The organism is Oceanobacillus picturae (genome assembly GCF_000612865.1).
Classification (GTDB): domain Bacteria; phylum Bacillota; class Bacilli; order Bacillales; family Amphibacillaceae; genus Oceanobacillus_B; species Oceanobacillus_B jordanicus.
The window spans coordinates 692,060-749,730 of the sequence record NZ_CCAX010000001.1; the positions used below are offsets into that span (position 1 = coordinate 692,060).

Genomic DNA, 57,671 nt, shown 5'->3' on the forward strand with positions numbered 1-57,671 from the left:
CTCCTGCTGTAAATAGAAAGCGAATCATTTGTTCGCGAGTCGGGTTTAACTGCTCTTTCACAGCAAAAAGCGCGCCTGGCACACAGCCCGCACTACCCGCAGTAGGTGTAGCGCAAATTGTACCCATTGCTGCATTTACTTCATTTGTACCCATCGCTTTACTTACTGCATCAAGCATTAAATTTCCTGAAAGCGGATTTTTTTCTTTCATATACTTTTGAATTAAGACCGCATCCCCGCCTGTAAGGCCCGTAACCGACTGAACCCCTTCTAACGCATCCTCGATCGCCTTTTCCATTACCTGAAGGTTTTTTTCCATTTCTTCATATATTTCTTCACGGGATTTATTTTTCACGTCCATTTCCTGTCTTATCATGACTTCGGACAGTTGTATTCCTTCCGTTTCAGCTAACTCCACTAATTCCTTTACTGTTCGAAACACGTGGATCCCTCCTTCTCGACAGTTTTAGCTGTCAATTTTTGCTATTCTTACTATATGGTCAGCGCTTTCTAATTCCTTCAAAACGGCATCCTCTACATTTTGGTCTACTTCAATTACCATTAATGCTTCCTTACCCACATCTTTCCGGTTAACTTCCATATGTCCAATATTTATTTCGTATTTAGCTAATATCCTTGTAACAGAGGCTATGGCACCAAATCGATCATTATGCATAATCAAGATAGCTGGATGATTTCCTGATAGCCTCAAATCAAACCCATTTAGCTCCGTAATCTCCACTTTACCTCCACCAATTGATATACCGACAAGTTCAAGTGATCCAGATGCATTGCCAATAATTAATCTAGCTGTATTGGGATGATTAACTGCAGCACTATCTTCGATGAATTCAACAGTTATATTGCGCTCCTTCGCTGTTTCTAGTGATTTACTAATCCTTTTATCATCTGCTTCATAGCCAAGTAATCCGCCTACAAGCGCAAAGTCTGTGCCATGACCCTTGTAAGTCTTGGCAAAAGACTCATAGAGATGTATTTTTGCCCATGTGGGCTCTTGACCAAATAGATTTCGTGCAGCTTTCCCAATGCGAGCTGCACCTGCTGTATGTGAACTAGACGGCCCTATCATCACCGGACCAATAATATCAAAGACTGAATTATATTTCATTATCTCACCGCCATTTTAACGTATAGGTTATCGTTCTATTGTAAATTATAACAAAAAAGTGTAAAATAATCATTTGTGGATTACAGGCAAAGTACGACAGAGTAATTAGTTGAAGGGAACTTCAGCATGTACTCATCTTCCTTGCCATAATCGGGTGGGAGAGGGATGTAAGTACGATGAGGAGATATCATGGCTTTTTCGAATGAAAGACCAGATAAAAAAGGGAAACTCAATCTCCGTACAGAAATTGTTGCTGGGATAATTGGATATTTAACCACGGTATATATTGTCGTAGTAAATGGCTCCATTCTAAATGAGGCTGGAGTTTCTCTGGAAGCTGGTATGATTGCCACTATTCTCGTTAGTTTTTTAGGAACAATGTTAATGGGACTGTATGCAGGTGTTCCTTTGATCCTGATACCAGGAATGGGAATTAATGCTTTATTTGCCTACTCCATTGTCGAAGGAACCAACCTTACATTTGAAGAAGGATTAGCTGTTGTGCTTGTTGCTGGTTTGTTATTTCTGCTGACAGCTTTCAGCCGTATGGGAATACTTCTCAAAGAAGCAATACCAGATTCCTTAAAGCATGGCATCACTGTTGGGCTTGGTTTTTTCTTAATTCTGATTGGCTTAGAGAAAAGTGGACTTGTGGTCAATGGTCAAAACACTATTCTAGCGTTTGGCGATTTCACCTCACCAACAGTTCTTGTTAGTTTGCTTACGTTATTTCTGGCTATTTTTCTTTTCGTCAGAAATGTACCTGCAAACTTTCTTGTAACTATGATTGCAGGTACTATCCTCGCTTCACTTTTTGGAGTCTTGGAAAATGGAAGTAATGCGCTTCATGTGGATCCGAAAGAAGTTATTTTCTTCCCATCCTTTTCAGCAATCGGGGATTTAAGTTTCTGGCTGGCAGTTTTTCCTTTAGCAATCATTCTCATATTTGAAAATATGGGATTACTAAACGGGCAGCTACAAATGCTTGATAAGGAAAAAGCATACGACAAAGCATACAAGGCAACTGCCTTTTCTACGGTAGCTTCTGCTTTTCTAGGGACTTCACCAACAGTTTCGGCTGCTGAAAATGCAGCTGTCATTGCTTCAAAGGGAAGAGCTGGAATAGCAGCAATAACAGCAGGTCTGTTGTTTTTGGCAACATTGTTCTTAATTCCTTTTATTACAATGATACCAAATTCTGCTTTAAGTCCGATTTTAATTATTGTCGGTTTTCTAATGGTACAAAACATTCGACACATACGTGTAAGTGACTTGTCCGAAAGCCTCCCGGCACTGCTAATTGTAGCGATGATTCCATTCTCCTACAGTATAGCAGATGGTATGGCTTTTGGTTTTATCGCATATCCTGTTGTAAAAATAGCGACTGGCAAACCAAAAGAACTTTCAGTTCCTTTAATAATTATAGCAGCTCTATTCCTATTTGACTTCGTCATGAAAATTATGGGGATATAAAAATATAAATAAGATATTTTTATTAACTGTGGCTTTTTTAATTTCAAAGGTGATGTGGTTTGTTTTACTTCAAAAAACAATACAACTAAAAAAATCGCTCAAATTCCGTTTGGAAGAAGAGCGATTTTTTTATGTTATTTATTCTACCGAGAAAATATAAGAGTATATTGGTTGGTTACCTTTGTGTACTTCAATCTCAATATCTTCATATTTTTCTTCCACAAAGCTTGTCAGTTCTTCTACGTCCTGATCTGCTACATCTTCACCTTGTAGAATGGTGAGAATTTCGTCGTCTTCTGAGATCATTTCCTCTAAAAGTAATTTCACTGCTTCCGTTTTATCTTTATGTGTAGCTTTAATTTTACCATCAAGAATACCCATGAAGTTGCCATTCTCGATCGTGATACCATCTATTTGCGTATCGCGAACTGCATAGGTAACCTGCCCTGTTTTCACATGGCTTCTCGCTTCATTCATTGCCTCTTTATTCCCATCAATATCCGACTCAGGATGAAATGCAAGCATAGCACTTATCCCCTGCGGAATTGTTTTGGTTGGGATAACCCGAACATTTACGTCAGCTATTTCAGCAGCTTGATCTGCTGCCATTAAGATGTTTTTATTATTTGGAAGAACGAGCACATTTTTAGCGTTCGTTTCCTTAATAGCGTTTGCTATGTCCTGTGTGCTTGGATTCATAGTTTGTCCGCCTTCAATGACAACGGTTGCGCCTAAACTTTCAAGGAGAGTCTTTATTCCTTCGCCCATTGCAACTGTTACAATTCCATACTCTGTTAGTTTTTTCTCTTTAGGCTCGGAGGTCTTGTTTCCAACAATCGCAGTGTGTTGCTCCCTCATGTTTTCAATCTTCATATTAATTAAGCTACCATAACGCTGACCAAGCGTCATACATGTGCCTGGATATTCCGCATGGATATGCACTTTTACGATTTCATCATCGGAAACAACCAGGAGTGAATCTCCATGTTTGCTTAGCTCATTACGGAAATCATCTTCATTAAATGGTTGTTTTTGAAGCTTATCATCTTCAAATTTCACCATAAATTCTGTACAATAGCCAAATTCGATATCAGATGTATCCATAAAGTCTTGCGTGATCTTATGGTGCTCTGCATTAACCATATCGTCCATTTCAATTTCAGTAATATGCTCAGGCAGCTCCTCACCCTTTAATACAGAAAGGAAACCTTCATATACCGTAACTAAGCCCTGCCCACCTGAATCCACAACACCCACTTCTTTTAAAACAGGCAAGAGATCTGGTGTGCGTTTCAAAGAGGCTTTCGCTTCTGTTATAACACTTTCCATTAATTGGATAATGTCTTCTTCCTTTTCTGCTACCTTAACAGCTTCCTTTGCTGCATCTTTCGCGACAGTAAGAATAGTACCCTCTACTGGTTTCATTACTGCTTTATAAGCTGTAGAAACCCCCGTATCAAAAGCCTTTGCAAGGTCCTTTGTTGTAACGGTTTCCTTTTTTTCCATTCCTTTAGAAAAACCACGGAAGATTTGAGATAGAATAACACCTGAATTACCTCTTGCCCCCATTAACAAGCCTTTGGCAAAAGAATTAGCGACCTCAGAAATGTTTTCGCTGTTTTGCTTCTTTACCTCAGTTGCACCAGAGCTCATTGATAAATTCATGTTGGTACCAGTATCCCCATCTGGTACTGGAAATACATTTAATGCATCTATTTTTTGAGCATTATTTGATAAATGGTGCGCTCCGGCCAATACCATTTGAGCAAATGTACTGCCATCCAAATTTTTTATTGTCACTTTACTTCCTCCTCTTGAAACAAAAGCGTGAGCGCTAACGAGCGTTCTGACACTTCTATCGCAACATGGAAGGCCAGTAAGTGCTAAGATCTGCTTGAAGCGCTGGTGAAACACAATTCATACGCAATTGTTCGATGCTAGCTTTTTAAATTTTTTAATTTGTTTTCTTAATCTTGTGCAACCCGTACACCTTGTACGAAGATATTGACAGAATCAATCGCTAAACCAAGTGATTGACTAAGTGTATACTTCACCTGTGATTGTACATTATGCGCTACTACTGAGATCTTTGTTCCATAGCTGACAATAATATACATATCTATATCAAGTCTTTCATTTTCCTGGCGAACTACTACACCTTTAGAAAAATTCTCTTTGCGAAGAATTTCTGCGATACCATCTCTAATTTGACTTTTAGAGGCCATCCCAACAATTCCGTAACACTCTATTGCAGCGCCACCAGCGATTGTAGAGATAACTTCATTTGTTATGGTTACATGACCATCATTTGTATTAAGCTCTATGGACATAATATAATCCTCCTTTAATACCTGCACAATTATATAAGCATATTCTACTACATGCCGAATCATTTTAAAAGCAGAGTTCATAATATGTAAAAATGTCCTCTATAACAATGGACGAATTACACTAATCTGTCAAGTGATTATTCTTTATATAATATAAAACAATTATTGCATTCTCTCATTACTTATGGTAAATTGTATAAGTATGAAATGACACATGTATACAGTAAGGAGGGATTTGCATGGCTAGAAAATGTGTTGTAACTGGACGCCAGACACGCAGTGGAAACCAACGTTCTCACGCTATGAATTCCAACAAGCGAACTTGGAAAGCTAATGTACAAAAAGTACGTATCATGGTAGACGGAAAACCTAAAAAAGTTTACGTATCTGCACGCGCACTTAAATCAGGTAAAGTAGAGCGCGTATAACTTACGTGTCATACAGAACTGGAATTGTACGATAGAAAAAACACCCTCTTAATAGGGTGTTTTTTTATTGCTATAATACTAGTTTTCTGTAGATAACAGCATGTCCTTGCAAATACGTCCAACAAGAATCAAAGCATAAAGGGTACACTTAATGCTTTGAGCTATTTGCCTAAAACATCCAGTACTGTTTTACAGTATAAAGTAGTAGACAGACCATTATCACGGTTTACTAGCGTGCAAAAAAATCAGCTTCTGTCAATCTACTGACAAAAGCTTAAATGTTTTACTTATCCTTTTTGAACACACCAATAACCACTTTGACAAAACCACCGATGAATCTTGGGAGCTTAATAGTATAAAATTTCATGAGTTCGCCCTCCTCTTCTACATGCACAGCTTACCTTTGAATCGTATCACGACTCTTTATTAGTAATAGTATGCCTTCTGCAAAAGAAAAAGTACCAATATTTCTAATAAGTCTGTTTGAAATACATAGGGTGGACCCCCATGTTACCGTTTTATCTGATAAAGGATAATAGAAGCCAGTTAGCGTCAACCCTTTAATTGTTGGAGAGAAAGGGATAAACGAAATATTAGTGTATAACGCACTACTTTCTACGGTATACTCTCCAGGTTTATATAATTCCACCAAATTGGACTGATCGACAATCATGCCATGCACGCCATTTTCAGTAATGGTATGCAGTAACTGGATGTTAATCATCTCGTGATCTAAACGGCCTCCTGTCACTCCGAAAAGATAGAGACGTTCAGGATGCTTTTCCAATGCCTTTAGAAGAGCAATTTCTAAGTCTGTTTCATCCTTTTCCGCAGGATATTCTTCAAATTGCTTCGCATGTAGTCGGACATGCTCTTTTTCGTCTGCAGTAATAGAATCAAAATCTCCTACCGCTAGATCTATCGGAATATTATGAGCCAGTAAAGCCAAAGCTCCTCTATCAGCGGCAATCCAAAAATCGATTTCTTCCTTGAATGGCGCGAAATCCGGGTAGTTCTGAGGTCCATTTCCAATAATACCAATTGCTGTCATTCTCTTATTCCTTCACGGCATCTTTAATCTCTAAGATGGCTTCTTGTCGATTAGTTGGATTAAAAACTGCACTGCCAGCAACCAACACATCAGCTCCGACATCTGTACATTGTTTTGCTGTAATAGCATTAATCCCACCATCCACCTCTATTTCAAACGATAGGTTATGTGCTTTTCTGAAATCGGCCACCTGTTTAATTCGCTCAACGGTAGACGAAATAAACGACTGTCCACCAAACCCAGGGTTAACTGACATAAGTAAAACCAAATCTACTTCTGACAAGATCGGGTAAAGCATTTCAACAGGCGTAGCAGGGTTTATCACTACACCTGCTTTTACACCATTGTCTTTAATAAGTTGGATAGAACGGTGTAAATGTCGGCTTGCCTCTTGGTGGACTGTAATGATATCAGCGCCAGCTTTAGCGAATGCTGGTATATAGCTGTCTGGATTCTCTATCATAAGATGGACATCAAGCGGAAGCGATGTGACTGGTCGTATAGCCTCTACAATTAGTGGGCCAATGGTAATATTTGGCACATAATGGCCGTCCATCACATCGACATGAATATAATCCGCTCCTCCATTTTCTACTTCTTTTATTTCTTCTCCCAGTTTGGCAAAATCAGCTGAGAGGATTGATGGTGCTATCTTTACCATACTAATACCTCGGCTTTCTCGATTGAATTTCTTCTAAAAAAGTAAGATAGTGCTCATAACGATACGAGCTAATTTCTCCGTTTTCCACTGCCTCTTTTACCGCACAGCCCGGCTCTCTATGATGCATGCAGCCACGGAACTTACATGAACCTTTCCTTGAGCGCATCTCTGGAAAACAGTCACTAAGGTCTTCTGCCTCAATTTCCTGAAAATCAAGTGCACTAAATCCTGGCGTGTCAGCTACTAGTCCATTGTTCACCTGAACCAGCTCTACATGCCTTGTCGTATGCTTTCCCCTACCAAGGCTCTCAGATATGGCAGCGGTTTTTAATAACAACGAGGGCTTTAGTGCATTAAGAATAGATGACTTCCCTACACCTGATTGTCCAGCAAACACTGTGACACCTTCAGAAAAATAGTCTTTAAGCGGTAACACTCCCCCACTTGCCTTGGAGGAAACTAATTCTACCTTATACCCAATTCTTTCATAGTCATTCCGATAGGCTTCGATTGTCTTCTGTTTTTCAGGTGAAATCAGATCCATTTTTGAAATAAAGATAATTGGTTCAATGTGCTTTGCCTCTATTAGCACAAGAAATCGGTCCAAAAGGGTAGTGCTAAAATCAGGTTGAATGGCAGAATTCACAATAATAGCCTGATCAATATTCGCTATAGGCGGTCTGACCAATTCATTTTCTCTTGGTTTGATCTCAATAATATAACCTTCATCAGGTGAATCGGCTTCAAATTCTACAAAGTCCCCAACAAGAGGGGTAATTTTTCTTTTTCGAAAAACCCCTCTGCCACGGCACTGTATTACTTCGCCATTTTCAACTTTTACATAATAGAAACCACTTAAGGCTTTTATAATTCTTCCTTCTGACATTTAGTCACCTTCTTCATACGAAACCGTTTTATTTGTAACCACTTCATCGTCCCGTTTTATTAAGTATTCTGCTTCATCATCAGGAGCAATGACCAGTGTAAAAGTAAATTCCTGATCAGCTGTAATGGTTTCTTCTCGGTACACTTCTGACAAGTCATTTTCCATGTCGTCAATATAAATTTGTACTGTTTGCTCTACTGGTTCTTCTCCTTCTTCCTGCTCTGGTTCCATGCTATATGGAACTGTATACGTTATACGATGGGTAACTGGAGGCTTCTCTCCAGGTCCAGTGGAAATATATACATTTACCGTAGAACCCGGCTCTACTTCAGAGTTTGCCGAAGGATCTTGTCGTATAACTTCCCCTTCAGGTATGTCTTCAGAGTTCTCTTCAACTTTATTCATTTTAAGATTATTTTCCTCTAAATAAGCACTTGCTTCTCCTTCTGTCATACCAGATAAATTGCTAAGCTCTACCAATTCTGGTCCATCACTAACCTCAAAAATAACCTTTGTTTCTCCTGGTACTACCTCACTATCTGGAGCTGGTTGTATTTGCGTAATGATCTCTCCGACAGGACGATCGGAATGTTTCTCATATGAGATAATTTCACTGTAATCATCTTCTAGCATTCGTTCCACCTGACTGTAGTCTCTACCTACATAGTCCTCAAAAACTTCTTTCTCTTTCCCTTCACTGACTACAATCGTAACCGTAGATTCTTCCTTCACCGTTCTATTCGCTTTTGGTTCTGTTTCAATAACTAAGCCTTCGTCCACATCTTCGGAAGTTACGTATTCTCGCTTGGTAGTCAAATTAGCTTTTTCAAGCTCATCTACAGCCTCTTCATACTCCAAACCTGCAACATCCGGAACTTTTACATCAGCAGGCTGTAGCAATCCAGGAATAAGAAAGAGTGCTGCCACGCCAGCTACCATTAAGAAAAATAGGACTAGTAAAATGATAAGCCATTTTTTCTTTTTCTTCGGTTTCCCTTTTTTATTTTTCTTTCCTTTTTTCTTTTTATTAGGTTTATTATTGATCTCAGCTTTATCTTCTGTAGCATAATTTTTTGTCATATTATTTGTTTGATGGACAATTGTATCTTGACTTGAGTCATGTAGCTGATTATCCGTTATAATCGGGATAGCTTTTGTCTCTTCCCCGGCTTCTACAGGTGGCTTATATATCGCTTCATTTAATTTACTTGGATGTAACGCTGTTTCGAGTGCTTCTTCCATTTCATAGACTGTTTCATAACGATGAAATGGATCCTTTGCGGTTGCCTTTAATACAATATTTTCTACGCTTTGCGGTACGTCTTGATTAAACCTTCGTACAGAAGGCGTATCGCTTTGTAAATGTTTTAAGGCAATTGAAACAGGAGATTGGCCTGAGAAAGGAAGCCTAGCTGTAAGCAACTCAAATAAAACAATACCAATCGAGTAAATATCTGATTTCTTAGTTGCCATTCCTCCTCTAGCCTGCTCTGGTGAAAGATAATGGACAGAACCGAGAATAGAGTTGGTCTGTGTGAGTGAAGTTGCACTTAAAGCAATGGCAATTCCAAAATCAGTTACTTTTACTTGTCCATATGTATCAATAAGAATATTTTGAGGTTTTATATCTCGATGCACAATATCATTTGCATGAGCATGGGCGATTGCTGCAGTAATTTGCTTCAAGATATCTAATGCTTCCTGAACAGCAAGTGGCCCATATTGCTGGACATACTCTTTTAAAGTCATTCCGTCAACATATTCCATCACCATATAAAGAATATCGTCCTCTTCCCCAACGTCAAAAATATTGACAATATTCGGATGGGATAGACTTGTTGCTGACTGTGCTTCTCGATCAAATCGTGCAATAAATTCCTGATCGTTTACGTATTCCATTCGAAGCACTTTAATGGCCACGTCACGTTCAAGAATTTTATCTCTTGCTAAATAAACGTTTGCCATACCGCCACCACCAATAGTGTCGATTATTTCATAACGTTCATTTAATAAGTGTCCTCTTCTTAACATTAACGCTCACCATCTTTCTCAGGTGAATCGTACATTACAACGATGACGGAGATATTGTCTTCCCCACCTCTGTTGTTCGCTAAACGGATCATTTCAGTCTCTATTTGCTCGATATCTTCATCAGCGAGAATATATCGATGTAGCTCTTCATCCGTGACCTTATTAGATAATCCATCTGAACACAAAAGGAGTTTATTCCCCATTTCCCAACCTAGTGAAATAATTTCAGGAACGACAGACTTTTCCGTACCTAAAGCTTTTAGGAGAACATTCTTTCTCGGATGCTGTTCGGCATCATCCTTAGAAATTTGTCCAGAACGCACAAGTTCATTTACAAGAGAATGGTCCACCGTTATTTGCTTGAACCCATCCTCACTAAGCATGTAACATCGACTATCCCCAATATTTGAAACGGTGATAAAATCTTCCGTGCATATGGCTACCACAAAAGTAGTACCCATACCTTGGCACTCTTCCTTGGTAAGAGAGTGTTCATATACTTTTTTATTAATCTTCTCAACAGCTGTCTGAAGCCAACTTTCGGCTGCTTCAGGGTTGTCCAATTGTTCCGATTCCAGCCACTCCGTCTCCATTAAAGACGTGGCCATTCGGCTGGCAACATCGCCCGCCTGGTGACCGCCCATCCCATCAGCTATGACTGCAAGCAACTGATCATGCTTATTATAAAACACACCGCCTGCATCCTCATTATGGCTTCTGACCAGTCCCTGATCTGTCATAAATTGACCTTTCATTATTTCACCCCTCCATTATTCACGGATCAGTATTTATAACAAGTATTACACAAATAAGTGTAAAAAAGAACATTTTTTCTAATCACGTCACGTATTATATGTTTCTGTTATAGTTGGAACGGTTATTTTAGTACTCTACAAACCAATATTTCTATATACTTATTGATTAAATTCGCTTAATCCGTGTCAAAAAGAAGCCATCCGTATCTTCATCCTGCGGGAATATTTGTAGTCCATAGGACGTAATCCCTCTTGCATCTTTTAGACTTTCTGGAAGCTCATCAAAGAAGGTCTTATCTACTGTATAAGAAGCGTTATTTGAAAGAAATGACTTTACCACTCCTTCATTTTCTGCTGCATCTACAGTACATGTGCTATAAATCAACAAACCATCTTTTTTAAGAAGTGGGGCAGTGCTTTCTAATATATCAAGCTGAATATCAGCTAATCGTTTTATATCTTCTTCTTGCTTATGATATTTTATTTCTGGTTTTCCTCGCATCACTCCTAGGCCTGAGCATGGAGCATCAACAAGAATGCGATCAAAACTCTCAAGTTCATGTGTTTCTTGCAAGCTTCTTGCATCTTGAGCTGATGCATGGATAATTGATAAACCTAGGTCTGATGCTTTGTACTCTATCCTTTTCGCTTTCTTTTTGTGAAGATCATAAGCATCTATGCGTCCCTTGTTCAACATTTTTTCCGCAATATGGGTCGCTTTTCCTCCTGGTGCACTGCAAGCATCTAAGACCTGCATACCAGGTTCAGCTTGCAATAGCTCTCCAACAAGCATGGAACTTTGATCCTGAATGGTAATTTCTCCGTCTTTAAATAAAGAAGACCTTAAAATATTTCCTTTTTCCACGATTATTCCTTGTGAAGATAATGTAGAAGTACTAACCTCGTAACCTTCCTGTCTGAGCCTATCCATTGCTTCACTTCTTGTAATCTTCAACGGCTGAATCCTTATGGCGGTATGCTTTCTAGTTATATTTGTCTTACACATCTCTTCGACAGTCTCATAACCATAGGTAGATACCCAACGACTTACCAACCATTCTGGATGACTTGTTTCGATAGAAAGGCGTTTCACATCATCTTTTATTTGAGAAGTAGAGGGGACTCCCTTACGTTGTATCGTTCTTAAAACACCATTAACCAATGAAGCAATCCCTTTATGCCCACGGCGTTTAGCCAGTTCAACAGCTTCATGGATGATAGCATGGTCAGGAATCTTATCTAAGTACACCATTTGATAAACAGACATTCGCAGAAGCATACGTACCCATAGATCTAACTTTTTTTGTTGGTCAATAAAATTTTGTAGATAATAATCAAGCGTTAATTTATATTGCATGGTACCATACACGATTTCAGTTAGAAGTCCTTCATCTTTAGCTTGGATTTTTTGCTTTCTTAATTCATTGTCAATTAACAAATGACTAAAGCCATTGTCTTTTTCAATCCGAATTAATATATCGAGAACTGTATCTCTTAGTAGATAATTATTCATTTAACCACCCAATACTGTGCCTATTTTTATTCGATCGGCGGATCCTTGTAAATAATCTTTAACCGACATCCGTTTTTTTCCTGCTGGTTGCATGTCTGTTACCTTAATCGCTTTTCCGTCTCCACATACAACAAGAAACCCATCTTCTGTTCTTTCTACAATTTCTCCTGGGCTGCCATCATAATGTTCGTCTTGTATTTCGCCCCACCAGACTTTCATATTTGAACCTTGATAGGTTGTAAATGCTACAGGCCAAGGATTAAGCCCACGGATGTGATTGTAAATCTCCAAGCTGTTCTTATGCCAATCAATTTTTTCCTGTTCACGCTTGATATTACCAGCAAAGGTTGCTTTTGCGTCATCTTGCTTCAAAGGATGGATATCACCATTAAAAAGACGTGGTAAGGTGTCCATTAATAATGTAGTTCCCACTTTAGAGAGCTTATCGTGCAAAGTACCGACATGGTCCTTATCATCTATAGGTACGGATTGTTGGGTTAATATATCCCCGGCATCGAGCTTTTCCACCATATACATGATTGTGATGCCTGTCTCTTTTTTACCTTGCATTATTGCATAATGAATTGGAGCGCCGCCTCTTAACTCAGGAAGCAAAGATGCGTGAACATTTATGCAACCAAACTCTGGACCCTCTAACAGAGCGTTTGGCAGTAGTTGACCGTAAGCTGCTGTAACAATTAAATCAGGCTGATAAGCTAGAATTTCTTCATAGCTATCTCTTAATTTCTCAGGCTGATAGACGGGAATGCCATGTTCTTCTGCTTCGACTTTAACCGGTGGGGGGGTGATAACTCGCTTCCTCCCCACCGGTCTGTCTGGTTGAGTTACGGCGAGCACTACCTCATACTCTGATTTCACTAGGTTATGTAAGATGGGAACGGAAAAATCCGGTGTTCCCATAAATACGATTCGTTTCATTTAGTTCCCTTCTTTCTATATATAATATGTCAACCGTTTCTGCACCCATTAAATACGGTTTACATTAGGTGATGTGGTTGCATGTCCACTGTAATAAGTAGTTCCCCTTTTTGGGTTTCCTCTTTAAAGTGATCCATAATACTTGAAATAATTTCCCTCAGATGTGGTTCATTTTTGTATTTTATCATGCATTGGTACCTATATCTATCTTTTATCCGTGGGATCGGAGATGGTGAAGGACCTAGCACTACCGTATTAGTCCTAACATTGTGAAGTAAATCTTTTACAATGTGACTTGTCGTTTGTGCTGCTGAAACTTTATTTGGATGTGAGACTGTAATAAGAGCCAAAAAGAAATAAGGTGGATATTGAAACGTCCTCCTTGTAGCCATTTCCTTCTTATAGAATCCCTCGAAGTCATACTGACTGGCAAGTTCAATACTATAGTGATCTGGTGTATATGTCTGTACAATAACTTCACCACTAAGTTCATGCCTGCCTGCCCTGCCACTTACTTGAGTCAATAACTGAAAGGTTTTCTCTGACGACCTGAAATCTGGTAAATGCAACATAGAATCTGCTGTAAGAACTCCTACAAGTGTCACATTTTCAAAATCTAGTCCCTTAGCTATCATTTGGGTTCCAAGTAAAATACTAGCCTCTTTATTGGCAAATTTCCGCAGAAGTTTTTCATGCGACCCTTTTCTCCTCGTGGTATCTACATCCATTCGGATAATCCCTGCCTCTGGAAGCAGCTTCGTTAACGCTTCCTCTACTCGTTGTGTTCCAGTTCCAAAATAACGAATTAAATCACTCTCACACTCCGGGCATACAGTAGGCATTGGTTCTTCATACGAACAGTAATGGCATTTTAAATGATTCGTATTTTTGTGGTAGGTTAATGCAATATCGCAGTGAGGACACTCTTTAACATGACCACAGTCCCGGCACATTACAAAGGTGGAATAGCCCCGCCTGTTAAGAAGCAAAACGATTTGCTCACCTTTTTCGAGACATTGCTCCATTTTTTCCATTAATACACGGGAAAACATCGTTCGGTTGCCAGCATGCAGTTCAGCTCGCATATCAACAATATCAACTTTTGGCATGTCCTTTTCGTTCGTTCTTTTAGATAAGGTGGCAAGCTGGTATACGCCTTTTTCCGCTCTGGCGAAGGTTTCCAATGTTGGGGTGGCACTTCCTAAAACAACTGGGCATTGATGGGTTTTCCCGCGCTCAATAGCAACATCTCTCGCATGATACCTAGGTTGATCCTCTTGTTTGTACGTTCCTTCATGTTCTTCATCAATAATAATAATTCCAATATTTTCAAACGGAGCAAAAATGGCAGACCTTGCACCAACCACAACTTTTACTTCTTTTTGGTGAATTCGTCGCCACTCATCATATTTTTCACCTGCCGATAGTGCACTATGCATGACGGCAACCTTTGAACCAAAACGACCCTTAAACCGATTAACCATCTGTGGTGTTAAAGCTATTTCTGGAACAAGGACGATAGCCTCTTGCCCTTTGTGAATAACATCCTGAATCGCTTGGAGATATACCTCCGTTTTTCCACTCCCTGTTACACCGTGCAGCAGAAAAACCTCATGTTCATTGTTTGCGATTTTTTCCTTCATCGGTGCAATTGCCCGTTCTTGTTCCTCTGTTAAATCTAATGCCGTCGTTTTACTAAATTGCTGCTTTTCATGTGGGTCACGGTATACCTCAACCTGATTGGTCTCAAGTAATGCTTTATCTACAAGTGTTTTAATCGTACTGGAAGTCGTTTGATATTTTTTTAAAAGTAGTTTCTTTTCCACCGGTTCAGGTTTTTCGATAAAATAGGCGAGTAACTCGCGCTGTTTGACAGCCTGCTTTGAAAGATCCTGAAAAGCTTCTTCCATTAAGTGAGGTTCCTTTGCAGGTTGTACCATTGTGACATACTTTTTTGTTATTTTTGAATGGACCAAGTACTTTATGACAATATCTCCATCTTGAACTGCCTTTTGTAACTGATAGTAACTAATGGTAGATCCTTCAAACTCCTCATAGCCAATGACATCCCTTCCAGCAAAAAGGTGCTCCAACTCTTCGGAAAGTTGCTCCTCTGTATCCCGGACTAACTCCTTTTTATACTGCGCTTTCAATACTTGGGGGAGCATTGCTTGTAATGCTGTAATGTAAAAACTCACGGTATTCTTGGCTACCCATTTACCCAAATTAAGCAATTCTGTTGTCAATACTGGCGTTAAATCAAGAACCTGATCTATCTCACGGAGTTTTTTAAATTCAGATTGCGCTGCTTTCCCAACAACAAATCCCATAATTTTACGAGGACCAAAAGGAACAGTGACACGCATTCCGATCTGGAGGATATCCAAGTATTTGTCCGGGATCAGGTAATCAAATGTCTGGTTTATCGAACTGGCAGGGACGTCCACGATGACGTTCGCTATTTTCACATGTCCTCATCCTTCATATCTCTTAAGATAAGTTGAATAATCGACTTCGCAACCTCTGTTTTAGTAGCTAAGCCAATTTCATTCCTATCTTCTTGTTTATTTACATATGTCACCATATTGGTGTCGCCTTCAAAGCCAGCACCCTGTGCTGCAACATTGTTAATGATAATGGCGTCTAAATTTTTGGCACGTAATTTTTGCAATCCATATTTTAGTGGCTCATTTGTTTCTGCAGCAAAACCAACTAGAAACTGCTTGTCTTTTTTATTTCCTAGAGACATAAGAATATCTTGGGTCCGCACCATTTCTAGTTGTAAATTCCCACCTTGTTTCTTCATCTTTTCCGTATAAACGTGCTTTGGTTTGTAATCTGCCACTGCTGCTGCCTTGATTACAATATCGCTTGCAGCATAATGTCGATGCATTTCTTCATACATCTCCGCTGCTGTCACAACATTAATTCGATGAATGTTCTGCTCTTTAAGTACTTGCTCAGAAGGTCCCGCAATAAGTGTAACTTCTGCTCCTTGCGCTGCTGCAGCCTCTGCCAAGGCAAATCCCATTTTCCCTGATGATCTGTTCGTGAAATAGCGAACTGGGTCTACCTTTTCTCGTGTAGGTCCAGCTGAAATCAGTACTTTTTTTCCTGATAGATTTTCAATCATTTCTTCACGCTGATGGTGGATGATGGTTTCGATGATCGTTTCAGGCTCCTCTAACCGACCTTTTCCTACATACCCACATGCTAAGTAACCGGCTCCAGGCTCAATAAAGTGGTAACCCCATGATTCTAATTGTTGCATGTTCTTTCTAACGGCCGGATGTGCATACATATGTACATTCATCGCAGGTGCAATATAAACCGGTGCCTCACTTGCGAGTAGTAAAGTGGACAGCATATCATCTGCTATACCATTTGCCAATTTCCCGATTATATTGGCAGTCGCTGGTGCCAATAGAATAAAGTCGGCCCAGTCAGCTAAGTCAATATGGGCTATTTTGCTCGGATCCTTTTCATCAAACGTATCTGTATAGACAGGATTCCTTGAGAGAGCCTGAAACGTTAGCGGGGAGACAAACTCTACCGCACTTTTTGTCATAACAACCTTCACATTTGCTCCCTGTTGTGTCAGCTTACTAGTAAGTGCACAGGCTTTGTATGCAGCAATTCCCCCACTAACTCCAAGTAATATCTTTTTATCCTTTATCATTTGTGATACGCCCCTTCCCGACAGTCGCTACATTAGTTATAACATATACGAATCCTATTTCGCCTTTAATATGAATTGCCGCACAATGAATAAAGTCTCCTCAATAGACCATGTGAGGAGACTTCTTAAATGTTTATTCTTCCGTGATGAAAAGCTTGTCGGCCTGAACTTCTTCCAACGCCATTCCAACATATTTATGTGATTTAGGATTATCAATCAATACCTTGTTCGTTTCACTCATTTGCCTTGCGCGTCTTGCAGAAAGTGTTACAAGGGTATATTTGGAATTTATTTTCTCCTGTAGTGCATCAATTGACGGTTCTAACATTACAACTCATCCTCCAGTAATTTCTTATATTGTTTTGCAACACGTTCACGCTTTAAATGTTCACTTTGAATAATAGATTGAACTTTGCTTACAGCGTGTTCTACCTTGTCATTAACCACGACATAATCATAAGCATCCATCATTTCGATCTCTTTCCTTGCTTCCTTGAGACGGTTTAAAACTAAATCAGATGATTCGGTTCCACGGCTAACAATCCGATTTTTCAATTCTTCCAGACTTGGCGGGAAAAGAAAAATAAATACACCTTCCGGGAAATTCTCTTTCACTTGCAAGGCACCCTGAACTTCTATTTCCAAAAAGACATCATAACCAGCCGCTAAGGTCTGTTCCACGTACGTCCTTGGTGTACCATAATAATTATTAACATATTTAGCATATTCTAACAGCTCGTTTTGGTTAATCAGTTCTTCAAATTCTTCTTTAGACTTAAAAAAGTAGTCCACCCCATCCGTTTCTCCCGGTCGACTGTTTCTCGTAGTCATCGAAATAGAATACTTCAGCTCTGTTGCCTGGTCAAATAATTCTTTTCTAACGGTGCCCTTTCCTACGCCAGAAGGCCCGGAAAGTATAAATAAAATTCCCTTCTCTTCAATCAAAATTGTTCCTCCTATACAAATCCATTAATTCTCATCTGATATTTCTTCATGGCTTAGCACGCGCTGTCCGACTGTCTCTGGTTGGACAGCTGAAAGTACTACATGGTCACTGTCTGTTATAATAACAGCTCTTGTTCTTCTGCCATAGGTAGCATCAACTAATTTATTATTGTCTCTGGCAACCGTAATAATACGTTTAATCGGCGCTGATTCTGGTGAAACAATCGATATAACACGATTAGCAGAAACAACATTCCCAAACCCTATATTTATCAATCGTAGACTCAACTTGCTTCCCCCTTAATATTGCATCACTTCTATTATATTAGTAGGCTATAAGTTCAATTCCTTATAATATAATTATTATATGAAAAAAGATAGATCAAACTCAAGCATTACTCAATATTCTGCACTTGTTCTTTTATTTTTTCTAGTTCACCTTTTAAATTAACAACATGCTCACTTATGATAGGATCATTCGATTTAGCACCAATCGTGTTTCCTTCTCGTTGCATCTCCTGAATAATAAAGTCAAGTTTCCTGCCAATGGCACTTCCCTCTTCTATTGTCTCAAGAAAATGGACCACATGGCTGGATAGTCGCGTCAGTTCCTCCGTGACATCTCCTTTTTCTCCCAATAAAGCAACTTCCTGGTGTAGCCTGTCATAATCCATCTCATCAATTTCAGACAAGTGCTGCTTAATTCTATTCCAGATTCTCTCTTTGTAAGCATTTATGACAACTGGTCTCTGTTCATCGATGTTTTGAATTGTTTTTTTTACTAATTCGAGCCTAGTTCTTAAATCTTTCTCCAGATACTGTCCTTCCGACATTCTCATTTCCTTTACCTGCTGTGCAGCTATACGAACTGCTTCTAAAACAGGGATTTTTAAACTCTTTCCAGAGGGCTCTTGTTCCGTAACAGTAAAAATTTCAGGCAACAAGGGCAGTGTCTCTACTGATACATTCCCAGACAGGCCATATCGTTCCTGGGCCATTTTCATCTGGGACATATACTGATCTAACACTGCCCAGTCTGTATGTACTTCCCTAGCGTTCGTTTGCCCGCCAGCTATTTGAATTGAAACCTCTATTTTACCTCTTTGAAAAAAAGATTGAATAACTTTCTTTATTTCATCCTCCATCATTGATATCGAGCGAGGTAGCTTTGCAGTAAAATCAAGAAAACGATGGTTTACACTACGAATTTCTACATTGATGTTACCGTCCATATATTCGGTTACATTACTTCCATAACCAGTCATACTTATTAACATGCTATCACATCCGTTATTGTCCATTATACCTTGATTCACCAAAAATGAAAACAGATAATATAAAAGCGAAGAGTGCCTGCTTAAAAACGTAGTGACTGGAGTGAATCAACCAAGATAAAGGAATCACGGTGAGGGACGAACCGATGATGACTTTCGCCTTCCAGGCATAAGGGCGAACTAAGCCTCTGGTTGAAACCAGTCGGCAAGTCTGCTTTATTGTAGGGCGATTAACGAAGTCCCCTAGTTTTTGGTGCTCAGAGCTGGACGATATAAAAGCGAAGAGCGCCTGCTTAAAAAGCCTCTTCTTAAATTCGACATCAGTATATACTAGATACTTAAGGCTACGTAAGAGTAATCGATCCGCACATTAATCAAAAAACCACGTGCTCTAGTAACAGAGACACGTGGTGGCTGGTATTATTTTTTTGTGAATCCAAATAGTACAGTCGGCAGGGCGCTTAATACAATAATTAGCATCCAATCCCTTATTCCTAGATATGTTGTATGGAAAATTGGCTGAAGAGGTTCCCAGTATATAACAACTAACAACAACAGCAATGATGAAAGTACCGCAAATACTAGGTAGATATTTTCAAAAGGATTTCTTGCAAAGACAGATTTTTCACTACGACAATCAAATACGTGAATTAATTGTGCCATAACAAGCGTTGTAAAGGCAATGGTTTGACCATAAATCAAATTATCCGGATTGTTTTGATATGTTACCATAAAGCCAATTAATGTTACGATCCCGATGAGAATTCCTCTTGTTATTATCTTATAGCCAAGCCCTCTTGCAAATACTCCCTCACGCGGATTACGTGGAGAATGTTTCATGACATCTCCTTCCGATTTATCTAGACCAAGAGCCATGGCGGGTAGCCCGTCAGTAACCAGGTTGACCCAGAGTATCTGAACCGGAATTAAAGGTAGCGGCATAGCTAGGAGCATTGCAAATAACATGACTAAGATTTCTCCAACATTTGATGCAAGTAAATAGCGAATAAATTTTCTAATGTTTTCATAGATGTTTCGGCCTTCGTGGATTGCCGATTTTATTGTTGCAAAGTTATCATCCATTAAAATGAGCGATGAGGCTTCCTTCGTTACATCGGTTCCACTAATTCCCATGCTAATGCCAATATCACTAGCTTTAATTGCTGGAGCATCATTTACTCCGTCTCCCGTCATGGCAACAATGTGCCCTTTTCTCTGAAAGGCTTGTACAATTTTTAATTTGTGTTCTGGGGTTACTCTTGCGAACACATACGTATCATCAATTACATCTTCTAAATCCTCAACCGACATTTCCGATAGCTGATGCCCTTCAAGAACCAACCCATTCGCCGGTAAAAGATTCAAGTTTTGGGCAATGGCACGAGCTGTTTTGACATGATCCCCTGTAATCATAACTGTCTTGATACCTGCCTGATTACATTCTTCGATCGCGGCTTTTACTTCCTTACGCGGAGGATCCATCATGCCATATAAGCCGATAAAGGTAAGATCCTTCTCTAGAAAAGCATTATCTAGATTCTCATTCTTGCTTAAAGGCTTTATGGCAACAGCCAACGTACGTAGCGCTTTCTCAGCCATCCCATTTATAGCCTCATCGATTTTCTCTATATCGGCTGCTTTTAAAACAGAACGCCCCTGAGCGTTCTCTTGATATGTCGACCTAGGTAATAATACATCTGGTGCGCCTTTGGTAATTAAATAGCGCATCTGATTTTCATCTTCAATAACGACACTCATCCGCTTGCGGTCTGAATCAAAAGGTATTTCTTTTATAATGCGATACTTCTCCGTAGCGTTCACTGTTAGACCAATCTTTCGCGCTGCAATGAGAAGCGCTCCATCTGTTGGGTCTCCATCAATATACTGTTTTCCTTTTTTCACTTGTAAGGATGCATTATTACATAGGGACCCATAGAGCAGCATTGCTTTTAAATTCGGATAATCTTCATCCACTTTTTCTTTATTTAGAAAAAAATCTCCTTGAAGATTGTAGCCATCTCCAGTTACGTAAAGCTGGTTTCCACCTATAAAGAGCTCTTTAACTGTCATCTTGTTTTCTGTCATGGTCCCTGTTTTATCACTACAGATGACAGAAGCACAACCTAGTGTCTCCACTGCAGAAAGTTTCCGTACAATCGCTTTTTTACGTATCATTCGTTGAACACCAAGGGAAAGTGCCACTGTAACGATTGCCGGTAATCCTTCCGGTATAGCCGCAACTGCTAAAGATACACCTGCAAGAAACATATTATAAATAGGATGACCTTGCATCACACCAAGCATCACAACGAGTGCAGTAAGGAATAGGGCAACTACGATGAGAATTTTCCCCAGCTCCGCTAGTTTTCTTTCCAATGGTGTCATAACCTTCTTCGTGTTTGCCATTAAGGAGGCAATCTGGCCCATTACCGTATTCATGCCTGTCCCAACGACGATCCCAATTCCTGACCCTCTTGTCACAAGCGTACCCATGAAGCCCATATTTACTTGATCCTGTGCTTCTAGTTGATCTCGAGTAATTGCTGTTGCGTGTTTCATTACAGGAAGTGATTCCCCAGTAAGTGTAGATTCTTCTGTTTCCATTCCACTTGACTTTACGATTCTTATATCAGCAGGAATACGGTCCCCACTTGAAACTTTCACAATGTCGCCGACAACTACTTCCTTTGAATATATTTTTTCCCACTTCTCATTACGCAACACCGTTGCAAGTGGGGCAGAAAGTTCTTTTAATTTCTCCAGTGATTTCTCGGCTTTTTGTTCTTGAAAGTAACCGAAACACCCATTAACAAGGACGATAATCATGATAGCTATGGCATCAATATATTCTCCCAAGAGCCCGGCAATTAACGTAGCCGCCAATAATACTAAAACCATAAAGTCCTGAAATTGCTTAAGAAAGATAAGCCATTTGGATGTGTTTTTCTGTGTTTCCAATACATTATAGCCATATTGTTTGCGTCTTTTTTCTACCTGTTTCGTCGTTAATCCCTTTCTTGATGTTACTTGAAGCTTTTGTTCCACCCGTTCAACGTCTAATTGATACCATTTCATCGGCACTCCTCCAAATAAGCCAGTAATTAGTTGTGTTTTATATCACCTAAACCATGCAGATGACTCTCCTATGTAATTAATATCTATGCAGACTTGTCCTTAAAAATGCTATAATTACTCAGGAGGTGATCTTATGCCGTTTGATGGTATTGTTACAAGAGCAGTAACAGAAGAATTGAAACATAAATTATTACCAGGTAAAATCACAAAAATATATCAGCCTACCCTGACGGAAGTCGTTTTTACAATAAGAAGTCAAGGCAGTAACCACACCTTACTTTTTTCAATACATCCCACATATGCTAGGTTTCATCTAACCGACGACAGCTACCAGAACCCTGCTGAAGCTCCCATGTTCTGCATGGTTTTGCGAAAGCATCTCTCAGGAGCAATCATTGAGGATATCTCACAACAAGGGATGGAACGTATAGTAGAATTTTCTATTAAAACGCGAAATGAAATCGGTGATATCACCCACAAATCGCTTGTTATGGAGTTGATGGGTAAACATAGTAATGTCATGCTAATCGATAGAGAGAAAGGGCATATTATTGATAGCTTGAAGCATGTTTCCTTGTCTCAAAATCGGCATAGAACTATTTTGCCAGGAAATGAATACCAGCTCCCTCCACTGCAAGATAAATGGGACCCACTGCAAATAGATGGCGAACAGTTTGTTAAGAGAATTGACTTTAATGCAGGTAAGGTAGATCAGCAGATTGTCAATACACTTACAGGTTTTTCTCCTTTTATTGCAAAAGAGTTAGTAAACAGAGTAAACCTTGGATCTACTAAAACGTATGTTGAGAAATTTACCGAATTACAACAGCAACTTATTGAAAATAGGTACGAACCAATTATCTACCGTGGTAAAAAAGAAGAATTCCATGTCATTCCATTGTCTGCTTTCACTGGTGACACAGAAGTCTTTAGCACGACTAATAAAATGCTGGATACCTTTTATTCTGGTAAAGCTGAAAGAGACCGTGTAAAACAACAGGCAAAAGACCTTTACAGGTTTATAAAAAATGAGAAGGACAAAAACGTCCGGAAATTAAAGAAGCATGCTCAAACGATTAAGAAAGCGGAAGGCGCGGAGAAGTTTCAACGGCTAGGTGAATTATTGACCGCACATATCCATATTGTGAAGCCGGGTGCCGATACAGTAGAAGTGACGGACTATTATGATCCGAATGGCGGTACCCTAACTATTGACTTAAATCCAAATAAAACAGCAAGTGATAATGCCCAAAGCTATTATAAAACCTACCAAAAGCTAAAAAAATCAAAGCAGGTTATTGAACAGGAAATTCTCAAGACAAATGAGGAAATTGCATACTTTGACCAGCTATTACAGCAGCTCGATGTTGCATCAACAGGAGATATTGAAGAGATTCGTGAAGAGCTAAGAGAAGAAGGCTACTTGCGGAAACAATCGAAGAAAAAGAAGCAAAAAACAAAGCAAACCAAACCTGTACCAGAATCCTATACATCTAGTGATGGGACAGCTATTTTGGTCGGGAAAAACAATAAGCAAAATGAATATGTCACGATGAAACTAGCCCGTCGAGATGATATTTGGCTACACACTAAAGACATACCTGGCTCCCATGTCATTATTCGGGATAGTGAGCCAAGTGAGGATACGCTATTAGAGGCTGCACAAATTGCAGCGTATTTTAGTAAATCGCAACAATCCTCTTCTGTACCGGTTGATTATACGCTCATACGGCATGTGAAAAAGCCGAACGGTGCAAAGCCTGGTTACGTAACATACGATAACCAGAAGACACTGTATGTCACCCCAAATGCAAGCATTATTGAAAAGTTAAGAAATTCTAAAAGCAGTTCCTGATTGAATTTACTGTAACAAAAAGAATAGAAAAAGGCCGTCGATTATGTCGACAGCCTTTTCATGTACCTTTTATTTTACGGTTGGGTTTAATTCCACATCAATGTTGCCTCTTGTTGCTTTAGAATATGGGCAAAAGTCATGTGCCGCTTCTGCTAGTTCTTCCGCTTCTTCAGGTCCAACTCCCTCAATAGAGATATTTAACTTAACTGCTATTTTGAAACCACCATCTTCAGGGTCCTTTAAGAAGCTAACTTCTGCAGTTGTTTCAGAATCAATTTTCTTTTTTTTCTCTCTGGCAACATGGTTAAGCGCACCATCATAACAGGCTGCATATCCTGCTGCGAAAAGTTGCTCTGGATTTGATCCTTTATCCGATTTATTCTTAGCTGGGTTGACCAGATTAACATCAATTAAACCATCATCTGATTTGACATGTCCGTCGCGTCCGTTTTTGGCAGTTGCACGAGAAGTAAATAATACATCGCTCATTTCTAAAAACACTCCTTTTTCTTGTTCTATTGTTACTGTTCCTCTTATTAACGCCTCTTAAACATTTATAAAAACTTTTGACCCGACATTGCCCTAATAAAGTGATCAACTTGTGGTAGCTGTCGTACCCCTTCTTGGTAGCAAATCCACGTATCCCGTGTTACCGCTTCTCCTTCAGAAATTAATGGAAGATGCGGATACTGTTCCTTCATGGAATCGGATACACTTTCTGGCAAAACAGCCATCCCTAACCCTTGTTTCATTAATTGTTTGCATGTTTCGATCTGGTCAACTGTAATGGTCTTCATCGCTTTTATCGAGTTATGTTGGTAGAGCCAGTTATCTACTAATTCATGCATACTATCATCGCTTTTAAAAGAAATCAGTGTCCTTTCCTTAATTTCATCGGAAGGAAAGGGCTCAGAGTCAAATAGATATAACGGATCCGCGAATAGGCGCTCACAATTACTTTCCTTTAATTTTTCTCCACGAATGATACAGACATGATATTGTTTGTGATGACTTTTTATATCTTCACTAATCCCTGTCACTAGATCTATTGCCACTTTTGGAAAGCGGGCAGTAAATTCACCTAAAATAGAAGGCAGAAAGCGCTGACTAATAAGAGAAGAACAGGCAATGGACAATGTCCCCTGAACTTCTTTGCTAGAGCTAGCGAGCTTATTTTTTATGTCCTGTTCACTATGGACAACCTGAAATGCATGTTCTAGTATCATTTCACCACTGGGGGTTAGGAGCAATCGTTTCGGCGTCCGAATAAAAATTGCTTCCCCAAAGTATTCTTCAATATATTTCAGCCGTTGTGTCACTGCTGGTTGTGAAATTAATATCGCTTTTGCGGTACCCCGAATGGTTCCAATTTCATTTAATTTAAGTAAGAGCGCATAATCATCTATTTTCAATCGTTTCATCCCCTATACGATAAGTTTTATTTATCCCTTTTAATTATAAAATAATATTTTAATTATTGCATTTTTCGAGGTATATTAAAAGAACGAAAGGTGTGATGGGAATGGACAAAGAAGGGAAGAAACTTGTGCAAAAAGTGTTTTCTGAGAATAAACAAGCGTATGTTAAAAGCAATACACATGCAAAGGGGGCTGATTTACTGGCAATACCAGATTGGCTCTCTCTATCAGCAACAGACAGGGTTTTGGACATTGCAACTGGCGGTGGCCATGTAGCTAGAACACTATCACCATATGTTGACCAAATGTATGCAACAGATCTTACAAAAGAGATGCTTGCAGAAGCAGCGAGACATCTTCAAAGCTTTGATAACATTCATTATATTATTGCAGATGCAGAAAACTTACCATTCTTAAATAATAGCTTTGACCATGTCGTATGCCGAATAGCCGCACATCACTTTCCTTCCCCTAATTGTTTTGTTAAAGAAGTGGAAAGGGTGCTTAAACCGGGTGGTTCTTTTTTGCTTATTGATAATATTGCATCAGAGACAGATCCCTTCGATATTTTTATAAATACGTTAGAAAAATTACGTGATCGTAGTCATCATCGTTCACTAAAGATATCTGAATGGAAGCAAATATTTTATCGGAATCAGCTAAAGATTACGAAAGAACAAACACGTAAAAAGACGCTCCCCTTTGATAATTGGCTGCATCGCACTGTACAGGACAAAAAATGGAGACAAAAGGTATCGACCTTTGTATTAACATCAGGGCCCAATATATTAAACCATTACCAGTTTGAAATTAAAGAAAAACGTATTCACAGCTTTGCCCTTGATGAATGGATGGTATTAGGCACTAAATTATAGAATGCTGGTTTCATAAAGGTGCAGACTTCTGTATGTAATACGCAAAAATAAGCCCCCTAAGAATCAGCTTATGTTGATTCTCAGGGGACTTATACTTACAGGTCGTTTCTCCAGTTTATTAACTGCTCATGCTCTGACTTTGTAAGACGATTATCGGCTTCCATCACATCTAACAGCTCGTCATAGCCTGTTATCGTTTCTAGACATATGTTTTCTTTTTCAAATAGTTGTGCTGACTTATTCAATCCATAGGAAAAAATGGCATGGACACCAAGCACTTCTGCTCCTTGCTCTTGTAATACCCTAGCTGTTTCCAAAGAAGATCCTCCAGTCGAAATTAGATCTTCAATTACGAGAACTTTTGCCCCATTTGTACAAGCACCTTCAATCTGATTGCCTTTGCCATGCCCTTTAGGCTTTGACCGTACATATACCATTGGCAAATCCATTTTATCGGCGAGCCATGCAGCATGCGGGATACCAGCAGTTGCACAGCCGGCAATAACATCGGGCTTCACTGGCATCCTATCAATCATTTCCATAAAAGCCTTGGTGATTTTTCTTCTTATTTGCGGATGTGACATCGTAAGTCGATTATCGCAATAAATTGGTGATTTTATACCTGAGGTCCATGTGAAATAATCTGATGGGTTTACTTGTACTGCTTTAATATCTAGTAAATCTCTTGCCAGTTCATACGATAATACCATTGTCCCACTCCTTTACTACACGCTCATAGGCCATTTTTGGATTTACTGCTTTTGTGACACTTCTACCTACGACAATATAGTCCGTGCCTTGCTTTTTAGCAAATTTTGGTGAGGCAATTCGTTTCTGGTCATTGTCTCCCGTTCCATCCAGTCGAATGCCTGGCGTCACAGTTAAGAAGGACGTTCCACATTCTGTTTTTATTCTCTCTGTCTCATGTACGGAACAAACCACCCCGTCAGCTCCATTGCTGCTAGCAAATCTTGCAAAATGACTTACCTTCTCTTCCACTTCTCCTGGGATATGTAATTCTGTATTCATTGCTTGTTTGTCCATCGATGTTAGTATGGTAACAGCGATTAACTTCGTCTTACCAGAGTTTCCAACAGTCAAGCCTTCTTTTGCCCGCTTGATCATCTCCGCTCCTCCCAGTGCATGCACATTTACCATTTCTACATCAAGCTTGGCAATATTACGCATTGCTTTCATAACAGTTGTCGGAATATCATGTAACTTTAAGTCAAGGAAAATCGCATGATTATCTTGTTTTAGATATTCAATGATTTTCGGACCTTCCCTGTAAAATAGTTCCATGCCGACTTTAACAGGGACACCAGCTAATTGATTTGTGTGAAGAAAATGCTTTGTTTCTTCCCAATTAGGAAAGTCTAGTGCTAGATAAACAGATTGGTTCATGTAAGTACCCCCTTCCCAACAACTTCTTGAACAGATGAAAATCCGTACCGTTTTAATATTTCTGGTAATGCATCAATAATTTCTGGACACACAAATGGGTTTTGAAAATTAGCTGTCCCAATGGCAACAGCATTGGCACCAGCCAGTAAAAATTCGAGCACATCTTCTGCTGTAGTGATGCCACCCATCCCAATTATAGGGATGGATACGTGCTGCCGTACTTCATATATCATGCGGATCGCAACTGGCTTAATAGCCGGCCCAGATAATCCACCTGTTTTGTTAGCAAGGAGAGGCTTCCGAGAAGGAAGATGAATCCGCATGCCAGTTAGCGTATTAATCATAGACAAGCCATCAGCACCTGCAGACTCGACTGCTTTTGCCATCGCTGTAATATCCGATACATTAGGTGAAAGTTTGACGTATACCGGAAGATTACTTGCTTGTTTCACCCGCTCTGTTACACGCGCGGCCATAACAGGATCTGTGCCAAATTGAATTCCGCCTTCTTTTACATTGGGGCAGGATATATTCAATTCAAGTGCGGCAACATGATCGGTCTCATTAAAAGAGTGTGCAACGTGCTCATACTCCTCTAACGAACTACCAGCGATGTTGGCAATAATAGGAGTCTGGTAATCTCTCAAAAAGGACACTTCGTGCTCAATAATGCTCTCTACTCCTGGGTTCTGTAAACCAATGGCATTTAGCATTCCAGAAGCCGTTTCTGCAACTCTTGGCGTATGATTTCCGAACCTTGCCTCACCGGTTGCCGCCTTCATAATGATTGCCCCAAGCTTATTTAGGTCATAAAATTCACTGTACTCACGTCCGAAACCAAAGCATCCAGACGCGGGCATAACTGGATTTTTTAAGTTTAGACCAGGTAATTCTACTTGTAAGGAATTCATAGATTTACCTCCTGATGATGAAAGACAGGTCCGTCTTTACAAATTTTACGATAGCCTCCATCGTGATCTGTTGGTATGACACAAGCAAAGCAAGCCCCAACACCACAGCCCATTCTTTCTTCAAGCGAAATATAACCATTTTTATGGACCAGTTCTTTTGAGACTGCTCTCAACATTGGTAAGGGGCCACAGGAGTAATAGGTATCAAAGTCTGCAATACTCCCGATTACGTCCGTTACAAAGCCTTGTGTTCCATATGAGCCGTCATTCGTTACAATATGCGTCTCCCCGAGCTGTTTAAATTCTTGTTCATAGAATACATAGTCTTTTGTCTGAAAACCGAGTATGGATATGACTTTTTTTTGTTTATCAACTAGTTTTTTTCCTAAATTATAGAGTGGTGGTACGCCGATTCCTCCCCCAATTAATAGAATCGTAGATGATTCAGGTTCCAGCGTAAATCCGTTTCCAGCAGGCCCTAACGCGTTTATAACAGAACCGATTTGATAGTCAGCTAAATGCTTTGTGCCCGATCCATTGATCTTAAACAAGATTGTCACAGTGTTTTTATCTCTATTTACACTCGCAATAGAAATCGGGCGCCTTAAGGTATGTCCATCAATTTGCAGGTGAAGAAATTGACCAGGCTTTGCTGTCATACTGATGAAGCTGTTTTCTAGCACCATTTCATAAGTTTCCAACGCGATCTCTGTTGAATTCTTTACGATCAATTCTTCTTTTTTCATTATAAAACAACCTCTTTTTGTTTTATTTCCGTCGCACTAAATGTAGTAGAATCTATAACATTTAAAATAGCATTTGCTGTATCCATGTTAGTGAGACAAGCGATGCCATGTTCCACTGATTCTCGGCGAATAATAAAGCCATCAGACCTTGGCTGCTTACCTGAAGTCAACGTATTAATAACAAACTGTACATCCCCATTTTCAATAATTGAAAGCACATTAGGCTCTTCCGCACCAATTTTAGCTACCTCAGAAACTGGCAATCCTGCTTTCTTCACATAAGACGCGGTCCCTTTGGTTGCATACAACTGGAAACCAAGTTGATGAAAACGTTCTGCTATCTCAAGCATTTCCTCTTTGTCCTTATCTGCGACTGTTAAGAGCACAGCACCTTCTTGCGGAATCGTTAGCCCAGAAGCAATTAACCCTTTGTATAGAGCTTTTTCTAATGTTTTATCATAGCCAATTGCTTCACCAGTGGACTTCATCTCTGGTCCAAGAATTGTATCTACGCTGCGTAACTTTTCAAATGAGAAGACAGGAACTTTCACAGCTACATAATCATTTTCCGGTAAAATACCTGTTTTATAACCGATATCCCTTAATCGTGTTCCGAGAATACATTTTGTGGCAATATTAGCCATTGTCACTCCTGTAATTTTACTCAAGAATGGAATGGTTCTGCTGGCGCGTGGGTTAACTTCAAGTACATAGACCTCGTCATTTCTCACGATAAACTGAATGTTTATCAGACCCTTCACATGCAATGCCTCTGAAATAAGCTCTGCAGCTTTCATACATTTTGCCTTAACCGTTTCACTGATCCGCTGCGGAGGATACACGGCGATTGAGTCTCCAGAATGGACCCCTGCACGCTCAATATGCTCCATAATCCCAGGCACAATGGTCGTTTCACTATCGCTGATTGCATCCACCTCTATTTCAATTCCGGTAATGTATTTATCTACAAGAATAGGATGCTCTGTGTTCATGTTTGTCGTTTTCGCGAGGTATGCCTTTAGTTCATCTTCGTTATAGACAATCTCCATCCGACTTCCACCAATTACATAGGATGGTCGAACCAATACAGGATAGCCAATTTCATTTGCTACATCTAAAGCCTGGTTCATTTTCTTAACTGCTTTCCCTTTTGGTCTTAACAAATCTAGTTCATCTAGTAAAATTTCAAACTTATCTCTATCCTCTGCACGGTCAATTGCTTCTAGATTTGTGCCAAGAATTTTCACCCCTCTCCTTTCAAGACCTGCAGCTAAATTAATCGCCGTTTGACCCCCAAACTGTACGATAACTCCTTCTGGCTGTTCTAAATCAATAACATGCATAACATCCTCAAGTGTGAGTGGCTCGAAGTATAGCTTGTCACTAATACTAAAATCTGTTGAAACAGTTTCCGGATTATTGTTCATAATAATTGCTTCATAACCCATTTCTTTGATGGCTAATACTGAGTGGACAGTAGCGTAATCAAATTCAATCCCCTGTCCAATGCGAATTGGCCCTGAACCAAGTACTAGAATTTTCTTTCGCGACGAGACGATGGATTCATTTTCTTCTTCATAGGTGCTATAGAAATACGGTGTCTCTGACTCAAATTCTGCTGCGCAGGTGTCCACCATCTTATAAACCGGACGTAGGTCAGCATCAGATCTTAGTTGATAAATATCATCTACAGACAGATTCCATAACCGAGCAATATGGGAATCAGAGAAGCCTACCTTCTTCGCTCTTTCTAATAGTTCAATAGACTCTGGATTATTCTCTATCTCTTGTTCCAACTTAATTAAGCCTGCTAGTTTCACAAGGAAGAAACGATCTATTTTGGTTTGCTCAAATACTTCATCAATCGTCATCCCCCTGCGCAGTACTTCTGCTAGTACGAAAATCCGCTCATCATTTGCTTTTTTTAGGCTTGAGATAAGAAATTCATTATTCTCTTTTGTTAAACTGTTAAGCCATAGCTCTTCTGTTCCTATATCAAGCGAACGAATCCCTTTCAGTAGTGACTCTTCAAAGTTTCGACCAATTGACATGATTTCCCCAGTTGCTTTCATCTGGGTGCCAAGCTTTCGGTCACCTGTTACAAATTTATCAAATGGAAAACGAGGAATTTTTGTGACGACATAATCCAATGCTGGTTCAAAACATGCATACGTCTTTCCTGTGACTGGGTTTACTATCTCATCTAATGTCAAACCAATTGCTATTTTTGCTGCTACTTTTGCTATCGGATAACCTGTAGCCTTTGATGCAAGTGCAGAGGATCTGCTTACACGCGGATTTACTTCAATAATAAAATAATGAAAGCTGTTCGGATCAAGAGCCAGTTGTACGTTACACCCGCCCTCTATTTCCAAAGCACGTATTATTTTTAAAGAGGCATTCCGCAACATTTGATACTCTCGATCACTAAGTGTTTGAGATGGTGCTACAACAATCGAGTCACCAGTATGTATGCCTACAGGATCGACATTTTCCATATTACATACAACGATAGCCTGGTCGTTTTTATCTCGCATTACTTCGTATTCAATTTCCTTGTAGCCAGCGATATTTTTTTCAATCAGACATTGGTTTACTGGTGATAGTGTGAGTCCACTTCGAGCAGTTTCCTTTAACTCTTTCATGTCATAACACATGCCTCCACCAGCTCCACCCATTGTATATGCTGGCCTTACAATTAGCGGAAAGCCAATCTCTATTGCAAATTCACAGGCTTGTTCTACCGTGTTTACAATCGTACTGTCTGGTACTGGTTCACCAAGTTCTTTCATAAGGGAACGGAATTTCTCTCTGTCTTCTGCCTGTTGAATCGCATCTAAGGAGGTTCCCAATAATGTAACACCATAGGCTTTTAGTATTCCAGTTTCCTCGAGCGCTACTGCCAGATTTAATGCTGTCTGACCGCCTAAAGTTGGGAGCAAGGCATCAGGCTGTTCTTTCCGAATGATCTTCGTTAAGAATTCCACTGTTAATGGCTCCATGTATACATTATCCGCCACTGTATGGTCTGTCATAATTGTGGCCGGATTGGAATTAGCTAAAATGACGGTATATCCTTCTTCTTTCAATGACTGGCAAGCTTGTGTTCCGGAATAATCAAATTCCGCTGCTTGACCGATTACGATGGGACCTGACCCAATCACAAGTATTTTTTGGATGTCTGTATTTTTAGGCATATGCTTCCTCCTTGTTTTTTCTCTGGGCTTCGTCAATCAATTCCAAAAACTGATCAAATAAGTGATTCGTATCATCTGGACCTGGAGAACTCTCAGGATGGTATTGGACAGAAAATGCAGGATAATGCTTATGCTTTACCCCTTCTACTGTGCCATCATTTAAAGCAATTTGGGTAAGCTCTAAATCGGTATTTGTAAGGGATGCTTCTTTAACTGCATAGCTATGATTCTGTGATGTTATATAAGTTTTTTCTTTGTCCAAGTCCTTGACTGGGTGATTGGATCCTCTGTGTCCAAACTTCATCTTTTCTGTGTCGGCTCCACAGGCAAGTGCCAGTAATTGATGACCTAGACATATCCCAAAGATAGACACCTTTCCAATAAGCTCTGCTATCATGTTAATTGCTTCGGGGACATCCTTAGGGTCTCCTGGACCATTTGTCAACATGATGCCATCAGGTTTTAATCGAAGGATGTTTTCAGCACTGTAGTTGTATGGCACTACTGTAATATGGCAATTTCGTTTTGTAAGTTCACGCAAAATGCCGTGTTTCATACCGAAATCTACTAGAACAATCCTTCTGCCTCTGCCTGGCACAACATAAGGCTTAATAGTCGAAGTCCTAGGCACTTGATCTGTTGGTAGCTTCTTTCTATGTAATTTTTCAAGCAGTGTTTCTACATCTTCGCTTTGATCTGCGATAATTGCTTTCATCGTTCCGTGTTTACGAATTATTTTAGTCAACTTTCTCGTATCAATTCCATATACGCCAGGAATATCATGGGCCTTAAGGTAGCTATCAAGGCTCTCTTCACTACGAAAATTGGAGGGTATCTCACAGGTTTCCTTTACGATAAATCCATGAATGAATGGATGGACGGTTTCAAAGTCATCTCGATTTATTCCATAATTGCCTGCAAGCGGATAGGTCATGGTTACAATCTGGCCACAATAAGATGGATCAGTAATAATCTCCTGATAGCCTGTCATCCCTGTATTAAAGACTATTTCGCCTACCATCATACGGTCACTTCCAAATCCTTCTCCGTTTAATACTGTTCCATCTTCTAATACGAGCTGCTTTTTATTCATGTTCATCCTCCTTGTAGGCAATCTTTCCTTCCGAGATGGTTAAGACTGGGACACCTTGTACTTCCCATTCATGAAACGGCGTATTTTTCCCTTTTGAAAAGAAGCTGTTTTTATTAATTTTATTCTGTTTCTTTAAGTCAACCAATGTTAAATCTGCGGCTATTCCCTCTACAATCTTGCCATAAGGTAGGTTAAATACTTCCGCTGGGCGAACAGTCAACCAATCTACTAATTGTTGCAAGCTACATTTTTCAGTTTGGACTAGATGGGTATACAATAGTGAAAATGCTGTTTCGAGTCCTACAATGCCAAAGGGAGCACCTTGAAAGCCCTTTGCTTTCTCGTCCTCTGCATGGGGTGCATGGTCTGTCGCAATAAAATCTATTGTTCCATCCAATAGTCCCGCAAGCAACGCCTCTTTATCAGCTACTGCTCTTAAAGGAGGGTTCATTTTATAATTCGCGTTATCTTCCTTTACAGCCATTTCATCTAGTAGAAGATGGTGTGGGGTGACTTCTGCTGTTACATGAATGCCTGCCTTTTTAGCATCTCTGATAACGCGTACAGATTCTTTAGTACTCACATGGCAAACATGATAATGACACCCAGCAGCTTCTGCTAGTAATACATCTCTAGCAATTTGTACGGATTCACTTAACGACGGAATCCCTGGTAATCCTAACTTCTTACTGACTTCACCATCATGCATAACCCCACCATAAACAATGGAATTGTCTTCGCAATGAGCAACAATTGCCTTTCCAGTAGCAGCAGCCTGCTTCATGGCTTGGAGCATAAAATCAGCTGTCTGAATTCCTACCCCATCGTCCGTGAAGGCAAAGACTCCTTCCTGGGACAGCTTGGAAATGTCCGTAATTTCTGTTCCTTGCAAACCTTTCGTTATCGCAGCATAAGGAAGTACACGCACTTCTGCCTCTGTCTGGATTTTTTCAAGGAGTGAACGTACAGACTGTACATCATCTGGGACTGGATTCGTGTTCGGCATGGCACAGACAGTGGTGAATCCTCCTCTAGCAGCTGCTTTTGTACCAGTCTTAATCGTTTCTTTATGCTCTCCCCCTGGCTCCCTTAAGTGAATATGCACATCTATAAAACCTGGAAGAAGTAGGTTTCCCTCACAATCAATCGTTTGGTCTGCCGTAACTTGTATAGATTTTCCAACTTCAGCAATTTTGTTATCTACAATTAATACCTCACACGTTTCTTCCTCAGATGCTGACGATAGCTTCTTGGCGTTTTTTAGTAGTAATTTCATTTAATTTCCCCCACTCTCCAAGTATTCTTTTCATAATGGCCATACGGATATATACTCCGTTGTTCATCTGCTTAAATATGCGGGACCTCTCGCACTCTACCAGGGAACTATCTATTTCAATCCCTCTGTTTACTGGGGCTGGATGCATAATAATGGCATGTGCAAGCATTTGTTGCTCTCGTTCTTTCGTTAACCCATAGCGCTCTAGGTATTCTGCATAGTCCCCTTCATTGCCGTGTCTTTCATGTTGAATACGTAAAAGCATTATCACATCGCTTTTTCTTACTGCTTCATCCATACCGATATAAGGAATTGGAAGAGAATCATCGATAAACTCTGGTGCGGCACTGAAAACAACTTTTGCACCAAGCCTGGTGAGCGCCTCAGCATTTGATTTAGCGACCCTGCTATGTTTAATGTCTCCTGCTATGGCGATCTGCAATCCTTGAAAACTACCAAACTCTTGATAAATTGTTAGTAGATCAAGCATACACTGGGTTGGGTGTTCTGCCTCCCCTGCCCCCGCATTAAGAATGGGAATTGATAATCCATCCTGTAGTTCTTCTATCCAATGATCCGAAGCATGTCGAATTACAAGCATATCCGCTCCAATTGCTTCAAAGGTTTTTGCAGTATCGTAGAGTGACTCTCCCTTTGTTGCACTTGAACTTTCTTGGTGAAAATCGAGTACTTCCATTCCAAGCTTTCGCTCAGCTACTGTAAAACTCATTTTTGTTCGGGTACTTGGTTCATAGAACAGATTAGCCACAAATATTTGTTTTGAGAGAGGAAGAGGTTTTTCCTTCAGTGCCTCTGCCATTTCTAATAATGAATAAATTTCCTCTTTCGTTAACTGGCTTACTGATGTAAAATGTTGCATTTTCACAACTCCTTCACGAAATAATGATCGTAGGGTGAAAAGGATTTTGAGACATAAAAAAACCTCTTTGCAAAAGTTGCAAAGAGGTATACGTGTATTGTTATGGGTATACACGTCTCCTAAGGCAACCTTGCAGATCTCTCTGTATCTGTTTAAAGGTTTTATAAAAGCAGGGTCCTCCTGCTATTTTTCATAAATGGTTACAAGGTCTTGACCATCCGTTTCTTGTAACTCTACTGTGATTACTTCCTTTTCCGAAGTAGGGATGTTCTTGCCTACATAGTCTGCCCGGATCGGCAGCTCACGGTGCCCTCTATCAACAAGGACGGCTAACTGAATTTGTGAGGGTCTTCCTGTGTCCATCACAGCGTCCATTGCTGCACGAACTGTTCTCCCTGTGTAGAGCACATCGTCAAGGAGAATAACTCTTTTTCCAGAAAGATCTACGGAAATATGCGTCCCCTTAAGCTGTGGCTCTTCATCTTCGCTTACTTTATCAAGATCATCACGATAAAGCGTAATATCCAGTTCGCCAGTAGGTACGGTAATGTTTTCTATTTGGAGAATTTTCTCCTGTAATCGTTTGGTAAGAGGAACGCCACGGGTTTTTACCCCAATGAGCACGAGCTCTTCTCCGCCTTTATTTTTCTCTAAAATTTCATGTGCAATTCTAGTAATGGCTCGGTTAATTGCCGCCTGATCTAGGATTTCAGTTTTTTTCTTCATGTTAAACACTCCAACCATAGAAAAATCCCTTTCTCCATGAGGAAAAAGGGACACAGTTCAGAATGTCATTGTTACAACCGAATCCTTTTAAGCCTCACTGGACTATTTTTAAAGGGTCAACTATTCATTTGGTTCATTATTACAAAGTTCGCCGTTCATGTCAATACATTTTCTCAATATAGTCTATTACATCTGCAAAGTAGGTCGGTAAAGGAGCTTCGAATTTCAGCCACTCACCTGTTCTAGGGTGAGTAAACGCAAGCGATTTAGCATGCAATACTTGACCGTTTGCATCCAATGTTTTTCTTGGGCCATACTTTGGATCCCCTACAAGTGGGTAGCCAATATATTTCATGTGTACACGAATTTGGTGCGTTCTTCCTGTCTCCAGCTGGCATTCGATCCGTGTATAATCTGGATAGCTTTTTAATACTTGAAAATGTGTTATCGCGGGTTTTCCATTGTCCACGACAGCCATTTTTTGCCTATCCTTAGGGTCTCTTCCAATTGGAGCGTCAACCATACCTGTTTCATGAGGAATTTCCCCATGGACGAGCGCTTCATATTTACGTTCGATAGTTTTTTCAGACATTTGTTCTGATAAATTTCTATGGGCAAGATCATTTTTGGCAACTACAAGGAGACCACTAGTATCTTTATCGATTCGATGAACGATCCCTGGTCTCTCTACACCATTTATACCAGAAAGGTCCTGACAATGGTAAAGAAGTGCATTCACCATCGTTCCTGTTTGGTGCCCCGCTGAAGGATGAACAACCATGCCTTTCTCCTTATTCACTACTAATAAATCTTGATCTTCATACACAATATCCAGTTGTATGTTTTCTGGAAGGATTGTTAATGCCTCTGGCTCTGGTATAGACCAATCGAGCATATCTCCTTCTTGGCACTTGTAATTCGCTTTGGACTCTTGGCCATTTACTTTAACAAGTCCCTTACTAATCCATGACTGGACTTGGGACCTAGAGCTATCCTGATTAATTTCTGAAAGCAGCTTGTCCAAGCGTGTACTTGCTTCAGAAGCTATTACCTCATGTTGAAATAAACTCATTTTTTACCTTTTCCTTTCTTTAACTCATCCATCATTGTAGCAATAATAATGCAAAACACTCCAACTACAAGAGCCGAGTCAGCTATATTGAATATCGGGAAATCATAGCCAAAGATAACAAAATCAAAAAAGTCGACAACTTCCTTACGAAACAATCGATCAATAAAATTCCCAATTGCCCCACCTAAAAGAAGACTTAACGCGATTGCCAACCCACGATTTCCCTTTACGAAACGTTGCATGTATACGATAATACCAATTACAACAACAAGCGTAATAATGTAAAAGAAAATCATTTGCCCCTCTAATATACCCCATGCAGCACCTGTATTACGATGGGAGGTTAGCGAAAAAAACTGATCGATAATTGTTATTTCTTCACCGTAATCCATATTTTTAACAACCAGCCATTTGGTCAGTTGGTCTATTCCGATCACGATAAGCGAAATAATATAGTATATGTACATTCTGGTTCCTCCGATTCTCCAATATGTGTCCTTTTTATCTTAAACGTAAATGAAGAAATTTTCAATTCAGTACTCATGGCCAAAAGCGCAAGCTCTCGATCTAAGAAATGCCTGCTAAAATAGCCCCAACAGGTTTAACAGCAGCATGACCCAGCTTTTCTTGGCCCTCAATTTTAGACTTATACTTTCTTATCTTTAGAAAAACTCGCATTTGCTCGTCCTTTTGTGAATGGTACGTTTTTCTTATACTTGGAACCTTAAAATTTCAACTGCATCGACTTTGCTTCCTTGCTGAAATTTTATACTTTCCTAATGTGCAAAAAAATACTCCCCTTAGTACTAAGAGGAGTATTGAAAAACCTATGCACTATAATGTTCCTTTACCACATCTGCACAACGTGTGCAAAGGGTCGGATGCTCCTTGTCTTCGCCTACTGTTTCGGACGCTACCCAGCAACGTTCACATTTTTCACCAGGATGGGCTTCAACAGCAACATCCACATATTTATAGGCTTTCGTATTCTCTGCGTTTTCTTGCACGACTGCTTCAGAAACAATTAAGTACTGATGTAGTGGAGCCAGTGCTTCTAATACATCTTTTGTTTCCTTATCTTTTGGAACAATGGTGATCTTCGCCTCAAGCGATTTGCCAATTACTTTATCATTCCGCGCTTCCTCTAATGCTTTTAACACATCATCTCTAACCTTCATAAAGTGATCCCATTTCTCAGATAGCTCAACTAATTGATTATCTGTTACTTCTGGAATATCTGTCAGCTGAACACTTTCTTCATTTGTGCCTGGTATATACTCCCAAACCTCGTCTGCTGTATGCGGGATAATTGGTGTAAGAAGCTTAACCAGTGTTGTCAAAATCTCATAATACCCCGTCTGGATGCTTCTACGACGGTGATTTTCTCTAGACTCAATATATAAGACATCTTTTGCGAAATCCAGATAGAAAGAGCTTAGATCAACTGCACAGAAATTATGAATTTGGTGGAAGATTGGAGAAAACTCATAGTTCTCATAATTCGCTCTTACATCTTTCAACAAACGTTGCAAGCGTTGAAGCATATATTGATCCACTTCTTCCAAATCATTATGGGCAACACGATCTGTTTCTGGATTAAAGTCAGAAAGATTGGCTAACATAAAGCGGAATGTATTACGGATCTTACGGTAAGCTTCAGAAATTTGCTTCAAAATATCATTTGAGATACGAACATCCGCTTGATAATCTACTGAAGACACCCATAGTCGTAAAATATCTGAACCAAGTTGTTTTTGGACCTTAGATGGTACCATAACATTACCAAGTGATTTACTCATTTTTCTTCCATTACCATCCAATACAAATCCATGGCTGATGACCGTTTTATATGGAGATTTGCCAGTTACAGCTACAGCAGTAGATAGGGAAGAGTTAAACCAACCACGATATTGGTCACTACCTTCTAGATAGACATCTGCTGGACGCTGAAGGTCATTACGTTCTTCTAAAACCCCTTCATGGGATGAACCTGAGTCGAACCAAACATCCATGATATCTGTCTCTTTGGTAAACACATCGCTCGGACTATTTTCAGACGTAAACCCTTCTGGCAAAAGATCTTTTGCATCCCATTCGAACCAAATATTTGATCCATGTTCTTTAAAGAGATCCGAAACATGCTGAATTGTTTCATCCGTTATAATTGGAGTGTTATCCTCTGCGTAAAATACTGGGATAGGTACTCCCCAAGTACGTTGACGAGAAATGCACCAATCTTCACGATCACGGACCATATTGTAAAGGCGTGTCTCTCCCCAATTTGGATACCAGTTCACTTCTTTAATCTCATCCAGAATGTTCTGGCGGAAATCTTTAATAGACGCAAACCATTGAGCTGTAGCACGGAAAATAGTCGGTTTTTTTGTTCTCCAATCATGTGGATAAGAGTGTGTTATAAAGCTAAGTTTTAATAATGCTCCGACTTCCTCTAACTTTTCTGTGATGACTTTATTTGCTTCATCATAGAAAAGACCTTCAAAACCTGGTGCTTCATTGGTAAATACACCTTTCTCATCTACTGGACATAATGCATCAATGCCATAGCTACGAGAAACATAAAAGTCGTCTTCCCCGTGCCCTGGAGCGGTATGAACACAACCTGTACCTGCATCTGTTGTGACATGATCGCCTAGCATTACAAGCGAATCTCTATCATAGAAAGGATGTTTGGCAACAATACGATCTGCTTCTTGTCCTTTAAAAGTTTTTATAATTTCGTAGTTTCCCCACTCTAGTGTCTCTGCTACTGATTCCACTAGGGCTTGAGCAAGAACAAATTTTTCATTATTTGCCGCTACAACGACATATTCTAATTCAGGATGTACACTAATCCCTAAGTTTGCCGGCATGGTCCATGGTGTAGTGGTCCAAATAATAATTTTCTCTCCACCATCAAGCAGGTCTTTACCATCCTTCACTTCAAATCCTACGTAAATAGAAGCAGACCGCTTGTCATGATACTCAATTTCCGCTTCAGCAAGTGCTGACTCAGAAGAAGGAGACCAATAGACGGGCTTAAGGCCTTTATAAATATATCCTTTTTTGGCCATTTCACCGAAAACTTTAATTTGGGCAGCTTCATAATCCTTTGTTAAGGTAATATAAGGGTTATCCCAATCTCCTCTAACACCTAGCTGTTTGAATTGTGTACGTTGGCTATCAACTTGACCTAAAGCATAGTCAGCACATAGCTGTCTGAATTCTGCAATGCTAAGTTCTTTTCGTTTTACCTTCTTTTTCTTTGTTAGAGCTGTTTCAATTGGCAGGCCGTGTGTATCCCAACCTGGTACATAAGGGGCATAGTAACCTGTCATGGATTTATAACGCGTGATAAAATCCTTTAAAATTTTATTAAGCGCATGCCCAATATGGATATCTCCATTTGCATACGGAGGTCCATCATGCAACACAAACAAAGGTTTTCCTTTAGAGCGTTGAAGGCTTTTTTGATAGATATCCTTCTCTTCCCATTCCTCTTGGCGTTTTGGTTCTTTATTTGGTAAATTTCCACGCATCGGAAATTCTGTCTTTGGCATTAATAACGTATCCTTGTAATCCATAAATGCTCCTCCTGTTTTCAATGAAATAAAAAAAGCCCTCAAATCCCAAAAGGGACGAGAAGACTCGCGGTACCACCCTTATAAACTTAAAACCATAGCGATTTTAAATTCACTCGATATCCGTAACGAGGATAAACCGTTCATTACTACTCTTTGTTCGCAATGAATACTCGGGAGTGATGTTCTAGAAGTTTCTGTACTGGGCTCACACCATATTCCAGTTCGCTATAATCAGAGGATCCTTCTATACTGTCTCCGTCAACGTATAACCTATATCATTGTCCTACAATTCACTTTGTTTATGTCTATGAATTATATGTAAAAATTGTGCCGCCGTCAAGATTTAAGATTCATTTTCCGCTAATTCAAGTTCTTCTCCAATTTCAGCGTCAAAAAGCTGTTCCCAATCATCTGTCCCGATCATATCTAATTGGGCTTCAACTAGCATTTTCAAGCGTGTACGGAAAACTTTTGCCTGTTTTTTAAGCTCTTCTACGTCCATTGAGATACGTCTCGATTTACTTAATGCTTCGTTAATAATACGATCTGCATTTTTCTCTGCTTCTTTAATGATTAGCTTCGATTCTTTCGTCGCATTTCCTTTAAGTTCTTCTGCAGTTTCTTGCGCAATTAGAATAGACTTATTAAGTGTTTCTTCAATGTTCGTAAAATGTCCGAGTCTTTCTGTCAGTTGCTCCACTTTTTCAGCAAGGTCCTTTTTATCTCTGATCACAATCTCATAATCTTTTATGACCTGATCAAGAAACTCATTGACCTCGTCTTCATCATATCCTTTAAACTTTCTTGTAAATTCCTTATTATGAATATCTAGTGGCGTTAATGGCACATTGGCCACCTCCTTTAAAGTAATAGCATTCCATCTGTAATAATAATGAATAATAACAATTTCTCAATAATACCTGTCCATCTTTAATTCGACAAAAATCGTTGTATTCCTGCATAGGTATGATTTTATTTTAGCACAGCGATGGTTATTTTCAACTTATCTTTTTTTGTAGTTCCATTAACGGCAGCAAGTTTACTTCTTCCCTTCCCTCTTAAGGACAATAAGTCACCTTCTTGAAGGCCGTACTTACCGTCTTCCACTACCTTATAATTCACTTTCACTTGCTGTTTGGTTATGTAAGCCGCCGCATCCTTTCTGGATAGATGGTAAATCTCTTTTAGTACCGTATCCAAACGTAAAGAAGAAACTGTTTTATCGGAAAAGTCCCACTGCTGTTCAGTTGCCAATCCTTCAGATAAAGGCTTTTCTTCAAGTGTTACTTTGGCTTTTTTAATCATATTCAAATTCGCTTTTACAAATGGGGCTATTTCATCCCCCAATACAATTTGCAAAATGCCATTTTTTACAGTAATATCACCGAATTTCTGTCTCTTAATTCCTAGCGACAAAAACGCTCCCATTACGTCTCGATGTTCTATGGTAACAAATTTACTTTGATATGTTGCTTGGCATAAGGTCAGCTGAAAATCTTCTATGCTTATTTCATCATAATAGGGAGCAAGAACAGCACGCTTCCTTTCAGCCTCAGCAGTACCACCTTCAAAAGAAAGCTTTATATCCGAAGACTCTCCACCAATAAGCATTTTTACAATCTGCTGTTCTCTAGGGTCAAGAAAATCGGTAAGCCTCGGTTGAAAGTTTCTCTCAACCTGCTCTTTCCAAGAAAGTACCTTATCAATAAAAGGTTGTTCGTCTTTTCTGAAATGCTGATATATGTCCATATGTACCATCCTAGAATAATATCTTGTAAAATTCCCATAATCCCATTCTCGCTAAATGGATGACAAATATCCCTACGATTGGAGATAAATCAATCATACCGATAGGTGGGATGAATTTCCGGAACTGTTCTAAATATGGCTCACAAATCTTAGTCAAAAAGCTACCAATACTCGATTCTCTTGCACCAGGAAACCAAGACATAAAAATATAAACAATTAGCGCTAAACTATAAACATAAAGCGCTGTATCTAATAACTGAAATAATTGAAACATCTATCTACCATCCCTTTTCAAAATCATTTTCTGAAAGTGCCTCTGAAATTGTTCCAGAAACATTTACATTATCCGGTGTACAGAGAAAAGTCTCTGCCCCAAGCTTTTGTATATCTCCATTTAGAGCATATACAGTACCACTTAAAAAATCAACAATTCGTTTTGCCTGCTGATGGTCCACTCGTTGCAGATTAATAACGACGGCGCGTCGGTTCATAATATTGTCTGCAATCTCTTGTGCTTCATTATAGGTCCTAGGCTCACACAGCACTACCTTTGAGGATGCTTGCTGCATACTAGTTAAGCTAACAACATTCTGTTTCTTTCCCTGCTGTGTCTCTTTTTGTTCGGGTTCTGCTTGTTCATCATTTGGAACTTCCACATATTCATACTCATATTCTTCATCCATGGTAAAATAATTTTTTAATTTGTTTTTTATACTCATCTTTTTCACCCCACTAATTTGGTTCCGATTCGGATATGGGTAGCTCCTTCTTCAATTGCCACCTCATAGTCGTTGCTCATTCCCATTGACAAATACGCACAAGGTGCTGATTCATAGTGCTTCTCTTGCACTTCTGCTTTAAGGGATGCAAGTCTCTTGAATACCTGACGAAGCACTGTCTCGTCTTCCGTATGTGGCGCCATCGTCATTAAGCCAATTACTCGAATATTTTCATACTCACGCAACTTTTCAATAAACGGAAGCACCTCTTCTGGCAATATTCCATGCTTGGATTGTTCTTTGCTTACATTCACTTGAATAAAACAATCTATCTTTTTTTCGGTACGCTTATTAATCTCTTTAGCAAGAGAAAGCCTGTCTAATGAGTGGATCACGTCAACCTGATGGATAACATCTTTAACTTTTCTTGACTGTAGGGTTCCGATGAAATGCCATTTAACATCTGTCCCCTGAAAGTAATCGTATTTTTCCCTAAATCCCTCAAGGCGGTTTTCCCCTAGATCGCATACACCAGCTTTAATTGCTTCCTCGGTTCGTTCTATTGTAACATATTTCGTCACTCCAATTAGGGTGATATCCTTAACTGAGCGATTACTATTTTTACAAGCATCTTCAATTCTACGATTAATTTCTTTAAGATTTGCTGCAACTTGCATGCTTACCCTTCTCCTCCTTCGCCTGAGCTAATCAGAAAAACCAATAAAACCAAGCATTCTCCCCGTTTTCCCGTTATCCCTCCGATGAGAGAAAAACAGTTCGCTGTCCTCATAGGTGCAGTAATTTGTTACACCTATATTATTACGTAATACCCCAGATTGTAAAAGAATATCCTTATTTAGTTGTTTTAAATCAAGGTTAAAGCGACCATTTTGTTTTACCGTTACACTATTCGAATGAAATGGCTTCGGTATATGGGTTATCACCTGCTCGTCCACTTCATAATACTTTTTGGAGATACATGGACCGATTACAGCTTGCAAATCGGAAGGATCCGAGCCAAGGCTACGAAACCTTTCGACCATTTGTTGACCAATCCCATGTACAGATCCTCTCCACCCGGCATGAGCAACCCCTATAATATTCTGTTTGGAATCAAAGAAAAACAATGGGACACAATCTGCAAAAAAGGCAGTACAGAATACTCCCTTCTCTCTTGTCACCATTCCATCTATATTGGAGATAGAGGTGTCATAATTACTTGCGCCACTTCCAACATCCTGTTTTGTGACTGTTTTAATGTTTATATCATGGACTTGTTCTCCCACTACCCAGCTTGAAAGGGGAAAAGAAAGGTCCTCTGCTAGTTTTTCTCTGTTTTCTATAACATCTTGTTGGTTATCTTGAACATGTAAACCCATATTCAATTGTTGAAAAGGCGGTTTACTAATCCCCCCTATTTTTGTTGAAAATCCAACTGTCAATGACGGTGACAGCTTTTCCCATTTTTCGATACGTAAATAAGACGTATGCTTTGTGATAAACGGTTCACTCATGTCTTAACCTCCCCCATGTTCTTGAACCATTTTACCACATTTACACGGTTTCAACCGTTATGCCCTGTAATAAAATGCCCTGAATAGAGTTTAGGTTCTCCAACGTTCTTCACTAAAATCACGTCAGATCCGATCCTTACGATTTGTTCCCAATGGATAACCAACTCATCTGCTTTTCCAAAAAAACCACTCTTTTTATCTTTAATCGTCAGCACGATCGCTACAATCTTGCCTCTATCTGTATCAATTTCAAGGTCTGTTATATGTCCAAGTCTCTTACCATCGTCAACAATAATAACTTCTTTGACTTGCAACTCCGATAACTTCATCATTTTCCATCCCCCCAATTACTTTAAATATATGCAATACATTTAAACAATTTCATGGAAATTTCAATAATAGAGAATTTAAAAATAGAAACCAATGAAAGTAAGAATGATATGGGATTACATACACTTTTCAAGATGAAATCTTTTAACCATAAAAAATCCGAACATATACTAAAGTTCTTGGCTTTAGTATAGTTCGGATCTTTAGTTGAGCTCATAATCCAATCGTATTTTTTTATTCAAACATCTGTTTATTCATTTGTTTAATGGCTGCTTTCTCTAGCCTAGATACTTGTGCCTGCGAAATGCCAATTTCATCTGCAACTTCCATCTGTGTTTTCCCTTGGAAAAAACGTTTATTCAATATCATTTTTTCCCGTGCATTCAGCTGATGCATACCTTCTTTTAATGACAGTTTATCAAGCCACGTTGAATCTTTATCCTTTTCGTCACTAATTTGGTCCATCACAAATATTGGATCCCCACCATCATTATAAATTGGCTCAAATAGAGATACAGGGTCTTGAATAGCATCCATGGCGAAAACAATATCAGAATGAGGAACCCCCATCTCTTCCGCTATTTCCATAGGTGTTGGTTCTTTTGATGTTTTATTAATTAATTTTTCTCTAACCTGTAGTGCCTTGTATGCAATATCTCGTAAAGACCGGGATACCCTAATTGGATTATTATCCCTGAGATACCTCCTAATTTCTCCAATGATCATGGGCACAGCATACGTCGAAAATCTTACATTATGTGATAAATCAAAGTTATCAATGGATTTCATTAAACCAATGCAGCCGACCTGAAACAAATCATCGACAAATTCACCGCGATTATTAAACCGCTGAATAACACTTAAAACAAGTCGTAAATTCCCATTTACCAATTGTTCTCTCGCAGAAATGTCATCTTCTTGCTGCATTCTAACAAATAATTTTCGCATTTCATCGTTTTTTAGTACGGGCAATTTCGATGTATCAACACCACATATTTCAACTTTATGTCTAGTCACTTTAGTTCAACCCTCCCAGATGGCGATGCTGTTCAAGGACAGTTTCTCCACCTGGAAAGCTTTTTATGCAGTATGGTCAGTGACATGCATGTTGCAAAGTGCTCTTAAATCTTAGAGTGATAAGGCTAGACCATTTTATTAAATTCTTTTTTTAATCGACGAATTATTTTTTTCTCCAGTCTTGAAATATAGGACTGTGAAATTCCTAACATATCAGCTACATCCTTTTGCGTTTTTTCTTCCTGACCAATTAGGCCGAAACGCAATTCCATAATTTGCTTTTCTCGATCATTTAATTGTGATAGAGCACTTTTTAGAAGGCTCTTATCTACATTGGATTCAAGATTTTTGGTAATAATATCATCATCTGTTCCTAAAACGTCTGATAAAAGAAGCTCATTTCCATCCCAATCAATGTTGAGAGGCTCATCAAAGGAGATTTCAGATTTAAGCTTATTATTTCTTCTAAGATACATAAGAATTTCATTTTCTATACACCTAGAAGCATAGGTAGCTAATTTGATTTGTTTTTCAGGGTTAAATGTATTAACAGCTTTTATTAGGCCAATTGTTCCAATGCTAATTAAGTCCTCTATATTAATTCCGGTGTTTTCAAATTTGCGAGCGATATACACAACAAGACGAAGATTACGCTCTATTAGGACTGCTCTTGCTGACTTATCCCCTTTAGGAAGTAGAATAAGAAGCTCTTGTTCCTCTTGTTTGGAAAGGGGTGGTGGCAAAGCTTCACTTCCACCAATATAATAGATTTCATCCGATTTAATCCCTAATTTAATGAGTACCTTATACCACCATAGACGAAGACGAAGTTTAACAGATTTCAATCTAAATCTCTCCTTTTTATGCAGAACTAATAGCTGCTAGTTTTATAATTTGTGGTTGCAACAAACAATGGTAACTTCCGTCCTTTACCAACTCCGCAAACTGGATACCGATTAACACGTTTGACGTAACTAATTTTTGTTCACCGTAATATACCATTAACTTTTCAGGCCTTACCGTAAAAAGAAATTCACTTTTACCTTGCACCCCTTGATATGGCACGATCTGAATAAATCGCTCCCATTCACTAGGGAGTTGTTCAAAATTTAGGTCTTCATACGACGCTTTTATTAACTGCCAGTCTTTTTCTGTAAACCAATTTTTGAGGAAGCTTTCATCACAGATCACCACAGGCTTTTTTGTTATAGGATCTGTCAATTGATTACCACTATCAATGTATCCCTGTGTAGAATAAGTAGCCTTGTTCAACTGTATGGTTACCATACAGAGTTGATCGTAGCGAATTTTTTCCGTTGCGTGCTTGTCCATTCGATTCTTAGTAAACCACCATATAATTGGGAACCCAACAACGACAAACACCCAGCTGACAGGGTCTCCAAATCCTCCATTAAAGGTAAGGACACTGCTTCCAGATAGTGATACAGGATTTTGAATGAGAAAGTGAACAGCTAGTAACCCACCCCCTATAGAAAAGGTAGAAAAATAGAAAATCAGCAGTAATTTCAGCGTACGATAAATGGACTTAAACCCGAAGGCACACCATATAATAAAAATGGAATACAGCACCTTTCCAACCACTCCCACAAAAAAAGATTCAGGAAAATAAAAGGTAATCGGCACCAGAAGAGAGGCTATAAATGCTCCACATATGATTCTCCATTTCTTTGTTACTTCTCTGCCTAGAGCTTGAGTTAATAGAAGTAACATCGCATCGAGTAAAAAGTTTAGCATCCAGACAGCGTCCAAATATATGATCAAAGCAGCTCTTCCTTTCGGATATCCTGTCATCTGGAGAGTAAATAAAAGCATGGTTGGTAGGAGTATTTAGATAGTAATGAAAGTATACCGAAGCAGCAGAGCAAAGTCTGTCACTTCTTGTATGCGTAAAGGCGCTAATTTCAACTAGTTATCGAGGAATATGTCAGGCAAACATACGTTAAGTAGGAGGCAGATGAAAAAGGAAGTGAGGAAAGTCTCGCTATTCTCTAAGTGCGGAGGTGAACAGGCACTAATCTGAATCCTTTTATTCTATCTAGTTTTGAACCATAAAAAAAGATGAACCCTGATTGGAACAGAGTTCATCTTTTTATGTTAATCAATTTTAGCGATTACGGTTTCTATTTCTTAAGAAAGTAGGAATATCCAATGTTTCATCCTCTTGTTTATTAGCTCGTGGTTGTGAGGTTTCTCTAGTTGGAGCTTCCTCATTTGCACGCGTAGCTGCATGCTGATTGTGATTGATTACTGGACGTTGTGTTTGTTGTTTAGGTTGCTTTTCTGCTTTTTGGACAGCCTCATCAAATCCGGTTGCAATAACTGTAACAACAATTTCATCTTTAAGGTCTTCATTAATTACTGAACCAAAAATCACATTAACCTCATTATCTGCTGCAGAGGTAACTAGATCAGCAGCTTCTTGAACCTCATACAAGCTCAAGTTTGTTCCACCCGTAATGTTCATTAATATACCATGTGCCCCATCAATTGAAGTTTCAAGCAATGGTGAAGAAATTGCCTTTTTAGCTGCTTCAGTAGCACGTGTTTCTCCTGTAGCTACACCAATACCCATAAGAGCAGAACCTTTATCAAACATAATAGTCTTTACATCGGCGAAGTCTACGTTGATCAATCCAGGTTTTGCAATCAGATCAGAAATACCTTGAACACCTTGGCGTAATACATTATCCGCCTCTCGGAAGGCTTCAAGCATTGGTGTGTTTTTATCAACTATTTCTAGCAAACGATCATTTGGAATCACGATAAGCGTATCGACACTTGATTTTAGTGCTTCGATACCTGATATTGCCTGAGTCGAACGTCTTCTCCCTTCAAAAGAGAAAGGACGTGTTACAACACCGACAGTTAACGCACCAAGGTCTTTCGCAATTTGTGCTATAACAGGTGCTGCTCCTGTTCCGGTACCTCCACCCATTCCGGCAGTAACAAAGATCATATCAGCGCCCTGTAGCACTTCCTCTAACTGTTCTTTGCTTTCTTCAGCAGCTTTTTTTCCTACTTCCGGGTTAGCGCCTGCACCAAGTCCACGTGTCAATTTGCCACCAATCTGTATTTTCACTTCTGCTTTTGATAGATTTAACGCTTGAGCATCAGTGTTTACAGCGATAAATTCTACACCTTCAACTCCATGCTCAATCATACGGTTTACTGCATTGTTACCGCCACCGCCGACGCCGATTACTTTTATTGTTGCTAACTCTTCCATATTTGTATCAAACTCTAACATATTCCGTTCCTCCTATATGCAAATTACAAGCGTCCCAGAAGCTCACTTTCCCTATATGTAAGGGTTCGTTTCAACTAGTCTTCATGAAGCGATCATCGAATTTTACATTAACATTCTACAAAACTAGCACACTAATCAAAGAAATTCTTAAACAAGTTTGCTATGCTGGATTCCTTTTTCTTTTTTTCATTTGGTTCATTATATTGAGTTTGTTTTTTAGTTCTTTTTGGCCTTTGATCTTGTTCAGGCACAATAACAGAAGGAAATAACTCTTTTCCCTGTATTTTCGCATTTCGGTATGCAAATTGCAAGATTCCTACTCCTGCGGTGAATTGCGGTTCCCGAACACCTATGTAATCAGGTATAGCTATTCGTACACTTGTATGGAACATGTCCTGTGCCAACTCTAATACTCCAGGCATGGCCATTGTTCCACCTGTTAAGACAAACCCACCAGGCAATTCGCCATATCCCATTTTTCTAATTTCACGTTCCGCAAAGGCATAGATTTCCTCCAACCTTGCTTCGATCATATCAGAGATTTGCAACTGGTTATATGTTTGTTTTGAATTACTTCCGATTACAGATACTTCAAACGTTTCGTCTTCCTGGGCATTATTATAAAAAGCATGTCCATAATTACGCTTTACGTCCTCTGCTTCCTCGGAAGTCGTTCGCATCCCAATGGAGAGATCTTTCGTAATATTATCTCCTCCCAAAGGAATAACACTTGTTGCTGCAAGATGATCATTTTCGAATACAGATACGGTAGAACAACCGCCGCCAATGTTAATAAGCGCAACACCCATATTCATTTCATCTTTGGATAAGGCTACAGTTCCAGCTGCTAACGGCTGGAGGCAAATATCGGCAACTTGAAGATTAGCCCGTTCTACGCATTTTAATATATTGTGGAGTACGGTTTTAGAACAGGTAATAATAGTACCTTCCATCTCCAGTCGCACACCAATCATTCCCCTTGGGTCTGTTATTTCATCAAGACCGTCAACAATAAACTGTTTGGGGATCACATCAATAATTTCTCTTTCAGGTGGAATAGACACAACCTGTGCACCATCGATGACACGGTTAATATCTTCATCTCCAATTTCTCTGTCTTCACTTTGCACCGCGACAACGCCGTGACATGGCTGTAACTGAATGTGATTGCCATTAATCCCCACGACTACACGGTCAATCTGCATCCCAACCATCCGTTCGGCCTGCTCCACAGCATTACGTATTGATTGAACTGTCTGATCAATGTCTACTATGGCGCCTTTTTTCATACCATTAGACTTTGCAGACCCTACTCCAATAATGTTTAAGGAGTCATTTAATACTTCTCCAATTATTACTTTGATTTTTGTAGTACCTATATCAAGGCTAACTAAAATATCACTGTTGTTCAAAAGTAAGGCACCCCCTAAATTCAGCAAACTTCATCTTTGTGTTTTGTTTTAGTATTCTATAATTCTATCTGATAACATATCATTTTAAAGTAATATCCTAGAAAAAGAAATATATTATAGGTAATTCCACAAGAAATAGCTGATTCCTTTATTTTTCTGCTACTTTTTATTCCATTTTAACAAACACCAGACACTTACTATATATTTCGTTTAACAGACTCGTTATATGACTTTGCAATATAAATCGAGCTAATCTGTAGTATCCTCGCTATCCTCACCGGAGTTCTCTTGACTCTCAAAATCGGTAAACGCCTCAAAGTAAGCTCCAACTCCAATATGAATAATCCCCTTACTTCCCTCTTCAAGCTGGGAAACAATGGAAGGATACACACTCATTTTTTCCGCGAAATCCCTAATTGTACCATCTACCATAAAGCCATCATTCATATAGAGCATAAGTTTATTCTTATTATCATCCGTTGGCACCCAATAAATTTCCGAAATTAATTTCAAAATACTAGTTGGTAACTTCTCAAGCTCTGCTGTCATCCTATGTAAATATTCTTCTTCCTTGAAATCGAGCAATAATGGTGCGTCCCCGTTGGAAAGTTTCTGACCAGCATCATGTAGCACTGTTCCATTTCCTAGTACAGGATAGTAGCTACTCTCTTGGGTGACATACCCCACCCGACTTAATTCTTTTATCTCTATTTTCACAGTTCGCGGGAGCTGTCTGGAGACCTCTACTGAATCAACAATGGGATTTGCGGCTATTTCTTCGCGAATAGCTTTTTTGTTAAGGCTCCAGATATTCGTATTTGTTGTGAGACCACTTAATTCCTCTATTTCATTATCGGATAAAAATGTATTACCTTTAATCGTTATTGTTTTTACCTCACTCAAAGGTGATTGTAAATAAGCAATAATTGAGATTAATAAGAAAAAAATAGAAAGGTAGAATACTAAACGACGATTCGCTTTCTTTTTTCTTGCCTGTTTCAGTTTTGGGATACGATCCTCGATTGAAACAATCTTCTTTTGGCTCATCTCCATTTCTTCCTTTATAAAAAATTAACAAAGAGTTTCGACTAGAAATAGCCAATGTTTCCTGTTACATGAATTATATCACAAGTTCCTTATGGAAATGTAGTATACAATCATAGTTTATCAAGTTTTTAAGATTAATCACCTATTAATTTTTACCAGTTTTAAATCCCCCTGTATACTAACTTAGATTTTTGAATATCTACTAATATTCAATAGTACTCCAACCGAGCATAAGGTTAAAGTTAAGGAAGAACCACCATAACTAAGAAAAGGTAGCGTGATTCCTGTAACAGGAATTAAACCAATTACCACACTAATATTAATCATTGCCTGAATGGCAAGCATAGAAATAATACCGAGTGCTAAGAAACGGGCAAATGAATCTGGTGCATCAAGTGCTATTTTAATACCTCGCCATAGCAATAGGAGAAACAAACCAATGACGGCACTCCCGCCAATAAAACCTAATTCTTCTCCTAGTATTGCAAAAATAAAATCGGTTTGCGGTTCTGGTAGATAAAAGTACTTCTGAAGACTTTCCCCCAAACCTAACCCCATTAAACCTCCTGGGCCAATTGCATATAAAGACTGTATAATCTGAAAACCGTCACCTAGAGGATCTTCCCAAGGATTCAAGAAAGCTGTTATTCTGCTAATTCGGTAAGGGGCAGATGCAATTAATGCAACAAACCCTAACACACCAAGCCCGGCTAGTCCAAAAAAATGCCAGAGCCTTGCTCCTGCCACAAACACCATCACCATGCAGGTGAGAACTAGCACCATTCCTGTACCAAGATCAGGCTGTAGCATGATAAGCCCAAATGCCGTAAAGATTAGCATGATAGAGGGAAAAAAGCCCTTTTTAAATGAGGTAATGTATTTTTGGTTTGAAGCGAGATAGGCTGCCAGAAATATAATTAATCCTAATTTCATAAACTCTGATGGCTGGATGCTAAATGCTCCAACACCAATCCAACTTTGCGCTCCTCCTCTTACCATTCCTACCCCTGGGATTAGAACGAGTAACAAAAGTACAAAACATGTGATAAGTAAGATTTTGGCATACTTTTTCCAAGTTCCATAAGGTACAAGTGTTGTGACGATCATCGCCACGATCCCAGCACCAGCAAATAATAGTTGTCTTTTTAAGTAATACATGGAGTCATCAAACTTATAATCTGCCCACACGTAAGAAGAACTGTACACCATAACAATTCCAGCTGTTAACAAACCAAGTACTACCGCAATCAGTATATAATCAGGTGCGTTTGAATCCTTTATCATTTTTTTCAACAAAAAAACACCCCTTCTTCTTAAATGAGACGGGGGTGTTATCTACCAATTTAGTTGATTACATCTGACTGTTTAAGACAAGCCCCCTATTTTAGTCTATGCACGGCTTGTATAAACATGTCACCTCTTTCTTCAAAGGTTCTATATTGATCCCAGCTTGCACATGCTGGTGATAATAAAATAACATCTTCTTCTGCTGAAGCCTGGTATGCTTTTACAACTGCATCCTCTACATCCTCAGCAGCTACAATATTCGTAATGTCTGCCTGTTCGCCAAGCTTTTTCAATTTTTCAGCGGTTTGGCCGAAGACGACCAACCCTTTTACATGTTTTAAATATGGCAAAAGCGCTTGAAAATCATTCCCTCTGTCAAGCCCCCCTGCTAGCAAAATTACCGGCTGCTTGAAGGATGAGAGTGCTTTTTGTGTTGCCAACATGTTCGTTGCTTTAGAGTCATTATAAAACAGCCTTTGCTTGATATTATCTACGAATTGCAGACGATGTTTAACACCCGAAAAAGTGGTAAGTACCTTGTAAATTCCTTCATTTGTAGCACCACGTAACTTTGCAGCTGCAATAGCCGCTAAGATGTTTTCCAAGTTATGCGCCCCAACAAGTACAATATCGGCTATAGGCATAACTTTTTCTTCACGGTAATACAAATAGTCTTGATCCATCCAAGCACCGTTAGGAAGGCGCTGTGTGACAGAGAAAGGCACCTTTATAGAAGGAGCTTTTTCAATTGCCGTTACAATTTTAGTATCATCGGCATTGTAAACGAGATAATCGGTTTCCGTTTGATTTCGAAATATATTAAACTTTGCTCCCATGTAGTTTTCCATCGTTTTATGATAATCAAGGTGTGCCTCAAAAATATTAAGAAGCACGGCAATACTCGGTTTAAATCGTTGAATCCCGAGTAATTGAAAAGAAGAGAGCTCTAAGACAAGTGACTCGTCCCTTTCGACGGTCTGAGCGATTTCCGTAGCAACCAACCCGATATTACCTGCTACTTTAACAGCTAAACTACTTTCAGAAAGCATTTCAGTTGTTAATGTTGTGGTAGTGGTTTTCCCATTTGAACCAGTTATCGCAATGATTTCCCCATCTGCTAATTGTCCAGCAAGCTCAATTTCGGTAATGATAGGTATGTCTCTCTTCATAGCTTCTGCCAAGATGATGTTATCATATGGAATCCCCGGGTTTTTTACAATGATATCTATCCCATCAAGGACATGAAGAGGATGTGTTCCTAATATCACCTCAGCACCTTTAGACTTAAGCTCTTCAACCGTTTCGTCGTCTTCTTTTGCATGCATATCATTAATCCGCACGCTTTTACTATTTTCAAGTAGTACATTGGCAGCTGCCGTTCCACTTCTGGCTAAACCAAGCACCAATACATTAGAATATGGAAAATCGATTAGCTGCTTCAATTTAATCCCACCTCTATATATATACCAAGCGCGGCAAAAACAAGCCCGACAAGCCAGAAAGTCGTAACTACTCGCCACTCAGACCAACCGAGTAATTCATAGTGGTGATGCAGTGGACTCATTTTGAACACTCTTTTACCAGTTGTTTTAAAGGAAATTACTTGAATAATGACGGAGAGTGTTTCAATGACAAAAACCCCGCCAATAATAACCAGGATTATTTCCAGTTTAGTTAAAATTGCGATAGCTGCAATTGCGCCACCTAGAGCTAAGGATCCAGTGTCTCCCATAAACACTTTAGCTGGATGAGCATTAAATACTAGAAAACCGAGTAACGCTCCGACGACTGCTAACGAGAATATTGCAACCTCATTTTGCGGGAAGCCGTACCATGCTAAAATACCAAATGCACCAAACGCAATGGCTGCAGTTCCTGCCAACAAACCATCTAAACCATCTGTTAAGTTTACAGCGTTTGAAGCGCCTACTAGCATGACAATTATAAGAATGGCATATCCCCACCCAAGTTCAAACTGTACGGAGGTGCCTGGGATTTGAATAAATGTATCAAAGCCCTTACTCTGTAAAATAAAATAAAAAACAAGTGCGATAATTATTTGACCAGCCATTTTTTGTTTAGATGTTAAGCCAAGGTTACGCTTCATTGCTACCTTAATAAAGTCATCCAAAAATCCGAGTAGGCCATAGCCAAGCAGAACAAAAATTAAGAGCCAAAGTTCATAACCGATCCCTTCAGCACCTGCTTTTAATGCCATAATGATGGATGTGATCACAACACTAAAGACAATCATAAGACCACCCATTGTTGGTGTACCTGTTTTCTTGAGATGAGATTTCGGCCCTTCTTCTCTAATGCTTTGTCCAAACTTTAATCTTCTTAAAAATGGAATAAATATCGGAGATAAAAGGACGGTAATTAAAAATGCTATTGCAATTGTAATTAATAATATTGAGATTTTCACTACTTTTCCTCCTTGTAGATTAACCGTCCATAGGTACTGGCTAGCTAATTGCCTCTACCATTGTTTCAAACTTTAATCCTCTTGATGCTTTGAATAAAATAAGTGTTTCTTTATTTAAGTATGGTTGAAGTGCTTCGATAAGGGCTGACTTGGTTGTAAAATGCTCTATCTCAATATCTGCTCCTTTATTTTGCAGCTCAGATGAGATCCAATTGGCACTCTCCCCAAAGGTATACACGGTGTCAACTGGCGGTTCAATGGCATCCGCTACAGATCGATGCAGTTCCTCTGCATAATCACCAAGTTCTAATATGTCACCAAGAACAAGAACTTTCTTCTTAAATCCTTCCATTTGCTTTACTACTTCAATTGCTGCCTTCATGGAAGTTGCAGAAGCATTATAAGCATCATTAATAATTGCTACATCCTGTTTACCTTCCAGAAGTTGAAAACGCATAGAAGTCATTTCCAGGTCCAGCAACCCTTTTTGGATGCATTCTTGTGTAACACCCAGTTTTCCACATACAGACATAGCTAAAGCAGCATTTTTTGCATGGTGCTTTCCTGGTAGAGGTATGGTATAAGATTGACCATCCACCTCGAAGTCCGTCTTATTATGACTTATGTGGACCGAGGTAATAACATGTTCATTACCTGGCTCAAAACCACATGTCACAACATTTGCATGCTGATGTTTGAAAGAAAGCAATGGCTCGTCACCATCCAACAATAGTATGCCATCAGTTTTCAATCCATTTTCTATTTCTAATTTTGCCTTCGCAATTCCTTCTCTAGAACCAAGATACTCAATGTGAGATTCACCAATATTGGTAATTAGGGCATAATCTGGGCGGGCGATACGTGTTAAGGTATCGATTTCTCCAGCCTGGCTCATTCCCATCTCTAATACAAGAACTTCTGTCTCCCGCTTCATAGAAAGAATAGTTAGTGGCAACCCTATGTGATTATTGAAATTTCCTTGGGTATGATGGGTCATAAAAGTGGTTTTCATGATAGAAGCCACCATATCCTTTGTTGTCGTCTTTCCATTTGAACCTGTAATCCCAATAACTTTAGGATTTACTTGGTCTCTGTACTTTGAAGCGATTTGCTGCAAGGTCATTAATGTATCCTCTACCATATAGACGGCAATCGAGGGATCAAGCTTTTCTGGTAATGGCTTGCCCTTATCCCAGATCGTTGCGACTGCCCCATTCTCCACAGCTTGTTCCAAGTAGGTATGTGCATCAAAATTTTCGCCGATAAGTGGAATAAACAATGCATTATTCGCATTCTTTCGGCTATCTGTCATCACTTCATATATCTCGTATTGATTATTTCTTCCTGTCATTGGAGTGAGAAATTCATCAAGCCAATCCGTTGTAAACAACATGGTTAAATCCCCTTTGTCTTAATGGCATGTCTTGCCACTTCTCGGTCATCAAAATCATACTTCACAAGACCAATTTGTTGATAAGTCTCGTGGCCCTTTCCAGCGATTAGAATGATATCGTTTTTTTGCGCCAGTTTTATCGCATGTTCAATCGCTTCTTTTCTATCAGATATTACATCATAATCTGCTTTGTTTCTCGACAAGTCTGTTGTCATATCCTTTAGGATTTGCGCAGGGTCTTCCGTACGTGGATTGTCTGATGTGAAAATTGCCCGATCCGCATAATGAAGGGCAATCCCTGCCATTA

General features: G+C 39.4%; 55 protein-coding genes and 1 other annotated feature (2 of these 56 running past the window's edge). Of the genes, 4 read left to right on the top strand and 51 right to left on the bottom strand.

The window, feature by feature from the left end:
* Both sdaAA and sdaAB read right to left on the bottom strand, forming a co-directional pair.
* On the bottom strand, positions 1-442 hold the 5' portion of the coding sequence (gene sdaAA, locus BN988_RS03545) for an L-serine ammonia-lyase, iron-sulfur-dependent, subunit alpha (RefSeq protein ID WP_036573124.1). The gene continues 434 nt to the left of window position 1, outside the view; 442 of the gene's 876 nt are visible here — the first part of the coding sequence; its start codon is at positions 440-442; its stop codon lies beyond the left edge, outside the window.
* Positions 443-466: 24 nt separating this feature from the next.
* Positions 467-1,129, bottom strand: coding sequence for an L-serine ammonia-lyase, iron-sulfur-dependent subunit beta (sdaAB, locus tag BN988_RS03550; protein ID WP_036573125.1), 663 nt, complete (start codon positions 1,127-1,129; stop codon positions 467-469).
* 189 nt (positions 1,130-1,318) lie between these two features.
* Between sdaAB and BN988_RS03555 the strand changes: the two genes are divergently transcribed.
* A complete protein-coding gene (locus BN988_RS03555; RefSeq protein ID WP_051557638.1) occupies positions 1,319-2,602 on the top strand; it encodes an NCS2 family permease in 1,284 nt (427 codons plus the stop codon).
* A 138-nt stretch (positions 2,603-2,740) separates the two neighbouring features.
* On the opposite strand, the gene BN988_RS03560 is transcribed toward BN988_RS03555, so the two are convergent.
* Positions 2,741-4,402, bottom strand: coding sequence for a DAK2 domain-containing protein (locus tag BN988_RS03560; RefSeq protein ID WP_036573126.1), 1,662 nt, complete (start codon positions 4,400-4,402; stop codon positions 2,741-2,743).
* A gap of 167 nt (positions 4,403-4,569) precedes the next feature.
* Positions 4,570-4,932: an Asp23/Gls24 family envelope stress response protein gene (locus BN988_RS03565; protein ID WP_036573128.1), complete on the bottom strand. Its 363-nt coding sequence runs from the start codon at positions 4,930-4,932 to the stop codon at positions 4,570-4,572.
* Positions 4,933-5,171: 239 nt separating this feature from the next.
* Between BN988_RS03565 and rpmB the strand changes: the two genes are divergently transcribed.
* The gene (gene rpmB / locus BN988_RS03570; protein ID WP_036573130.1) at positions 5,172-5,360 is read left to right on the top strand and encodes a 50S ribosomal protein L28; all 189 of its coding nucleotides are present in this window, start codon (positions 5,172-5,174) and stop codon (positions 5,358-5,360) included.
* A gap of 283 nt (positions 5,361-5,643) precedes the next feature.
* On the opposite strand, the gene spoVM is transcribed toward rpmB, so the two are convergent.
* The 15 genes from spoVM to BN988_RS03645 form a co-directional block, all read right to left on the bottom strand.
* Positions 5,644-5,727 carry a stage V sporulation protein SpoVM gene (spoVM, locus tag BN988_RS03575; protein WP_036573131.1) on the bottom strand — a complete coding sequence of 28 codons (84 nt, stop codon included), beginning with the start codon at positions 5,725-5,727 and terminating at the stop codon, positions 5,644-5,646.
* Positions 5,728-5,757: 30 nt separating this feature from the next.
* The gene (locus tag BN988_RS03580; RefSeq protein WP_036573133.1) at positions 5,758-6,411 is read right to left on the bottom strand and encodes a thiamine diphosphokinase; all 654 of its coding nucleotides are present in this window, start codon (positions 6,409-6,411) and stop codon (positions 5,758-5,760) included.
* 4 nt (positions 6,412-6,415) lie between these two features.
* Positions 6,416-7,072 carry a ribulose-phosphate 3-epimerase gene (gene rpe, locus BN988_RS03585; protein ID WP_036573136.1) on the bottom strand — a complete coding sequence of 219 codons (657 nt, stop codon included), beginning with the start codon at positions 7,070-7,072 and terminating at the stop codon, positions 6,416-6,418.
* A gap of 1 nt (position 7,073) precedes the next feature.
* A complete protein-coding gene (gene rsgA, locus BN988_RS03590; RefSeq protein ID WP_036573137.1) occupies positions 7,074-7,958 on the bottom strand; it encodes a ribosome small subunit-dependent GTPase A in 885 nt (294 codons plus the stop codon).
* Complete coding sequence (pknB, locus tag BN988_RS03595; RefSeq protein WP_036573139.1) at positions 7,959-9,989, bottom strand: Stk1 family PASTA domain-containing Ser/Thr kinase; 2,031 nt, start codon at positions 9,987-9,989, stop codon at positions 7,959-7,961.
* Positions 9,989-10,744, bottom strand: coding sequence for a Stp1/IreP family PP2C-type Ser/Thr phosphatase (locus tag BN988_RS03600; RefSeq protein ID WP_036573141.1), 756 nt, complete (start codon positions 10,742-10,744; stop codon positions 9,989-9,991). The genes pknB and BN988_RS03600 overlap by 1 nt, the downstream gene beginning before the upstream one ends.
* Before the next feature lie 166 nt (positions 10,745-10,910).
* Positions 10,911-12,257 carry a 16S rRNA (cytosine(967)-C(5))-methyltransferase RsmB gene (rsmB, locus tag BN988_RS03605; protein WP_036573144.1) on the bottom strand — a complete coding sequence of 449 codons (1,347 nt, stop codon included), beginning with the start codon at positions 12,255-12,257 and terminating at the stop codon, positions 10,911-10,913.
* Positions 12,258-13,196: a methionyl-tRNA formyltransferase gene (gene fmt / locus BN988_RS03610; protein ID WP_036573145.1), complete on the bottom strand. Its 939-nt coding sequence runs from the start codon at positions 13,194-13,196 to the stop codon at positions 12,258-12,260. It lies immediately after the preceding gene.
* Positions 13,197-13,255: 59 nt separating this feature from the next.
* Positions 13,256-15,664 (bottom strand): primosomal protein N', encoded by a 2,409-nt coding sequence (gene priA, locus BN988_RS03615; RefSeq protein WP_036573146.1) that lies wholly within the window; start codon positions 15,662-15,664, stop codon positions 13,256-13,258.
* On the bottom strand, positions 15,661-16,875 hold the full coding sequence (gene coaBC, locus BN988_RS03620) for a bifunctional phosphopantothenoylcysteine decarboxylase/phosphopantothenate--cysteine ligase CoaBC (RefSeq protein ID WP_036573158.1): 1,215 nt from the start codon (positions 16,873-16,875) through the stop codon (positions 15,661-15,663). The genes priA and coaBC overlap by 4 nt, the downstream gene beginning before the upstream one ends.
* Before the next feature lie 133 nt (positions 16,876-17,008).
* Entirely contained in the window at positions 17,009-17,203 is a 195-nt protein-coding gene (gene rpoZ, locus BN988_RS03625; protein ID WP_036573159.1) for a DNA-directed RNA polymerase subunit omega, read from the bottom strand.
* Positions 17,203-17,820: a guanylate kinase gene (gene gmk, locus BN988_RS03630; protein WP_036573160.1), complete on the bottom strand. Its 618-nt coding sequence runs from the start codon at positions 17,818-17,820 to the stop codon at positions 17,203-17,205. Before gmk ends, rpoZ begins: the two co-directional genes overlap by 1 nt.
* 24 nt (positions 17,821-17,844) lie before the next feature.
* Complete coding sequence (gene remA, locus BN988_RS03635; RefSeq protein ID WP_036573161.1) at positions 17,845-18,108, bottom strand: extracellular matrix/biofilm regulator RemA; 264 nt, start codon at positions 18,106-18,108, stop codon at positions 17,845-17,847.
* A 107-nt stretch (positions 18,109-18,215) separates the two neighbouring features.
* Positions 18,216-19,097, bottom strand: a complete 882-nt coding sequence (locus tag BN988_RS03640; RefSeq protein WP_036573163.1) for a YicC/YloC family endoribonuclease — start codon at positions 19,095-19,097, stop codon at positions 18,216-18,218.
* Between the two features lie 417 nt (positions 19,098-19,514).
* Positions 19,515-22,169 (bottom strand): cation-translocating P-type ATPase, encoded by a 2,655-nt coding sequence (locus BN988_RS03645; RefSeq protein WP_036573166.1) that lies wholly within the window; start codon positions 22,167-22,169, stop codon positions 19,515-19,517.
* Between the two features lie 133 nt (positions 22,170-22,302).
* On the opposite strand from BN988_RS03645, the gene BN988_RS03650 reads away from it, so the two are divergent.
* Positions 22,303-24,024, top strand: a complete 1,722-nt coding sequence (locus BN988_RS03650) for an Rqc2 family fibronectin-binding protein (protein WP_036573169.1) — start codon at positions 22,303-22,305, stop codon at positions 24,022-24,024.
* 69 nt (positions 24,025-24,093) lie between these two features.
* Here the strand turns inward: BN988_RS03650 and BN988_RS03655 are convergent, their stop codons facing one another.
* On the bottom strand, positions 24,094-24,513 hold the full coding sequence (locus BN988_RS03655; protein WP_036573171.1) for an organic hydroperoxide resistance protein: 420 nt from the start codon (positions 24,511-24,513) through the stop codon (positions 24,094-24,096).
* Between the two features lie 65 nt (positions 24,514-24,578).
* A complete protein-coding gene (locus BN988_RS03660) occupies positions 24,579-25,436 on the bottom strand; it encodes a LysR family transcriptional regulator (RefSeq protein WP_036573174.1) in 858 nt (285 codons plus the stop codon).
* Positions 25,437-25,546: 110 nt separating this feature from the next.
* Between BN988_RS03660 and BN988_RS03665 the strand changes: the two genes are divergently transcribed.
* Complete coding sequence (locus tag BN988_RS03665; protein ID WP_036573176.1) at positions 25,547-26,317, top strand: class I SAM-dependent methyltransferase; 771 nt, start codon at positions 25,547-25,549, stop codon at positions 26,315-26,317.
* 95 nt (positions 26,318-26,412) lie between these two features.
* Here BN988_RS03665 and pyrE read toward each other — a convergent pair whose 3' ends face one another.
* The 30 genes from pyrE to BN988_RS03815 form a co-directional block, all read right to left on the bottom strand.
* Positions 26,413-27,027, bottom strand: coding sequence for an orotate phosphoribosyltransferase (pyrE, locus tag BN988_RS03670; RefSeq protein WP_036573178.1), 615 nt, complete (start codon positions 27,025-27,027; stop codon positions 26,413-26,415).
* Positions 27,011-27,721, bottom strand: coding sequence for an orotidine-5'-phosphate decarboxylase (gene pyrF / locus BN988_RS03675; protein ID WP_036573180.1), 711 nt, complete (start codon positions 27,719-27,721; stop codon positions 27,011-27,013). Before pyrF ends, pyrE begins: the two co-directional genes overlap by 17 nt.
* Entirely contained in the window at positions 27,718-28,632 is a 915-nt protein-coding gene (locus BN988_RS03680; RefSeq protein WP_036573190.1) for a dihydroorotate dehydrogenase, read from the bottom strand. Before BN988_RS03680 ends, pyrF begins: the two co-directional genes overlap by 4 nt.
* The gene (locus BN988_RS03685) at positions 28,629-29,381 is read right to left on the bottom strand and encodes a dihydroorotate dehydrogenase electron transfer subunit (protein ID WP_036573192.1); all 753 of its coding nucleotides are present in this window, start codon (positions 29,379-29,381) and stop codon (positions 28,629-28,631) included. The genes BN988_RS03680 and BN988_RS03685 overlap by 4 nt, the downstream gene beginning before the upstream one ends.
* The gene (gene carB / locus BN988_RS03690) at positions 29,378-32,575 is read right to left on the bottom strand and encodes a carbamoyl-phosphate synthase large subunit (RefSeq protein WP_036573194.1); all 3,198 of its coding nucleotides are present in this window, start codon (positions 32,573-32,575) and stop codon (positions 29,378-29,380) included. Before carB ends, BN988_RS03685 begins: the two co-directional genes overlap by 4 nt.
* A complete protein-coding gene (gene carA, locus BN988_RS03695) occupies positions 32,568-33,668 on the bottom strand; it encodes a glutamine-hydrolyzing carbamoyl-phosphate synthase small subunit (RefSeq protein ID WP_036573196.1) in 1,101 nt (366 codons plus the stop codon). Before carA ends, carB begins: the two co-directional genes overlap by 8 nt.
* Complete coding sequence (locus tag BN988_RS03700) at positions 33,661-34,944, bottom strand: dihydroorotase (RefSeq protein WP_036573201.1); 1,284 nt, start codon at positions 34,942-34,944, stop codon at positions 33,661-33,663. The genes carA and BN988_RS03700 overlap by 8 nt, the downstream gene beginning before the upstream one ends.
* Complete coding sequence (locus BN988_RS03705) at positions 34,898-35,824, bottom strand: aspartate carbamoyltransferase catalytic subunit (protein ID WP_036573202.1); 927 nt, start codon at positions 35,822-35,824, stop codon at positions 34,898-34,900. The genes BN988_RS03700 and BN988_RS03705 overlap by 47 nt, the downstream gene beginning before the upstream one ends.
* A 183-nt stretch (positions 35,825-36,007) precedes the next feature.
* Positions 36,008-36,550: a bifunctional pyr operon transcriptional regulator/uracil phosphoribosyltransferase PyrR gene (pyrR, locus tag BN988_RS03710; protein WP_036573203.1), complete on the bottom strand. Its 543-nt coding sequence runs from the start codon at positions 36,548-36,550 to the stop codon at positions 36,008-36,010.
* Between the two features lie 160 nt (positions 36,551-36,710).
* The gene (locus BN988_RS03715; protein WP_036573204.1) at positions 36,711-37,622 is read right to left on the bottom strand and encodes an RluA family pseudouridine synthase; all 912 of its coding nucleotides are present in this window, start codon (positions 37,620-37,622) and stop codon (positions 36,711-36,713) included.
* Entirely contained in the window at positions 37,619-38,089 is a 471-nt protein-coding gene (lspA, locus tag BN988_RS03720) for a signal peptidase II (RefSeq protein WP_036573206.1), read from the bottom strand. Before lspA ends, BN988_RS03715 begins: the two co-directional genes overlap by 4 nt.
* Positions 38,090-38,449: 360 nt before the next feature.
* Complete coding sequence (ileS, locus tag BN988_RS03725; protein WP_036573208.1) at positions 38,450-41,203, bottom strand: isoleucine--tRNA ligase; 2,754 nt, start codon at positions 41,201-41,203, stop codon at positions 38,450-38,452.
* A gap of 47 nt (positions 41,204-41,250) precedes the next feature.
* Positions 41,251-41,474, bottom strand: a binding site (T-box leader).
* Positions 41,475-41,546: 72 nt separating this feature from the next.
* Entirely contained in the window at positions 41,547-42,050 is a 504-nt protein-coding gene (locus tag BN988_RS03730; protein WP_036573211.1) for a DivIVA domain-containing protein, read from the bottom strand.
* A 125-nt stretch (positions 42,051-42,175) separates the two neighbouring features.
* Positions 42,176-42,952, bottom strand: a complete 777-nt coding sequence (locus tag BN988_RS03735) for a YlmH family RNA-binding protein (RefSeq protein WP_036573214.1) — start codon at positions 42,950-42,952, stop codon at positions 42,176-42,178.
* Between the two features lie 10 nt (positions 42,953-42,962).
* Complete coding sequence (locus BN988_RS03740) at positions 42,963-43,226, bottom strand: YggT family protein (protein WP_036573217.1); 264 nt, start codon at positions 43,224-43,226, stop codon at positions 42,963-42,965.
* Positions 43,227-43,230: 4 nt separating this feature from the next.
* Positions 43,231-43,671: a cell division protein SepF gene (locus BN988_RS03745; protein WP_036573219.1), complete on the bottom strand. Its 441-nt coding sequence runs from the start codon at positions 43,669-43,671 to the stop codon at positions 43,231-43,233.
* 5 nt (positions 43,672-43,676) lie between these two features.
* Complete coding sequence (locus tag BN988_RS03750; RefSeq protein WP_036573222.1) at positions 43,677-44,348, bottom strand: YggS family pyridoxal phosphate-dependent enzyme; 672 nt, start codon at positions 44,346-44,348, stop codon at positions 43,677-43,679.
* 27 nt (positions 44,349-44,375) lie between these two features.
* Positions 44,376-45,185 (bottom strand): peptidoglycan editing factor PgeF, encoded by an 810-nt coding sequence (gene pgeF, locus BN988_RS03755; RefSeq protein WP_036573225.1) that lies wholly within the window; start codon positions 45,183-45,185, stop codon positions 44,376-44,378.
* Between the two features lie 50 nt (positions 45,186-45,235).
* Entirely contained in the window at positions 45,236-45,517 is a 282-nt protein-coding gene (locus tag BN988_RS03760; protein WP_036573228.1) for a YlmC/YmxH family sporulation protein, read from the bottom strand.
* 232 nt (positions 45,518-45,749) lie between these two features.
* The gene (sigG, locus tag BN988_RS03765) at positions 45,750-46,532 is read right to left on the bottom strand and encodes an RNA polymerase sporulation sigma factor SigG (RefSeq protein WP_036573231.1); all 783 of its coding nucleotides are present in this window, start codon (positions 46,530-46,532) and stop codon (positions 45,750-45,752) included.
* Positions 46,533-46,657: 125 nt separating this feature from the next.
* Positions 46,658-47,377, bottom strand: coding sequence for an RNA polymerase sporulation sigma factor SigE (gene sigE, locus BN988_RS03770; protein ID WP_036573233.1), 720 nt, complete (start codon positions 47,375-47,377; stop codon positions 46,658-46,660).
* Positions 47,378-47,393: 16 nt separating this feature from the next.
* Positions 47,394-48,314, bottom strand: coding sequence for a sigma-E processing peptidase SpoIIGA (gene spoIIGA / locus BN988_RS03775; protein ID WP_036573235.1), 921 nt, complete (start codon positions 48,312-48,314; stop codon positions 47,394-47,396).
* Between the two features lie 343 nt (positions 48,315-48,657).
* Positions 48,658-49,800 carry a cell division protein FtsZ gene (gene ftsZ / locus BN988_RS03780; protein ID WP_036573236.1) on the bottom strand — a complete coding sequence of 381 codons (1,143 nt, stop codon included), beginning with the start codon at positions 49,798-49,800 and terminating at the stop codon, positions 48,658-48,660.
* 131 nt (positions 49,801-49,931) lie between these two features.
* Positions 49,932-51,212, bottom strand: a complete 1,281-nt coding sequence (gene ftsA / locus BN988_RS03785) for a cell division protein FtsA (protein WP_036573239.1) — start codon at positions 51,210-51,212, stop codon at positions 49,932-49,934.
* A gap of 249 nt (positions 51,213-51,461) precedes the next feature.
* Entirely contained in the window at positions 51,462-52,259 is a 798-nt protein-coding gene (locus tag BN988_RS03790; protein ID WP_036573241.1) for a cell division protein FtsQ/DivIB, read from the bottom strand.
* A 183-nt stretch (positions 52,260-52,442) separates the two neighbouring features.
* The gene (spoVE, locus tag BN988_RS03795) at positions 52,443-53,543 is read right to left on the bottom strand and encodes a stage V sporulation protein E (RefSeq protein ID WP_036576317.1); all 1,101 of its coding nucleotides are present in this window, start codon (positions 53,541-53,543) and stop codon (positions 52,443-52,445) included.
* A 95-nt stretch (positions 53,544-53,638) separates the two neighbouring features.
* Positions 53,639-54,988 (bottom strand): UDP-N-acetylmuramoyl-L-alanine--D-glutamate ligase, encoded by a 1,350-nt coding sequence (gene murD / locus BN988_RS03800; RefSeq protein WP_036573243.1) that lies wholly within the window; start codon positions 54,986-54,988, stop codon positions 53,639-53,641.
* Positions 54,985-55,971, bottom strand: a complete 987-nt coding sequence (gene mraY / locus BN988_RS03805) for a phospho-N-acetylmuramoyl-pentapeptide-transferase (protein WP_036573246.1) — start codon at positions 55,969-55,971, stop codon at positions 54,985-54,987. The genes murD and mraY overlap by 4 nt, the downstream gene beginning before the upstream one ends.
* Positions 55,972-56,011: 40 nt before the next feature.
* The gene (locus tag BN988_RS03810; protein ID WP_036573248.1) at positions 56,012-57,364 is read right to left on the bottom strand and encodes a UDP-N-acetylmuramoyl-tripeptide--D-alanyl-D-alanine ligase; all 1,353 of its coding nucleotides are present in this window, start codon (positions 57,362-57,364) and stop codon (positions 56,012-56,014) included.
* Between the two features lie 2 nt (positions 57,365-57,366).
* Positions 57,367-57,671 carry the final stretch of a UDP-N-acetylmuramoyl-L-alanyl-D-glutamate--2,6-diaminopimelate ligase gene (locus BN988_RS03815; protein WP_036576320.1) on the bottom strand. Its footprint extends 1,180 nt past the window's final position, so only the last 305 of its 1,485 coding nucleotides appear in the window; its start codon lies beyond the right edge, outside the window — the gene reads right to left on this strand; it ends in the stop codon at positions 57,367-57,369.

Bases quoted from the DNA above. Each gene is read 5' to 3' on its own strand.
- sdaAB (WP_036573125.1), bottom strand. From the start codon at position 1,129: ATGAAATATAATTCAGTCTTTGATATTATTGGTCCGGTGATGATAGGG.
- BN988_RS03555 (WP_051557638.1), top strand. From the start codon at position 1,319: ATGGCTTTTTCGAATGAAAGACCAGATAAAAAAGGGAAACTCAATCTC.
- BN988_RS03565 (WP_036573128.1), bottom strand. From the start codon at position 4,932: ATGTCCATAGAGCTTAATACAAATGATGGTCATGTAACCATAACAAAT.
- rpmB (WP_036573130.1), top strand. From the start codon at position 5,172: ATGGCTAGAAAATGTGTTGTAACTGGACGCCAGACACGCAGTGGAAAC.
- spoVM (WP_036573131.1), bottom strand. From the start codon at position 5,727: ATGAAATTTTATACTATTAAGCTCCCAAGATTCATCGGTGGTTTTGTC.
- BN988_RS03580 (WP_036573133.1), bottom strand. From the start codon at position 6,411: ATGACAGCAATTGGTATTATTGGAAATGGACCTCAGAACTACCCGGAT.
- rpe (WP_036573136.1), bottom strand. From the start codon at position 7,072: ATGGTAAAGATAGCACCATCAATCCTCTCAGCTGATTTTGCCAAACTG.
- rsgA (WP_036573137.1), bottom strand. From the start codon at position 7,958: ATGTCAGAAGGAAGAATTATAAAAGCCTTAAGTGGTTTCTATTATGTA.
- pknB (WP_036573139.1), bottom strand. From the start codon at position 9,989: ATGTTAAGAAGAGGACACTTATTAAATGAACGTTATGAAATAATCGAC.
- BN988_RS03600 (WP_036573141.1), bottom strand. From the start codon at position 10,744: ATGAAAGGTCAATTTATGACAGATCAGGGACTGGTCAGAAGCCATAAT.
- rsmB (WP_036573144.1), bottom strand. From the start codon at position 12,257: ATGAATAATTATCTACTAAGAGATACAGTTCTCGATATATTAATTCGG.
- fmt (WP_036573145.1), bottom strand. From the start codon at position 13,196: ATGAAACGAATCGTATTTATGGGAACACCGGATTTTTCCGTTCCCATC.
- coaBC (WP_036573158.1), bottom strand. From the start codon at position 16,875: ATGATAAAGGATAAAAAGATATTACTTGGAGTTAGTGGGGGAATTGCT.
- rpoZ (WP_036573159.1), bottom strand. From the start codon at position 17,203: ATGTTAGAACCGTCAATTGATGCACTACAGGAGAAAATAAATTCCAAA.
- BN988_RS03640 (WP_036573163.1), bottom strand. From the start codon at position 19,097: ATGTTAATAAGTATGACTGGTTATGGAAGTAATGTAACCGAATATATG.
- BN988_RS03645 (WP_036573166.1), bottom strand. From the start codon at position 22,169: ATGAAATGGTATCAATTAGACGTTGAACGGGTGGAACAAAAGCTTCAA.
- BN988_RS03650 (WP_036573169.1), top strand. From the start codon at position 22,303: ATGCCGTTTGATGGTATTGTTACAAGAGCAGTAACAGAAGAATTGAAA.
- BN988_RS03655 (WP_036573171.1), bottom strand. From the start codon at position 24,513: ATGAGCGATGTATTATTTACTTCTCGTGCAACTGCCAAAAACGGACGC.
- BN988_RS03665 (WP_036573176.1), top strand. From the start codon at position 25,547: ATGGACAAAGAAGGGAAGAAACTTGTGCAAAAAGTGTTTTCTGAGAAT.
- pyrE (WP_036573178.1), bottom strand. From the start codon at position 27,027: ATGGTATTATCGTATGAACTGGCAAGAGATTTACTAGATATTAAAGCA.
- pyrF (WP_036573180.1), bottom strand. From the start codon at position 27,721: ATGAACCAATCTGTTTATCTAGCACTAGACTTTCCTAATTGGGAAGAA.
- BN988_RS03680 (WP_036573190.1), bottom strand. From the start codon at position 28,632: ATGAATTCCTTACAAGTAGAATTACCTGGTCTAAACTTAAAAAATCCA.
- carB (WP_036573194.1), bottom strand. From the start codon at position 32,575: ATGCCTAAAAATACAGACATCCAAAAAATACTTGTGATTGGGTCAGGT.
- carA (WP_036573196.1), bottom strand. From the start codon at position 33,668: ATGAATAAAAAGCAGCTCGTATTAGAAGATGGAACAGTATTAAACGGA.
- BN988_RS03700 (WP_036573201.1), bottom strand. From the start codon at position 34,944: ATGAAATTACTACTAAAAAACGCCAAGAAGCTATCGTCAGCATCTGAG.
- BN988_RS03705 (WP_036573202.1), bottom strand. From the start codon at position 35,824: ATGCAACATTTTACATCAGTAAGCCAGTTAACGAAAGAGGAAATTTAT.
- pyrR (WP_036573203.1), bottom strand. From the start codon at position 36,550: ATGAAGAAAAAAACTGAAATCCTAGATCAGGCGGCAATTAACCGAGCC.
- BN988_RS03715 (WP_036573204.1), bottom strand. From the start codon at position 37,622: ATGAGTTTATTTCAACATGAGGTAATAGCTTCTGAAGCAAGTACACGC.
- lspA (WP_036573206.1), bottom strand. From the start codon at position 38,089: ATGTACATATACTATATTATTTCGCTTATCGTGATCGGAATAGACCAA.
- ileS (WP_036573208.1), bottom strand. From the start codon at position 41,203: ATGGATTACAAGGATACGTTATTAATGCCAAAGACAGAATTTCCGATG.
- BN988_RS03735 (WP_036573214.1), bottom strand. From the start codon at position 42,952: ATGGACATATATCAGCATTTCAGAAAAGACGAACAACCTTTTATTGAT.
- BN988_RS03740 (WP_036573217.1), bottom strand. From the start codon at position 43,226: ATGTTTCAATTATTTCAGTTATTAGATACAGCGCTTTATGTTTATAGT.
- BN988_RS03745 (WP_036573219.1), bottom strand. From the start codon at position 43,671: ATGAGTATAAAAAACAAATTAAAAAATTATTTTACCATGGATGAAGAA.
- BN988_RS03750 (WP_036573222.1), bottom strand. From the start codon at position 44,348: ATGCAAGTTGCAGCAAATCTTAAAGAAATTAATCGTAGAATTGAAGAT.
- pgeF (WP_036573225.1), bottom strand. From the start codon at position 45,185: ATGAGTGAACCGTTTATCACAAAGCATACGTCTTATTTACGTATCGAA.
- BN988_RS03760 (WP_036573228.1), bottom strand. From the start codon at position 45,517: ATGATGAAGTTATCGGAGTTGCAAGTCAAAGAAGTTATTATTGTTGAC.
- ftsZ (WP_036573236.1), bottom strand. From the start codon at position 49,800: ATGTTAGAGTTTGATACAAATATGGAAGAGTTAGCAACAATAAAAGTA.
- BN988_RS03790 (WP_036573241.1), bottom strand. From the start codon at position 52,259: ATGAGCCAAAAGAAGATTGTTTCAATCGAGGATCGTATCCCAAAACTG.
- spoVE (WP_036576317.1), bottom strand. From the start codon at position 53,543: ATGATAAAGGATTCAAACGCACCTGATTATATACTGATTGCGGTAGTA.
- BN988_RS03810 (WP_036573248.1), bottom strand. From the start codon at position 57,364: ATGTTGTTTACAACGGATTGGCTTGATGAATTTCTCACTCCAATGACA.